Raw genomic sequence first — 57,671 nt, 5'->3', positions numbered from 1 at the left:
AGATTACAGATGATATTTATGATACAGTCATGGGTACAGGATGCTGCGGTGGTGGAGCTAAGAAAAAATCCTCTGTAGAAACAATGTCTGATGATGAGATAGTTTGTGGATGTAATGGGGTAACTAAGAAAACAATTGTCGATGTTATTACGGATCAGGGTTTAACGACAGTAGATGAAATTAAAGCTTGTACTGGCGCAACCCGTTCGTGTGGAGGATGTAAACCAGTTGTTGAGCAAATACTGCAGTATGTCCTTGGGGATGGCTTCAAGATCGCTTCGAAAAAAGGGATTTGTAGTTGTACTTCGCTCGATAGGGATGAAGTAGTAGCAGAGATTACGGCGAAAGGTTTGACAACGACACGTGAAGTTATGAATGTACTTGGGTGGAGTAACGCGGAAGGCTGCTCTAAATGCCGTCCAGCACTCAACTACTACTTGGGTATGATTTATCCAGAGAGTTATGAAGACGAGAAAGAATCACGGTTTGTTAACGAACGTATGAACGCAAATATTCAAAAAGACGGGACGTACACTGTTGTTCCACGGATGTATGGTGGAGTTACGACACCGGAAGATCTCAAGACAATCGCTGAAGTATCCTTGAAATATGATGTTAAGGTCATTAAAGTGACAGGTGGACAGAGGCTGGCTCTGATTGGCGTTAAGAAGGAAGACTTACCTAAAGTATGGGAAGAACTTGATATGCCTTCAGGTTATGCTTATGCTAAATCGCTGCGTACGGTCAAAACATGTGTAGGATCCCAATTCTGTCGATTCGGCACACAAGATTCCATGTCTATGGGAGAACTTTTAGAACGTAAATTTGAGCGTCTCGATTTACCTGCTAAATTTAAATATGCTGTGAATGGTTGCCCGCGAAACTGTGCAGAAGCATGTACCAAGGATATCGGTATCGTCGGAAATGATGGAGGATGGGAAATCTTTATTGGAGGTAATGGAGGGATTAAGTCTCGTATTGCAGATAGCTTCTGTAAGGTTAAAAGTGATGAAGAATTGATTGAGATTTGTGGAGCCATTATGCAGTATTATCGTGAAACCGGCAAATATTTGGAGAGAACTTCGGAATGGGTAGAACGGATAGGCCTTAAACAGATTCAATCTGCAATATTGGATAGTCCAGATAACCGTAAAGAACTCGTTCATCGAATTGAAATTGCTCTGCAACAGGTGGAAGATCCATGGAAAAAAATGCTTAATGATGACAAAACACGCAAAGCTCTGTATGAAGATAATAAATCTGCAATTTTAGTGGAATAAACCATGAGTATGTTCAATGGAAAGGAGAGAGTTCAAATGGAAATGACAACTAATTATTATTCTATTGGTCCGCTTGAGGAGTGTTTAGCACAAGTGGGTCGAGTTGTGATCATTGAGGATCAGGAGATTGCTGTATTTCGCACTTCGGATGGGAATGTATACGCTCTGGCGAACAAATCGCCCCATCCTAAGGGAGGGCCTTTGGCCGAAGCGATCGTATCTGGACATTATATCTACGATCCCTTACATGACTGGAAGATTGATCTAACGAGTGGAGCCGTGCAAGCACCAGATACAGGGCAAGTCGCGACATATCCTGTTATTGTGAAAAACGAAGTTGTTCAAATTGGCTTTTATGATAACAATCCATCTCTTGTTAATAACAAATAACGAAAGTCATTTCGGACAAATGCAGGAGGTAATCCGCATGTATACACCAAGTGTAGAGACCATAGTAGAGTCGGCGGTTAAGAAAAAAGAAAAGATGAACGAAAGTGTACTTCGCTATACAATTGCTGCTGTATTAGCGGGTGCCTATGTGGGAATTGGGATTATCCTAATTTTCACATTAGGTGCCCCATTAGCCGCAATGAAGTCACCTTTTCAGTCCCTCGTTATGGGGGGATCATTTGGAATTGCACTCACCTTAGTCATTTTTGCAGGTTCAGAGCTATTTACGGGTAATAATATGTTTTTTACGATGAGTACATTAGCAGGTAAAACAACCGTGAAGGATACACTTAAGAACTGGAGCATCGTATTTACAGGTAATTTGCTTGGTGCTTTGGTGCTTTGCTTATTGGTTCTAGGTGCGGGGCTGTTCAAGGGCATACCTGCTGAACACCTTCTCTTTACGGCAGCAGCTAAAAAGATGCATTTACCCGTAATGGAGCTGTTTTTTCGAGGTATTCTTTGTAACTGGTTAGTATGTCTAGCTATTTGGATGTCCATTCGGGCCAAGGAGGAAGTCGCTAAATTAATCCTCATATGGTGGTGTCTATTTGCCTTTATTGCGAGTGGTTATGAGCATAGCGTGGCTAATATGACGCTATTAAGTATGGCTACCTTACTACCGAATCACCCAGAAACAATATCTATTGCTGGATGGTTACATAATATGATCCCGGTTACTTTAGGCAATATTGTTGGCGGAGGTCTGTTCGTTGGTATGGCTTACTGGGTTATTTCCCCAGTTGGAAAAAATAAGAAATAAAACTTAATCGTTGGAATGTACTTACATCAGAAGTAATCGAAATTTATTAGAATAAAAAGGAGCTGAATTGGTCATAACCCCGGATTTTTATACATATGTCTCGTTTAGCTAATGTGTCAATTAGTGGATAGTAAACATTAAAATAGACCAATTGTTGTGGTCCTCAAATAAAGTTTTTGCCCAAACAGTGAGCGAGGGCGCAGGGTTGCCCCGGCACCCTGCTTTTCCTCACTATTAGATGCTACTAATGCAGTTTATTTTGTTTGGTTCGTGGCGTCGTCGTTACCATCAGCACCATGCGCATTTTTCGCGTCGTTGTCGCACCTCCGGCGCCCTCACCCACCTTGTTGCCTAACATTCCGCCGGCTATACCACCTGCAACTGTGCCAAGCGGGCCCAAAAGGGAACCCACTGCAGCGCCCGCGACAACGCCACCCGCGGTTCCTACAGCTTCACCTGTGTCGACGCCAGCCGTATTGGTTGTATTGCGGCCATGAGCACTGTTCTGATTTTCTTTGTTTTCAGCCATCCATCTCACTCCCTAGTTTTGTTATTGGGAAGCTCTGCTGCTTTACCAGCGCAATCCCTGAACATAGTGTACCCAATAAAACATAAATGACTCATAGGATGGGCACCTTTTATCAAAGTGTCCATCTAGGCCGCACGGATTAAACCCTTTTTATAGATGTGCAGCTGCTACAGCATTTGTAATCAGAATGAAATCTGGTTTTTAACTGGCGTTAATGAATCAAGTCTAAAATAGAAATTGACCCCCTCCAAATGATATTAGTTTAACTCCGTTGGAATATATGCGTTCGCCTGTTCCCGATGCCCAGGCATGTGTCCATAATGGTGGCCATGTGCCTGGTAGTATCCTTGCATATACCCATGATGATATCCATCGTGATATCCATGGTGGTACATTTGGTGATGCATAGGGTGGTTTCCATGATGGTGTGTATGCATTTGATGTTGCTGATAGGAATAACCAAGATTATTCAAGTGTAAATCTCAGTATTTTTGTTGCGAATACAACAAAAATGAGCTAGATTAGATATGAAGTTAAGTTGCATTTGCAACAAATCCTCACGAAAGCTTGTCTATTCGCAGGATTTCATCCTTTAGATTTCGATGATGATGAAAGGTCGCGACATATATTAGGATGTGTCGTTAAAAAGGCATGCGGGAATAGAGGTGAGGTTAATTCACCCAATTCAATCCAAATGCCGCACGTATTCTCCACGGTGCCCTTAGCGATTTTTAGTATCAAGTGCTTTTTGGTTCATGTTGAAGATCAGGATATTCGTGGTCTGCTTGAATTCGCGCTAGGATTATCACAAAACCAAATAATCTGGCTGGCTTAAAGGTTTGAAAAATACCCCAGAGTATCTTAATAATCTAGTAGACGTCCATTATCATTCCATTGACTGTAAATTTTGTTTTCTCTAGTGTTTGCTATGAATTTGTCTAATCTGCTCCTAAATAACTCTGGCTGATTCTTATTGCTTTGTATCGTGTCGATCCGAACTCTTTTATAAAGATCTGGAAATGCCATGAAATTCTCATATACTTGCTTTTCCTCTTTTAGCCTTTGCTCTATAACTCTATCTATTCTAAAAGAATTGTGATCCATATCAGGAAGAACCTTTCTTCCTTCCTCTCTCATTAACCCCAACTTTTCGAGGCGGCGGACTCGTTCTTTATTTAATTCAGTCCATGAACTTTTTTTACTTCTAGGAGACAGTCTCTGAGCCAGCTCAGTTTCAGATATTTTCTTTTTGACTCCATCGATCCATCCAAAGCACAAAGCTTCCTCGACCGCGTCCAAATATAACAACATATCAGGGGGGGGCGTCATACTAACCAAGACCCAGCAAGATTTCTCAGTCTTACAATTTTCTTGAAGCCAAATCCTCAAATCTTCTCTCGATTTTGCTGGAATTAGATTTTCAATTTCCATAGATTAAATATTGCCTCCAATTTGTTTGCGTCATACTAAATACGACCCCGCAGCCTGAATTAGCAACAGCAAGCACTAATCGCCTATCGGGATACGCGATAGTGAGGCCGCCACAAACTGATTAGTGCAAATATATACAAATACACCTTTTTGATACATGTGGTGCATTAAAAAAATGGTCTTCAGTTGCAAGACCATTTTTTAGAATGAGTTACTGTTTGTTGGAAATTACTCTATCAAGAAACTTATCTGCGTCACTATTGAATTTCCAGGAAACCCCAAACTTATCAATTAGTATTCCAAAGCACGAAGACCAGGGAGTATGTGATAACGGCATCATAACATTGCCACCAACAGACAAATTATTAAAGTATTCTTCCAGTTTTTGTTTATCATCAATGACAAGACTAATAAGTAGATTATTTCCTTTCACTAACTCACCTGTTACCATCTTCATTGAAGGCAAAATATCCGACATCATTATTTTCCCACCTGCGAATTCTATTGAAGACTCCATGATCATATTTAACTCATTTTCTGGCAATGGATAGTTTGGATCTTGTGGGAAATCCTCAAATTTTACTTTTTTTACTTCATTTGCATTTAAAGCCTCCGAATAAAATTCAATCACTTGTTCTGCAATTCCATCAAAGTTTAAATATGCAATAGCTGACATAAAGTAATACCTCCTTCTTGTGATAATTGTAGTATAATTTATAAAAGGTGACAGATGTATGTCACCTTTTATAAGTAAAGCACAAAAAAGAGGGAGAAATATGGAAAAGGTTGAGAGATTAATATCTATAATAATGATATTGCTGAAAAAAGATATCGTTTCAACAAAAGAATTTACACAATTATTTAACGTTTCCAAAAGAACTATTCTTCGTGATATGGACACACTGAGTTTATCAAACATCCCAATCTATTCTATTAATGGAGTTAATGGTGGCTACGGTATTATGGATGAATACAAGTTTGATAAACGTCTTTTAAGTAGCTCCGACTTAGAGAATATATTAACTGCGTTGAGCGGATTGGAACAAATTCTAATGAGCGAAGAAGTTGAAGTGACTATAAAAAAAATAGAAGCAATGGTTAGCCCATTGTCTCTGAAAGGTTCAATTCAACTGTCATTTTATGATTGGGAGGGTCGATCTGAGATTCTTCAAACTTTGAAGACATGTCAAGAATCAATATTAAAGAGGAGGTTAGTTTCATTTGATTATATTGATAAAAATGGCCTTAAAACGAATAGAATTGTCGAGCCGTATCAGCTTCAGTTTAGCGAAACGAGTTGGTATTTGAAAGGATTCTGTTTACATCGTATGAGTTATAGAACATTTAAATTATCTAGGATCGATAATCTTAATATGGATGAAAAAACATTTTATCCTAGAGATTATTTATTAGAACAAGAACGTGAAGCAAGTTATCAACCGCAACTAGTCGCTATTAAGGCGTTGATTTCACCTAGCATAAAAGATCAATTCATTGAAAGGTACGGTCGAAAGAGTATTGAAAACTATAGTTCTGAATTTTTCTTAGCAACAATCTATGTTCCTCAAAACAGTACGGGATTTCAATTTTTAGCAAGTTTCGGTACAAATCTAGAAATAGTAGAGCCCAAAGCATATGTTGAAGACTTTCGAAGTATTTAAATAAAATGATGGAGAAATATTCTTAAAAGCTCAAGGTATGGATGGAAAAGCTGCCGCATGCAAATGTACTTGACACAAAGTTCCCCTCAAAATTAATTATTTGAGACTTTGTGTCAAGTGTAATGGGAAACTAGTGTCAATAGACAACACATGTCAGGTGACAAGAACATTATCTCATTCCCGACGGATTGCAGGTCAAGTGGAGAACTTAACGATTAACGGGCAGTTTAGTTTGGTGGCAGTCTTGAATATATGGAGTAGCAATTCTCAGCTACTTTTTAGTAAGGGGGCAAGTAAATGGGAGTTAACTCAAAGGGGAAACGTAAGTTGAAACATAACGGAAGGTCGTATTATTGGTATGTCCAACAAGACGCCGAAGATTTTGGACGGATTAACCTGAAAATTGTTTCAGAGGATAAGAAGTTTATAATTTCGTATCTAGTAGGACAATCAAATAACGTTCAGACACCACATAGTGTAATAGAGGGAGTCGAATTTGAAGGATTAGAAGATTTCAAACGGCAAGGTTGGATAAGGGTACAAACACCTATTTGGAATGATAGCATCATTACACCAAGTCTTGTTAAGACAATAATCGAATGGTGCTTGAAGAAAAAAGATCAACTAGTTTTTATTGATTGGAAAGGGAATATAATGGAGCTTGTAGTAACGAAGACAGTTGGAACCCTAACGGAGAACTTTAGTCCAAGGTAAGTTTTTATGGAAAGGTAAATTACAATACAACTAAAGTTTTATTAATGCATAAAGGAGTAAAAACTTGAGACTATTCATGAATTCTTTCCCTATTCGATTTGAGCAAGGATACGAATTAGGTTATGGTCCTAGTGTCTATGACATGATGGCAGAGTTTATTCTCGCTTTTCCAAACTTGAATGAGGACGTTTTGTTCACGTATACAAATTGGAACAAAGATTTGGATACGCTTGAAGACTTTATACTTGAAGAGTCGGCAGAATCTTTCCACTTCGATTTAATATATGACCCTGAACACAAAATAGGTAATAAAGTGAAGAGAATTCTCTTAAATCATTATGCACCCGAGTGTGACCCAAAAGTGGACGTTGAATTAATGGACCAATTGATGACTAATTTTAAAGCAGCATCTTTAAATGAGCTGGATGAAGAACTTGTTAGAGTGATTGGTAAAGCTGTACACGGAATGCAATCTATCTACACGCTGGAAGATCGAGACGAGCTAACACAATATTTTGTAAACAGCCGATTAGTAGACATCAATTCTTCATGGTTGTGGTCTTATGAGAAGCCCGATCATTTTAAAAATATATTATGGTACAGAGCTAATTCGAAGGACGACATTCTGCAGTCATTCAACTTAACTAGCTGGTGGTTTTCCTGTGCAATCGTGAACAGTAATACGACAGTAGAAAATTACAGCTACTTTCTTGATTATACAGAAGAACATGGAGAGGAACATGACGGAATGGTCCTCTACATTACTACCAGTAACAAGGGGCATTTTAAAGACAAGGTCCTTCCAGTACTAATGGACCTTCTTGGTGATAAGTTGGAAGTCATCGGTTAACATGACCTATCATGGTAAACTCTATTACATAAATGGGTTTTTCTATTTATGTTACTTTCGATGATAACGAATAGCACAATGTACAACTTTCCGCTATCTGATACATTAAGAGCCATAAGTGTTTTCGTTAAATATCGAGGAACGAGAGCTCAATAAACAACTATGAAAGGCAGCCTGCCGCCTTTCTCCGATATCGGGGCAGTTTTAATTCTTCTCGAAGTATTGAAGCGACATGCTATTTTGTAGGGGAGTGATTTGAGCCGGAGACTTTAAGGACAAAGCTTACTTATATTTATTATATTGTGTATTGATAGATATTCGGAGTACTTCTTATACACCTATGTAGGTTGAACAAATGAGCTTGATATTACTACGAAAATGTAGTAAATTAACATTAGTAATTACGATATCGTAGTTTATTGGCAGAAGAAAGGGATGTTCATGCAGCAGTTTTTTGAGCTTATTTTTAAAAACGGTCTTCGTCCGCTCAGTATATTTCCTGATACAACACATCTGGAACTTCAGCTCACAAGTTCAGATTTTTCCGCATTGCTGTTGCTGAAATTTCATGAGCAGCTGACGATGTCCCAAATGGCCGATCACCTAGGTGCACCGCTCAGCACGGTGACCAGTATTGCCAAAAGGCTTGTGCGGAGAGGCTACATCTATAGAGAGAAATCGCAACAAGACCAACGAATCATCGTCAATCGTCTGACGGAAGACGGGGAGCAGATCGCCGAAGAGGCGCTCGGCACGATGAATACGATGTTTGGCCGTATTGAACTTGCCCTGACAGCCGAGGAGCTTCAGCAATTTATTCATCTTTCGCTGAAAGTGGCCAAAGCTTTGCAGCATAATTCGGATCCCACTGGGGCTTCGAAATCATCGACGTCTAGAAAAATTGAAATCCAATAATTTTTTTATGCAAATACTACGATATCGTACTAATGGAGGTGCTTGGTTTGCGTATTATTATTTACACGGGTAAAGGCGGTGTCGGAAAAACCAGTATCGCCGCAGCAACGGCTTACCAAATGGCAGCCGAAGGAAAACGAACGATCGTCTTAAGCACCGATGCCGCCCATAGTTTGTCGGATTCTCTGGGCATTTCACTCCAGCACGAACCGATTTTAGTCGATGAGCGACTGTGGGCACAAGAAATCGATAGCTTAAAGGAAACTCAGCGCTACTGGGGAAACGTGCGCAGCTGGTTTTCAAATTTTATGCAGTGGGCCAACCTAGATGATATTAGATCTGAAGAGCTGATGGTATTTCCGGGCTTAGAAGAATTGTTCAGTTTGCTAAGAATTAAAGAGCATGTGGAAAGCGGGCAGTTCGATGCAATCATTGTGGATTGCGCACCGACTGGAGAGACGCTGCGTTTGCTTAGCTATCCCCATTTGCTTCGATGGTGGGTTCGAAATATTTTTCCTTACGAGCGCAAGATTCTCAAGTTGGCCCGCCCGATTATGAAAGTGACCAAGGGCTTGGAATTGCCCGGCGACGACGTTATGGATAGCTTCAGCCAAGTTGTTGATAAATTGGAAAAGCTGCAGCAGGTAATCTCCGATCCCGAGATTACCAGCATTCGTCTCGTCGTGAATCCGGAAAAAATGGTCATTTCTGAAGCGCGGAGGGCTTTTACCAACCTCAATTTGTACGGGTTTCATACTGATGCGGTCATTGTCAATAAAGTGCTGTGCGAAGAAGCGGCCGAAGGTTATTTCGCACAGTGGAAACAAATACAAAACCAGTACGAAGAAGAAATTACCCACTGCTTTAGTCCTCTACCGATCTTGAAGGTTCCGCTGATGCCTTTGGAGGTCGTTGGCAAGGAGATGCTTAAGCGCGTTGCGGCAGCAGCTTTTCATGAACGGGAATGTGGAGCCATTCTCCACAGAGGCATATTGGAGGAAGTGAGGAAAACAGAGGCAGGTTACGAGCTCCGCATCTCACTTCCTTTTACCGAGAAGAAACAACTCCAATTGAATCAAAAAGGCGATGAGTTGACGTTGCAGGTCGGCACTTATAGACGGATCGTTGCACTGCCGAGGGTCTTGCTGGGACGCCGGGTAGAGGCGGCACGTCTTGCAGAAGGCTTACTGACAATACATTTTGGCCTTGTCGAAGAATCGTAAAGAATTGAGAGGAAGGAAGATGAACATGATGATTGACCGTTACATGCCCGATTACCAGTTTGGAGAGCGCCATGAGATTAGCATGCACGCGGAGCAGGGAACCGTATATCGGGCGATTCGGGAGGTGACAGCGACGGAAATTCCGCTATTACGTCTGTTGTTTGCGATCCGGGCGCTTCCATCCGTGCTGATGGGTAAAAGAAGGGAGGCGTTGGCATATACGCTTCCTTATGTCGAAGAGATGGAACGATACGGGTTTCTATTGCTGGAGGAAGAGCAGAACCGGGAATTTGTCGTGGGTATCGTCGGGAAATTTTGGAAACTTACTGGAAACATGCCAATAAAGCTGAAGTCGGCAGACGATTTTAACGCGTTTGTCGATTCGCGGTATGCCAAATCTGTCATGAACTTCAGTGTGCACGAAGGACCGCACGGGAACGCCGTTGTCCGTACGGAAACACGGATTCAAACGACAGGCAGTGCCTCTAAGGTGAAGTTTGCTCTGTACTGGGCGATCATTTATCCTGGCAGTGCTTACATTCGTAGAATGATGCTGAAAGCGATCAAAAAGCGGGCGGAAAGCAAGCGCGGATGATCCCTGGTGACCGTACAAATCCGCGGTGACGACTCAGTCGTCCTGTCCCGATTATTCTGTTGGAATCGCGTAAATAACCGGCCAATCGGCAGAGGAGAAACGCTTAAGATGAAATTGAAAAAACATAGTGGTGTGATGCTCGCTTGGACAGCTGCGTTACACACAGTAGTCGGAATTATCGTTTACTGGCAGTCGATAACTGATATCGCGAATGACGGTTTTATAAACGCGGTTGAACCCCAACTGCATGCCGACAGAGCTGCCACTTTCTGGTTTTTGTTTTTTGGTGTTCTTTTGTTTATGCTTGCCTGCTTGATGAACTGGCTTATTCGGGTCAAGGGGGAGGACGTACCGAAATTCGTTGGCGTCCACCTGCTGGTGCTTAGCTTGATTGGTGTATTTTTTATGCCGGTATCCGGCTTCTGGCTCGTCATTCCGCAGGCAGTCATTCTCATACGCAGGTAGCGTCAATCATTGTCGTGTCGCGTGCTTGTACCAGCATCGCCCTAAAAAATATAAATTGAGTGGTAAAATATGGTGTTATTACTCATTATTTCGAAGTAGATGTAGACAAGAGAACTAGGCAGGTAAACTATCAAAAATACATTGATACATACTTATCAGATATAAAAGATGACTACTCATTAGGATATTTGACTCATTTAATTTCCGACAACGTATGGATGGAGTATATCTATTATCCATATGAATTGAAGCGGAAGCAAGATTTAGACCCGACCTTTTTACAAAGATGGTATTCAGATTTTAGAAAAATGAAAACAAAACTGCTTTGTCATTATAATATGGGATACCTAAAAGATTGGTTGGAAATTGATGCTCTCCCGAGAGAAATAGAAGATATAACTCAAGACGACTTACAAAAATTTATTGAAGTGTTGTACGAAGATTTTGAAATTATAGAAAAAAATAAATATTGCGAACTTGAAGTATATAATTTTGATGAAATAATCGAGTACATAAACTTATCGAAATCTAAGGCTATTGCTGTCATTGAAGAAATTAAACCTTCGATACCCACACATGATTGAACTAACGGGTAAGTACGATTTTGAATCCATTTCTTGAAGAGTATGAATTAATTACTTTATTTGAATCAGAACCAATCATTCTAGATAGCAAAGTTCCGTGGTATTACAACTACCTGCTCTTCAAACTAATAAGGGATGGAATCATCTTAGATTTAAGCATGGAACCGGCATGCAATCGGATAAATATAAGAATGAGTAACGAGAGGCAAGGCACTTTAATTGAGGTAGGGTATGAGGCAATTAGGGGGATCGATATATATAAAGAAAGTTCCACAGAAGGCTTATTATTATTCGATGGTGATAATCCCAATGTAACAGTAAGACTTGAAACAAAGCCAAATATTAAATTAATAAGTACAGGAGATAAGAATTTTCGGAAGTGAATTTGGAGAGATTAATATCTTATGATATCAATATATTCAGGCTTCGATCATTACCATCCTTAGCCGATCAAAGGCATTTCAAGGAATAGCTGACGGTGAACGTTTTAAATAGGGATCACCGGCTGCCGCGCAGTCTGGCGGTCCCTATTTTACTGAAGTAACGGTCAGATTACGCTAATAAAGGAATTGAATGAGATCTACCCGAATAATGAATTATCCCTTAAGGAAGTAGGTTTGTTTGTGAGAAGTGAACATTTATTGAAGCTCCTACATGAGAAGGAATTGTATACTGACCGTCCATTTGATGGGTGTAGCGAATCAGAAATAAAGTTACTGGAGCAAGAAATGGGAATCAGGTTACCCAAGTCTTATCACCAATATTTACTTGCTGTCGGCAATTATTCGGGAAGATTGTTCCAAGGCACAGATACGGATTTCTCACAACTAAAGGAACTTCAGGATGAGGCAAAAGAATTATTACGAGAGAATAATAACCCGGTAGTGTTGCCTGATAGCACTTTTGTATTCTCAATTCATCAGGGTTATGAAAATAGATTTTTTAAATTAAATGAAGGGGATAATCCTCCGGTCATGGAATGGTACGAGGGAAGTACGAAGGGGATAATTAGGCTCTATGATTCATTTGAAGAGTTTCTTTTCGATTCATTTTATCAGCATACAGCATAAAGTGGCCTGATTAATCTTAGAAGAAATAATAGCTCAATAAAGATACGAAGGCAGCCTGCCAGACGGAGCGGCTGCGTTCTCAAGGCTAACAAAGGAGTACAATCAATGAAGCTTTTCACAAAGGAAGTAAAGAAAATTGTAATTGATGAGTGCTTATTTCATTGCATAATTGACCAAACTCCAGAGGGCTGTGTGCGAGCGTTCGCGTGCACGGGGATGAAGCGCACATGTGGAGCGTTTATGAAACGATGTTCGCATGGCTTGAGCAGTCGCCTGATTATGAGCTTGATAAGAGCGAGGACGTACTAGGGATGGAGACGGTTCCGCTTGAACCGTTGAACGCGTTGACGATACCCTATGAGGCAATAGAGACATTTGATTTTACGATGTTCTACCCTATGCGCAAAAAGTCGGGAGTTTGATGACCTTATTTAAATTGTTTATGACGCTAACGGAAGACGATATTCGTTCAACTATCGGGCAGAAGAGTGTGGTGGAACGGCTATTTATTATCGCTCACTATTTTGCCAGAGTAACACATCCGCTTCACCTACAATATGATGTGTCTAGAAATCTAAAGAGGTGAGCCAATGGCAGTCGTAAAAGCCAGGAAACAGGATATTGATATGTTGGCAAGGTTGCTTCGAGCTGAAGCTGAGACCGAAGGCGAAATGGGCATGCTCCTTGTTGGAAATGTTGGCATTAACCGAATAAGAGCGAATTGCTCCGATTTTAAAGGAATCCGGACAATTCCCCAAATGATCAACCAGCCGCATGCGTTCGAAGCATTGCAACATGGTATGTACTATCAAAACGCAAGAGAGAGGGAACGCCGTCTGGCGCAACGGACTGTGAATGGGGAGAGGAATTGGCCAGGCAAATTCTCCCTATGGTATTTCCGTCCAGGAACGTTCGAAAATCCCGGACCATGTCCGCCAACTTGGTATAATCAGCCGCTCGTAGGACGATGGAAGAAGCACTGTTTTTATGAACCGACCGCGAAAGAATGTGAAAATGTATATAATACGTTTTAATTTTATAAACGTAAAGAGCTCAGGAAATCTTAACCTGACTTGTCACAGCCATGTGTCGGTTGACAAGAACTTTATCTCATTAAGTGCCGCGTAAATCGCGGCTTCTTTGGATTTAGTGGAATAAAGTTGTTGTCACGGTCATTATTCGGAAACTATAACAACGTGACAGGCCGTCCAATGTCGGATGACAAGAACATTAGCCGAATGAAGTCTGCTTGAATTGCGGGCTTTATTTATTATCGGATCAAGTTCTTGTCATTTGTCAATGTCAAGAACATAGTCCGGTTGCCGACGAGCTTTGCTGTCGGCAGCCTGTTTAACGAACGGGAAAAAGTTAGAAAAAGGAAAATCACGATGGGTGGAGAAAAAGTTGTTATCGGGTTAGAGATTTAACTAACGAAGAACTGTCTTTTTTCGAGCGAATTTTGGTATATCACCTTCAGATAGATATGAGCAGATTCTTCTGTACTTTATAAATACAACTTTTTCCATATGTGTACGTATATAGATACAAAAACTTATGGAGGTTATCATATGAAAAAATTTATTATGGGTGTAGTTGTAGGGGGAATTCTTTCATTAACTTCAGTTGTTGCAGCTTCTGATTCCATACAGGCATATTTATTTGACGTACATTTTTCAATTAATGGTCAAGGTACAGTGGTGGACAAAGGTTATTCAGTTCTTAATTATAACGGTAGTGCTTATGTCCCTGTTCGCTTCATAGCGGAGCAATTAGGTGCATCTGTTGATTATAGTGCTGTTAACAAAGAAATAGTAATCAATCATTTTCATCAAATATGAAAATACTTACTGACAGTAATTATCCAAATGTACATTTTAGCCTGACAGATCTCTATTTAGACGGTGGTTATACAGGAATTTATGGACTTCTTTCACTAGATCAATTAAAGGAGAACACGATTACTGAACATGAAATAGATTTTAGCTTGAGTTTTTACGACGCAAATGAAAAATTGATTGGAACAGCATTTGGATCTCAGATAGCTAATTCTGATTACAAACCAACAATCTCTACAGGCGAAATTAAAGTTGTTAAGGCTGGTGAATCTGGTGATTTTTCCAATTATTCGAATGTGAAATTTAAAGTGACGAAGTATAAATGAAGGAATTCTTAAGAAACTCTAATTATCACAAATTGGTGGTTCGCATGTTATGAAGATAAGTTATTCATTGAATTTCTGACAGGAAGCAATGAATTATTATAGGACTATTGCACAAAGTAACCGATTTTGTGTACATGTCTGTCTACGAAACATTGTCAAGCACGCAAAAAGGCCCTAGAATCCATTTTCTCTTTCTTGGACGAATTCACTTCGACGGAAAGGAAAAATGGAGAATTGGGGCCTTTCTGCTTTGGAAATTCCTCTGGTTAAAAAACTTAAAAGAATTTTCATTAAGCGTCCTATTGAATAGGACGTTTTTGTTTTGAGTTTTTCTCTTTAGAAATTCTTTAGTTTTATCCCTGTAGGTTCTTTAGAATTTTAACTTAATATAATCTTATCGACATTAACAGAGGATTTTTTTCTTTCCTTCATTATAAATCGGAAGGTTTCAACAATTAAAAAAATAAGGAGAAGGGTGGAGAATTTTATGGCTTCTGATCAATATTTAATGTTTTTACAAAAATTTATTCAAAATCCTAAGCAAATCGGTAGTGTGTTGCCAAGTTCTCGATTTTTGGCTAATAAAATGGTTCAGTCTGTTCCGTGGAGCGAAGTTGGTTCTGTTGCTGAACTTGGATCCGGCACTGGTGCAATCACTCGGTATATCAAATCGAGTGTATCGGACTCAACCAAAGTGTTTTTGTTCGAGAATGACGAAAACATGAAGGCTAATATACAGAAGCAATACCCTAATTTTGTGTGTCACACAAACGCATGTTATTTAACAAATGTAATAAATCACCACGGCATCCATCAGTTAGACTGCATTATAAGTGGATTACCATTTTTCAATTTTCCAAGAGAACTTCGAGAAACGTTAATTGATCAAATTATCAAAGCCTTAAAACCGGGTGGTTACTTTGTCGCCTTTCAGTATTCTCTTCAGATGAAAAAGCATTTAGTACATGCATTCGATATCGAAAGGATAAATCTTGTGCCGCTTAATTTCCCGCCAGCATTTGTGTATGTATGCCGTAAAAAGCGGGGGATTGCATGAATTACGACACACTCATACATTCTATTTCACAATTTGGATATGCCGCGTTGTTTTTTGCGCTTTGGCTTGGCATCGTGGGTATGCCGATACCAGACGAGGTCATCGTGATGACCGGAGGAGCTGTAAGCAAAACGGGTATTCTCCTTACATTTCCAGCTTTTATTGTCACCTATTTAGGTGTGATTTCTGGGCTATCACTTGGTTATGTTCTCGGCAGATTTCTCGGATCACCGATGCTTGATAAACTTTGGCGTAAAAAGAATATCGATAAGCACTTAAGAATAGCAGAAAACATGTTAAACAAATATGGAAATTTTGCTTTAAGCTTTAGTTACTTCATTCCGGTCGTCAGACATATTATTCCCTATTTAGTTGGGATTAATAAAATGCCGTATCGTCATTATGTGCTTTATTCTTACACAGCTGGACTTGTTTGGACATTTGTCTTTTTTGTGTTAGGTCAACTAGCAGGAGCCCATGTGCAAAGTGTTGGGACAATGGTATATCATTACGGTATATATGTAGGACTTTCATTTACGATAATCATTTTTATGGTTTTATTATTCAGAAGCCAAAAAAGGGGGAAAGCAAGATGAACACAGTATTAGTCGTAGACGACGACTTGGAAATTCGCGATGTTATTCACGTTTATTTGCGCAACGAAGGATATAAGGTTTTAGAAGCAGAGGACGGTCTCAATGCGTTAGATGTATTAAAGGTAAACTCCGTGCAGCTCATTATTTTGGACGTTATGATGCCCAATTTAGATGGTATCAAAACGTGCATGAAGATTAGGGAAATTTGGACAACACCCATCATTATGCTCTCTGCTAAACAGGAGGATATCGATAAAATCATGGGTCTTTATAATGGCGCTGATGACTATGTGGCCAAGCCCTTTAATCCTTTAGAACTGCTTGCAAGAGTAAAAGCGCAGCTTCGGAGGCAAACGTACACCGCAAAAGAATCAAACGATTCCACGATTACCATACAAGAGCTTGTTATCGACAAAGCAAAGCATTTCGTATCGATAAGGGGGAAAGAGGTTTCCCTTACACCTCTTGAATTTTCCATTTTGGAGTTATTGGCAAGCCACTCTGGGCAAGTTTTTAGTGCCGATAAAATTTATGAAACGTTGTGGAATGAATCCTCCGGCTATTCTGATAACACGGTCATGGTGCATATTCGCAATTTGCGTGAAAAGATGGAGGAACATCCAAGAAAACCGCAATATATCAAAACGGTTTGGGGAGTGGGATATAAAATTGATAAATATACTATTTAACCTGATAAGAGGTAAAAAAAGCATAAGGGTCGAGATGTTTTGGGCGTTTGTTTTTAGTCTTATTATTGCGGTTGTTTCCATGGTGTTCGCCGCGATTTTTAATCAAACTTATGTGCCGACTCTTGTTTTTGTGGCAACATTCATCTTCTCATTTTATTTGCTAACTGGCCGTGTGGTCAGATACCTCATTGCTTTAGCAGATGGACTCGATATCATTTCAGAAGGGAATTTGGATTACCGCGTACCTATACTGCGAGAAGATGAACTTGGGCGAGTAGCACTAAGCATTAATGCGATGACTGAACGATTAGATCGACAGATTCAAAGGGAGCGGAAGATTGAAAAATCCAAGATGGAATTAATAACAGGTGTCTCCCATGACTTGCGCACTCCCCTTACGAGCATCATTGGTTACTTAGATCTATTAAGAACTAGTTCATTTCAAGATCAGAAGGAGTATGAACGGTTTGTTCAAAACACATAATAGAAAAGCCATTCATTTAAAAAATCTCATAGACGATTTGTTTGAATACACTCGTCTTACATCTAGCAGCAATAATTTAAACCTGAAACAAATTGATGTTCATCAACTGCTCGACGAAATGATCTTTGAATTTGAGCCTATTGCTCAGGAAAACAGAGTATCCATTGACAAAGATATGGGTAATACCGCTGTTGTTACGGCAATTGATAGCGAAAAATTCGCGAGAGCCATTGATAATTTGCTGATGAATGCGCTCAAGTATTCCATTAAGCCTGGCACAATCCGCATCTCCATGGAAACAGATGAACAGTTTTTTTACATTACGATCGAAAATGAAGGAACACCCATCACAAAAGATCAAGAGGAAAAAATTTTTGACCGTTTTTATAAAGGCGATCACTCGCGGCGCAGCGAAGATATCCAAACGGGTACCGGTTTAGGTCTTCCGATCACCAGAAACATTATTGAACTGCACGAAGGAACGGTAACGCTTACACATAATGACGGGATTTTCGTCTTTATAATTATGGTCCCCTTCAGAAATTCTTCAGTTTTATCCCCATAGGTTCTTTATTATTTTCCTTTAATATAACCTTATCGACGTTAGGAGGTGGATGATATCGTAAAGATAAATTTTGTTCCGTTGAATGTTCCTCCGGCATTCGTATTTCTCTGTCGCAAAAAGGAGGCGCAGTAACATGGAAGATGAGCATTTTCCAAGGTTGCAAAACAGTATGAAGACTAAGCTTAGAACTTTTGCACGGTTGTTATGGATATTGATCATTCCTGTATTGAATATCTTTTATGGTGTATTGAATCATGGCGGTGCTAACGTCAGAAGCTTAATGACTGCTTTGGATGAACGAATCCCGCTCATTCCAGCATTTATTATCCCTTATTTGATTTGGTACCCTTTTGTTTTCGTTATGCTGATTGTGCTTTTTACTGAAAAGAGAAGAGCCTACTATCGAACGTTAATCACCTTATGTCTGGGTTTAGTCAGCTGTTATATCATTTTTCACTTGTTTCAAACTTCGATTCATCGCCCTCAGATTACCGATCATGGATGGTTATCTTTGCTCATTCGTCTGGTTTATCAAATGGATGGCCCCTATAATTGTTTTCCCAGCATTCATGCTCTAACCAGTTATTTAATCCTGAGAGGCTCCAATGAGTGTTTGAATTTGTCGAGAGTCTCACGATTGCTCATTGGAATCACATCGTGGTCGATCATCATCTCAACCGTATTTGTTAAGCAGCATGTTGTGTTAGACATTCTCGGAGCCATTGTATTGGCCGAATTACTGATCTTTGCCGTTGGGAAATGGTTTCCTTCTTTAGTAGAAGCCAAACCATCCAATGTCCTCAAATCGGGGAGATGGAGGAAGTATTTATGAAAACTAGTTATTGGGAAAGGCTGCAGAACCATGAAAAACGGATGTTTTTCTGGTGCAATCATGTCATAAGCCATACCTTTCTTGATCGTGCTTTTGGTCTCCTTACGCATATGGGTGGCGCGACTTTTACAATCATTTGTTCGCTATCCATTGCGCTGTTTACGTCTGGATTATGGAGATCAGCAGGCTGGCAGAGTTTCGCGGCCTTATCGGCTAGCCATTTAGTTGCTGCTCTAATTAAGAAAAAAGTTCAGAGAATTAGACCCTATTTGACCCTGCCACATACGAAAGTAGGCAGGAATCCACTGAAGGATCATTCTTTTCCTTCAGGGCATACGACAGCTATATTCGCAGTCATTACGCCATTCCTTTTTATTTCAGGGTGGCTTTCATTGACTGTAATCATGCTGGCACTAATTGTAGGCTTATCACGCATTTATCTGGGACTTCACTACCCTTCGGACTGTATAGCCGGATGCTTGCTTGGAACAGGAAGTGCATTATTCATCGTTATTTTGAGTAGGTAAGGCGAAAGTAGAGATGTGGGAAGGTAGCAAAGGAAACTCTAAGCAGAAGCATACCGCAATGCCTAGCCATAGGGCAAAAATAAAGCCGCATTATAAATTCAGAATAAGCCCCACAACAGAAGATAGGACCGTGACCGGGACACTACTAGTCTTTGCGCTCTAAATGCGTATAGATTTATCACAAGTATCATGCAAAGCAGAATTAATGACTACGCTAATGAATATGCGGAGGCGGTATAGGTAACAAAATAGTAGTTAAACGAATTTATAGGTGAAGCGTTATGACCACAGAAAATTCCCAATATCCACGGCAGAATTACGATTAAGAGGTTGAACTTAACCAACGGGTGCGTTTCTACATAAGTAGGGACGCTTTTTCTTATTGAAGTAACGGATGAGTGGGATAAGTGGATGATAATCCACCACTCTTTTGAACCAATTTTTCTAACCATTTTGAGAATTTAAATGGCAAAAGCACCATATAAAATTATGAAAGGAGGAGGGGCATAACATGCAGATTATGAACAAATATTTATGTGGAACTGCAAGTATGGTATACATGATGACAAATAACGAAATAATGAATCAAATCATTGCATTTAATAGGGACATGAATGGAATGCTTACTTTTGTCGGATCATACCCAACTTATGGAAAAGGTACTGGAACAAAGAAGGTCTCCACTGCAACAGCAAACGATGGTGTCGATCCCCTTACTTCGCAAGGCTCCTTAACTTTGTCCCGTGATGGACGTTTCCTACTTGCCGTTAACGCAGGAAGCCATAGTATCAGCAGTTTCATCATAACCGACAGCGGAACACCTGTCCTCGTGGATATAAAGCCATCTGGAGGTGCTCAGCCCAATAGTGTAGATGTTTTTGGTAATCTTGTCTATGTATCCAATGTAGGTAATCCCGAAATCAATTTTTACATCCAATATCACAGGTTTTCACATTGATGATAACGGACGCCTTACTCCTTTTCCCGGTTCTACCCACTCCCTCAGCACTTTCAATGCTCAACCGGCACAGGTTCTCTTTACTCCTGATGGTAGTAAAGTCCTAGTAACCGAACTTACCTCAAACCATCTCAGTGTATTCCATGTTAATAAAAATGGTATGGCTACAGGACCAATTGTTAATAATTCTTATGGTCAAGGACCATTGGGCGCTTATTTTCTATCCTCCGGAATCCTTTTAGTTACAGAAGCAGTTTCAAATGCGCTGTCATCTTATTCATTGAGCAACGACGGTATCCTTCAAGTGGTCAGTGGCTCTGTACCAAACGGCTATAAGACTGCTTGTTGGGTTGTAACAACGAGGGATGAACGTTTTGCATATACCACCAATACCTTAAGTGGCACAATATCCACATACCGTATAGATGGCAGTGGAGCGCTGACGGTTGTGGGGCATATTGCAAGTACACCGGTAGGAGCACCTAATGGCCTGCCAATAGATGCTGGGGTAAGTAAAGATGGACGCAATTTTTACACCCTTAACGGGAATCAAGGCACCGTCTCCGTATTCAATATAAAGGATGATGGTAGTTTAGTCAGAATACAGGTTGCCGCATCGACCAACTTTCCGTATTTTGGATCACAAGGTTTAGCTGTTCTTTGATTCTATTGGGTACTCCATATTTTCTACTTAGCTCTAACGGGATTCAAAGTGGAGGAGCCATATCGGCTCCTCTTTTTCATTGTATTGCCAATGACATAAGCATTCATGCTAAGATATAGCTGGAAGAAAAGCTGTGAATGATGCGCCCATATTGAGGCGTTTTTTATGGTGTTTGATTCTGACTGTTCCTTAAAATACACTGGACGACACAATTCATTCGATGGTCGAGCAAAGAACCGTACGGATACAACGCCGGCTGATTCAATGTTGCTAAAAAAGACGATGGTCGCTCGTAACTAATTATGGCCCCAGTGGGATTACCGTTGTCATAAAGACAAACCCGGAACGGCACAAACAAACTGGCTCTTATATCGATAGTGAGGATCGGTTCGGCTACGACTCCATTACCGACGATATATAAAACGCATTTTTTTATGCCGTTATGAAGCGAGACCAGCCGGCCTTGGTCGATTTTGAAGAAGATCATTAACCCGTGGGGACCAGCCATTTGCGCGAATGCTTGCTGTACCTTTTCCCAGGAAGCATGCTCTTTAACGAGCGCGGTTTCGGCGTTCCTATCCCAATGCCCCAATTCCCGCTCGAACGCAGTCATAAGCGCCTCATAGCTCAACCCCGAAGGTATATCTTCGCGGACGGTCGTTAGCCACGAAACCGTTTTGTAAGGAATAAAAGGGCCGTTTGCCATTGTATCGGAATCCTCCCCTGTTGATCATTTCTTACCAACATTCTATTCCTTTACATTATCTACAAGAACGATGTAGGGGCTAGAGGCAACCAGTTCGATGGCCAAATTGAAAGAGTTACCCTCCCCACAGGATCTTGCATCACGGTCTGTTTCGGAGATGATAACGACTTGGAGAAAGCATATGCAAAGAGCAGACGGCTCTACTGGCACCCAGAAAGCTGCTGAACTTATTTTTCAAGCCAAGTGGAGTGTTGGGGATATCACAGATTTAGTTGAGGAAAACAAGATTTAGGACGATTAATCGCAGAGTACGAACGTATCGGCCAAGACCCGCGAGATTCATTTTTATTTATGGAATAGTCCTGGACAAGATTAAAAGCAATTGGAAAGTAAATAAATCTATTGGTAAATAAACATATTTCATAAACCTCATGAATAGATTTAGATGTGGCGTGGATCTTTTAAAGAAGTTTGTATAATATTCCATTTACTAGGGGCATCTTGAATAAAAGATTTACTATATAAGTTGAATTAATGAATCCTGCATGCCTGAGGAATAGCTAGAGCATACATTGTTCAGTAGAGGGTACAACGAAAAGGAAATTCCTGCAATCGTGCAGGCTTTTTTAATCGAAATGGCTTATTCATGAGGAATTCCTGCAAAAGTGCAGGAATTCGCACGGATTATGGACCCAACTCAAACGGGAGCGGAGAAAACATGTAGATTCGTATGAATGTAATCACGCGAATCGATGCGGAGAAAAAAAGATGTACAATTGCAGTAATTTTTATCATTTTCTTCACAATCCTTGCTTTGGAATAAGTCCTTTCCATTGCAACGAGAACCATTAGTTCAACATATATAGCACAAACAAATTCAATTATTTCGAGGTGGTAAACCATGCAATTCTCCTATCCTGTATACCCCTTCCTTGGTTTTCAAACCAAGTTAGTACAGGAGCCTATAGCATTTCCGCCACAGCATCAGGATCAAGTCCCTGGTCTGGAGTATCTCATGGTGCCGCGTCCTATTTTTGATTACCCTGGGTATGTCGGTAGCGGCAAGCTGAAAGGGAAGGTTGCGATCATTACTGGAGGCGATAGCGGATTTGGACGTGCAATTGCTGCCGCTTATGCTAAAGAAGGAGCCGACCTGGCTATTGTATATTTAAATGAACATATTGATGCGGAAGAAACCAAAAAGTATGTTGAGCAATTTGGCACTCGCTGTCTGCTTTTAGCCCGAGATCTTCGCGACCCAGCTAGTTCCCCAGATATAATAGCTGAAACGCTCAGTCATTATAATAGACTGGACATTTTAATCAATAATGCTGCTGTTCAACCTTTTACAAGCAGTATAATGGACATTTCCAATGAACAACTCGAAAATACTTTTCGAACCAATATATTCCCCTTGTTTTATTTGACTAAAGCGGCTCTACCTTATTTGGATAAAGGCAGCGCCATCATCAATACAACTTCAAGGGTCGCCTACGAAGGAGACAAGGATGTCATTGATTACTCTACAACTAAAGGTGCAATAGTAAGTTTTACTCGCAGTATGGCACTGTCTTTGGCTGAGAAATGGATCCGGGTCAATGCGGTCGCTCCTGGTCCGTCATGGACGCCGCTCAATGTTAGTACCTACTCCAAGGAACATGTAGCTACTCTAGGCACTGACAGCCCATTCGGCCGTGCGGGACAACCTTTCGAGATAGCGCCAGCCTTTGTATACCTTGCAGCAAATGAATCCATGTACGTCACAGGTCAAGTGATTCATGTAAATGGAGGTTTGATCCGTTACTCATGATTTTAGGCAAAAATCTCATTAAAACGTGGTAGGAGATGAAAATGATTCTAAGCGATAGAGAAGCGGGCGCTGATGAAGCTGTATCATGACTTTTATAAGGCGAAGCGGTAGCCTATAGGGTTGATCAAAAAGGAGCGGGATTGTCCGCTTCTTTTTGTTTTTGATTATGCATAATATGCCCTATTAAGCATTTTCAATTAATTCTACTAAAAAGGTAATCAGATGAATCAGTAAAAAAATTCAAAGAACACAGCTCAACAACTCCTAAGAATTGTTATATGAATCTACAAGTTTTGAATCTACTTGCTCCGTCTTATCGCGTGATACAATCTAATGGATGAGGAGATTCCTAAGAAATGCAACAGTCTGACAACAGGCTAGCTCACCGCATGGGTCAATGAGCCGGTTACAAGAGCGGAGACGGTAGTGGTTACACTAGTGTTGCTAAACATATTCAAGAAGCCAAAACCCGTCATGGTTTTGGGCAAAAACGCCTCTTGCCCTTGGACAGAGGCGTTTTTGCCTATTCGGGAAATCCGGCGATTCTTTCGGAGAATGTATACATGCCTCCGTCACGCTTCGTATACTGAAGATATCCGACTACGTTATAAGGAGTGAATCACCACGATGCCAATCTGGCGCCGCTTGTTTCCGAACACCTTGAAAATCAGGCTTATCATGGCTTACGTCACCCTCTTGATGGTTCCTTTGTGCATCGCCATTTTTTATTTGTTCCAGCATTTCGAATCCATTCGCCAGAAGGATATGATGGACCGAATGTCCGAGCGTATGCAGCAGGTTCATGTGTCCTTGACGGATATGATGGCATTTGCCTATAAGGCGAATATTATGCTGAGCCAGGACGAGGGCCTGATCCAGATTATGAACGATCCGGACAAATATGATCCTCTTGCCCGAAAGAAAGTGATCGAAAGCAAAATGTTTGGAATTAACAACAGCTTTTTCTTCCATCAAACAGAGCTGTATTTCCGATTCATCGACCGTAAGGGCAATGTATACACCTCCTATGCTCCCAACGGCAAGCTGACCAATGGGCTGAACGAAATGCAAGATTGGCAGAATAAGTTGCAAAACGGATCCCATCCATACCGCTGGGTGGCGGATGATTGGAATGATGTGAACGGCAGCCAAGGGAGCAAGCTTCTGAGCCTGTACACCATCCTGGATGACCAAATGCGAGGAAGCTTTGGACTGGCGCGCATCAGCATCAATATTCAAGAATGGTTCCGCAGCACCCTGAAGGACAGCCCGGCCAACCAGGATCTGACCATCTTTACCGGCCAAGGAGAGACTGTTATGCAAAACAAGGAAACCGCCTTCAGCATGGATATCATGAAAAGGATTATGTCAGCACCGGCGCAGGAGGGACACTACGAGGACAAGCGTTCCTCGTCCCTTGTCAATTATAGCTATCTGGAGGAACTGGACTGGTATGTGGTCAGTCAAGTGCCTTTAAGCGAGCTGCAGCAGGAGCTCCAGCGGTTAAGGCTTATCGCTTTCCTCTTTCTGGCCATTCTGATCATCGCCTTCGTGCTGGTGACCATCTTCCTGTCGGCCCGTATGACGGAGCCGCTGTATGTCCTGGAGCGGAGCATGGAGGAAGCATCGGACAAGAAGCTGAATGTCAAAATCTCCATCGGAAATGGTGCAACGGACGAGGTGCGCTCCCTTGGTGAAAGCTTCAATCGGATGATTGATGATGTCATTGTACTCATAAACAAGCTTAAGCTGGAGGAGCGGCAAAAGCAGGCGGTTCAATTCCAAATGCTGCTCTCCCAAATGAACCCGCATTTTCTGTTGAACACTTTGAACACGGTCAAATGGATGGCCAGAAAAGAAAAGCAGGAAGCGATCGCGGGCATCTGCACCTCTTTGGGGTTCATTCTGGAGGCAAGCCTCAGCTCGGAAATTGAGCTGGTCACCCTTAAAGAAGAAATAAAACTATTGCGCTCCTACGAATCCATTCAGGCGTTTCGCTTTCGGGATCATTTCACCATCCTATATGAAATGGATGAATCGGTTCAATACGCTTTGGTTCCCAGGTTTAGCCTGCAGCCTCTGGTGGAGAATTCTATCGTCCACGGTTTTGACGCAGACAAAGGCTGCTGCACCATCTGGGTCAGGGCCAAGGCGGAAGGAAGCGAACTTATTCTGGAGGTCGAAGATAACGGCATCGGCATGGAAGAGGCAGCCCGCAGGCAGGTAAGGCGAAGCGGACACGGGATCGGACTAAGCAACCTGAGAGAAAGGCTGCAGCTGCTTTTTAAGCGGGAGGGCTCCATTGAATTTGTATCCGGTGCGGAAGGGACCCTGGTCCGGGTCCAGCTGCCTTTGCTGATTGCGACGCCTTATTCACAGGAAGGAGATGGTGGGCATGTGGACGGTTTTGCTGGTGGAAGATGAAGGTTTTGTCCGGGAGGCCATCCGGGAAACCGTGGACTGGGAACGTCATGGTTTTTGCGTTGCGGGTGAGGCGGGTAACGGAAGGGAGGCTCTGGCGGCTATCCTGGAGCTTAAGCCCGATGTCGTGATTGCCGATATTGTCATGCCGGGCATGGACGGGATTGAACTGCTGAAGGAAACACGGAAGGCGGGAATCCGCAGCCGGTTTATTATGCTGACGGCCATGAGCCACTTTGATTACGCCCGAGACGCCCTTCAATTCGGCGCCTTCAATTATCTGTTAAAGCTGTCTTTAAATGATGATGTGCTGTTGGAAAACCTGGCGCGGATCAAGGGGGAATTGCTTGAAGAGCTTCGGGGTGCGGGAGAGGCGCTTTATCCTCTTTATCACCGTACTTGGTCGGGCATCCAGGGAACAAGCGCATCGGCTCATGAGGATCAAGGAACGGTTGCGGCAGCGGAGAAATTCCGTAGTCTGAGGCTTGATATTATTGCCGTGCTGAGCGGAGCCGTTCCCGCTGCTGCGGATCAGGCGGGTATCCGGCCGGAAGCGTATCTGTTGATCCAATCCTTCTATGAAGGGGGACAAACAACCTTTTTTTGCTGGAGCTTTCAGAAGAATAAGGCAGACCATGCCCGCTGGAACAAGCCGAATCGTCCGGCTGGACTGGCAGCCGGCAGCAGTCTGGCCCGTCTGTCCCAGGATTGGCGCTCTGCGCTGAATCAGTTGAACGGCGATTGGTACGGTCGTGAGGGAAGCCCGGTGAAAGAGCGGCATGCTCTGCCGCCCATCGCAGAGCTGGAAGCCGAGCTGATCCGCTGTTTTGAAGAACGCAATGTACCCAAATGCGCCGAGGCGGCAACCGTTATATGGGAAAGCATGGAAACCTCGTCATTCTCCCATATGGAAGTGAAAATGCTGGCGGCCCATCTTCTTCATATCTTGGCGATGCTGGCAGGACGAAAATCGGAGGATCTTGAGGGAATCAACGTCAACTCGGCCATAAGCCATGAATCGCTGCTGTCTCATGTGCTGCAAACCATACGGGACCTTATCCGGCACCTGAAGGAGGAACATGTCAGCTTTACGGACCATCCCGAGGTGAACCGGGTGATTCAATATATGCTGGAGCATTACAAGGAAAATATCAAGGTTACGGATTTAGCCAAGCTCGTAGCCATCAATGTGGACTACTTAAGCACTGTGTTCGGCAAAAAAACCGGACTGACGCCTATCGCCTATTTGCAAAACATCCGGATCGAACAGGCGAAGCGCTTGCTGCTGCATGCCAAGCTGAGTGTGGAGGAGATCGCCTTTCAAACGGGCTTTGCCGACGATGCCTACTTCATCAAGGTATTCAAACGCATGGTTGGACAAACACCCAGCTCCTTCAGGCGGGAGAACAATATCTAAGTTTTGTACTATCAACCTGCAAGTTTCACCCCTTAGAAGCAAAGGTGCCGCTTGGTATAGTTGAGATGAATCAAACATTAGATTGCAGGGAGGTTACAGGTAAGATGAGAAACAGAAAATGGATGACAGCAGGGCTGGCAGCGCTAATAGCTATACCCTTGGCGCTTACCGGCTGCGGTGGAAAGGGTGGCAGCAACCAAGCGGAGGGAACAGCTTCGCCTTCCCCAGGCTCGAGCACGGCGCCTAGCGCCGTGGCAAATAAGAATCCGATCAAGCTTACGATGTGGGGAGGCGTGCCGCCGGAGAATGGTCCTCAAGCTGTTGTAGACAACTGGAACAAGCAAAATCCGGATATCCAGGTGGAGTATGTGCGGTTCGTCAATGACGATGCCGGAAATCTAAAGCTGGATACGGCGCTTATTTCCAGCCAGCCCGTGGACATGTACATGAGCTATGATTTCAGCCTCTATGAGAAGCGGATCAAAGCGGGCAACGTTCTTGATCTGAGCAAGTTCACGGACTACAATGTGGACGACAAAATGGGTACAGGCGCCTCCTTGTGGAAGGTGGACGGTAAGTATTACGGTGTTCCCACCCAGAAGGGCATGTCCTTTGTATGGTTGAACAAGGACATGCTGGATGCCAAGGGTCTTAAGGTTCCCACGGACTGGGGACTGGACGAATTCAGGGATTATGCCAACAAGCTGAAAGGAGACAAGGTATGGGGAGCGGCGCAAAGCGATTATTACTTCAATGTGCCCATCAATGGTTCCATGCTGAAGGGAAGTCTCTTGCTGACTAAACCGGACGGCGCCTCTGCTTTCGATAATCCACTGACGGTCAAGTCGCTTCAGGTGTATTCGGATATGATGTTCAAAGACAAGAGCATTATGCCCCATACGGAGCAGATCACCTCGAAGCCGGCCCTGGACCAGATGTTTGTGAAGGGGGAAACGGCGATGCTCTTCTCCACTAACCAGATTTTCAGGACTACCAACAATGTGAAGGATTATCCCCGAACGTTCAAGGTAGCGGCAGCGCCGGCTCCCAAGGTAAACAAGGATCAGACCGACTATATCAACGCCGGCGGATTGGGCGATGTGCTCTCCATCAATCCCCGCACCAAGAATCCGGAAGCAGCCTGGAAATTTATCAAGTGGTATTCGGATAGTGGGATGCTGCCGATGGCGGCAGGCGGAAGAGTGCCGTCATCCAAGGACTTCCCCGTTGATGAGGCGATCGCGCTGATGTTCAAAGGCGTGGAGAATACCTACGACATTGATTCCATCAAGCGGGTTATGTTCGGCAGCCTTCCGCTCGGATTAAGCCGTTTGGACAAGAAAACGGGAATCGAACAGCAGGTCGTCTATGACAAGGTGTTCACTCAGAAGCTGACTCCCGAAGAAGGTGCGAAGGAACTGGCACGGGTGCATAACGAGAACTTGCAAGCGGCCAAAAAATAGCAGACGGGAAAGCCAAAGGAGAGGCAGGGACAAACGTGCCGGTCTTCTCCTTTGGCGTAAGCCCATATTAGAGAGAAAGGTGGTGGCCGATCGTGAACTGGATGAAAAGGCAGAGGTTGCTTGGCTATGTATTCATCGCCCCTAATCTTATCGGAATGATGATTTTCATGCTGATTCCAGCCCTGTTCTCCTTTTATTTGATGTTTACAGATTGGGTATTCGCTAGCGGAGAACCCCCGCATTTTATCGGATTGGACAATTTCAAGATGATGGTGAGAGACGATTTGTTTGCTGTATCGGTCAAGAACACTTTATTGGTGTTAATCCCTGTACCGATTTCGATTATTCTGGGTTTTCTGATCGCAGTCATGTTAAACAATCGCGTCTATCTCCAGAAGACGTTGCGGGCCTTCTTCTTCGCCCCTTATTTTACCAGCGGCATCGCTATTGCATTCGTCTGGATGGTGCTGTTTCAGCCTGCAAACGGTCCCATTAATGCCTTCTTAAGATCCGTCGGCATAGCGGAGCCTCCCAAATGGTTTGCTTCTCCCGATTCAGCGATGTATGCGGTGCTCATTATGATGATCGCGGGCGGCATCGGGTACAACATGATTATTTATTTGGCCGCCTTGCAGGAAATATCCCCGGAGCAGTTGGAAGCCGCCAAAATGGACGGAGCGACGTTCGGACAACTGCTGCGTCTTATTATTTTGCCTTTGGTCAGCCCAACGACACTCTTCCTGATGATTACCGGCTGTATCGGCTCCATCAAGGGCTTTGGCATGATCTATGCCATTACCCAGGGAGGGCCCGCCAATAGTACGACGGTTTTCTCCATTTTCGCCTACAAGAAAGCCTTCAACTTTTATGAAATGGGGTATGCGTCGGCCGTTTCGTGGAGCATGTTTCTGCTTATCCTAGGTATTTCGCTTATTCAGTGGGCAGGTCAGAAAAAATGGGTCCATTACTAGGGAAGGGGGAAAGACGTAACATGAATGCAAGAAGTACCAGAATGATCAAGGGGCGGCTGAGCAAAGGCTTGAACACTATCATCATGGCTCTTTTCAGCCTACTTTTGCTTTTGCCAATGATCTGGATGATTAGCACCTCTTTTAAGAAACCAAAGGACGTCTTCACCTACCCTATCCAGTGGATTCCGTTTGACCCAGTGTTGATCAATCACATCAAGGTCTGGACCACCGGAGACGGATTTGCCCTCTTCTATCTGAACTCTCTGAAGATATCGGTGTTTCTGATGATTGGAGCGCCGCTGTTAGCCGCATTGGCCGCATATGGGTTCAGCCGCATAGAGTTCAAGGGCAGGAACGCGATTTTTCTAATGTATCTGTGTCTGATGATGATTCCGCAGCAAGTGCTGTTTGTCCCTAAATTCATCATGTTTGAATGGATGCATATTTACAATACCCATTGGGCGCTGATTCTCCCGGGCTTGTTTACGGTATTCGGCGTATTTATGGTGCGGCAATTTTTCATGAGCATTCCGCATGAAATATCCGAAGCCGCCTTCATTGACGGGGCAGGCCATTTCCGGATTTTCGTGCAATTGTTCCTGCCACTTTCCAAACCCGTATTGGCCACCTTCGCGATCATTGATTTTACATGGACGTGGAACGATTATGAGAATGCGCTGATTTTCCTGCTGGACAAGAAGCTTTACACGGTTCCGCTTGGCATGCAGAACTTCATGCTGGAAGCCGGTGTGGATTACAACTTGATGATGGCTGCCGCCACAGCAGGCGTCGTGCCCCTGCTCATTGTATTCTTCTTGGGCCAGAAGTATATTATTCAAGGCTTTTCAAGCTCGGCAGTCAAAGGATGATGAGCTACGGCAAGCAATAACAGGAGGTAGACTATGGTCAAAAAGGTGTGCCTGTGTTTTTTATCTGCTATTCTTTTGCTTTCTACAGTCCAATTAACATGGGTGAAATCCGCTGTGGCCTATGCATCGGCCGATACCAGCAGGGTTATCCCCATATGGTACATGAGCTATGCCGGTTTGCCGAATGTGGAATATGGCCTCGATTCCAACGTGTTCTATCAGGGAAGCCATTCGCTGAAGATCGCCTATCATTCGGACAAAGCTTCCAATATGTACATGAATCTATCCCAGACTGTAAGCGTAAAGCCCAATACCCGATATGATCTCGGCATGTGGGTCAAGGGCAGTAATATGAAAGGGGTAAGCTTCGGAGTCAACTGGGAGCCCCGTACCAATGTAGGCTCGGGTTCCTTTGACTGGAAGAAGCTAACCACCAGTTATACCACCAAATCCACTGAAACCACGCTGACCTTCCGAATCTTGATCGAGGATAAGTCGGAGGCGGTTTGGCTGGATGAATTGACCCTCAAGGAGGCCAATACGGAATATAATCTGCTTCGCAACGGAGGCTTTGACAGCGTACAGGAGGCCATCCCCCTGAATGGCTTTGAAGATCTGTCCGTTTGGACCACCGCAGGCACCGGCGGAACCACCGTTGCCGAATCCGTATATGATCTCCATACGGAAGGGGAACAAGCCGCCAAGCTCACTTTTACCAAAACCTCAAGTCAAGCGGATCAGATGTCCTATGTCTTATGCATGGCGCCGGAGCTTGATTTGAGCCGGGCATCATCGGTTACGTTGGATGTCTATCCCCTTTCGCAAACGACATCCAGCAATGAACCTTTATACTTGAAAGTGAAGGATGCCACTGGAGCTGTCTCGGAGGTGCAGCTGCCCAAGCTTCTGATTAATCGGTGGAATGGGGTGAAGCTTGACTTCACCGATTCTGCCGTCCGCAACCGGATTGCCGAGATATCGCTGTACACGAAAACAGGGCCGAGTGCTACTGGCTGGGATAGCCGGACCTCGGTTAGCTATGTGGTGGATCAGCTGAATGCTGTCATCCTGAAGCAGGTGCAACCGGTAACAGGCTTGCCTGAACCGGGGGGAGTGCTGCCAGGGTCCTTGGTAACCTTGTCCACAGCAACGAAAGGTGCCACAATCTGGTACACCACTGACGGCAGTGATCCCGTCACCTCCGGAACGAAGCAGGCGTACGCCGCCCCTTTCCCGGTTACATCCAGAGTAACGGTGAAGGCATATGGACAGAAGGACGGATACGAAGCTAGCGTCGTTTCCGTGCTGCCGTATATGCTGGGGACGGGAGTAGCTGGAGAAACCCTGGAATACTGGGATACCTTCAAGACAAAGTTGGGCAGCGGTACACATGTTCCCATATTCCGGGCGGATGGAATTGCGATTGACGGCAGCCTGGGGGAATGGGAGAAGTATTCTGGCATTTCGCTGCCGATGGAAGGAACCGCCCAGAATCAGGTGACGGGCTGGACGGGGACCGAGGATTTGTCGGCAGAGGCCAAATTCGCCTATGACGAAGATTATTTTTACATTTCCGCCAAAGTCAGAGATAATGTGCACTACTCCATCGCCAATGCCGATATGTGGAATGGCGACAGTGTTCAGATTGCATTCAGCGAGAACGGCGTTTACGGAGCCGAGTATGGATTCAATCTGTTAAACGGAGAGACTCAGGTGTGGCGCTGGAAAGACGGCAGCGCTGTTCTCGGCAAGGAAGCTGTAACCGCCAAGGCTGTCATGAACGGCAACGATACGTTATATGAGGCAAAAATTCCGTGGGAAGCCATTTTCGCAGCCAAACCCGCTGAAGGGCCAATCTCCTTCTCTATGCTGGTCAATGACAATGACGGGGGAGGAAGAAGGGGGTGGCTGGAGTGGACCAGCGGCATCGGCAGGGTGAAGGACGGCAAGCAGTTTGCCAGCCTCTATCGGGTACCGGCGCAGGACCCGTGGAGCTTCTGGCTGGAGATGCCCGGGCAAGCGGAAACAGGTAAAGACATCCCATACAAGTTGAATTTGGTTAATTATAGCAGCGAAGCCAGAACCATATCTCTTCGTTCGGAGCTGTTGGGTCTGGATAGGGAAGTGACAGTACCGGCGGGAATGGTTCTGACCAAGGAGGGCCATTACGTCGTTGCCGATAAAGGTAGTTACAGCACTATTGTCACGGCAGCGGAGCAGCAGGCAGGCATATCCAGAGCATTCCCTGCAGCTATTGATGTGATGACCAGCGCTGCTGAGTTAAACAGCGGGTTTAATGCCATATCCGCTAAGCTACCAGCCCTGGAGAGGCTGCTTTTGCAAGCGGAGGAGCAAGGGCTGTCAACCGATTATGAACGCATCAATTACACGACGATCAAGGATTTTATCGTATATGGCAAGGAGGATGTTGGGCGGGGGGTTCTGACGCGAGCTTATTATGTCATGGAAACCTTGGATTCGTTGTATGAAGAGGCAATGACCAATCTGCTTGGCTATCTGAACGGCACGTTGATGCCCAAAGCGGCGCCTCGTTATGTGACGGGGGAATTGGAGCGGACGGAATACGGCTTTAAGGGGCTGACCTGGGTGAGAAGCACGGGAGAGGAGGAAGTTCGTCCGGTTTTTCTAAACGGATACGGCCATTTCAACCAGGTGCGCAAGGATATCGCGAAGTTCCAGGATTTCGGAACCAATGTGATTCAGATTGAAATCGGACCTCACAGGGTGATTACCGAGAAGGAAGGGTACATTCCCCAATACAGCTCCGGCGGAAACGCCGTCGGATCGGTAGAAGTGGACCAAACCGTGCATCACGGCGGCGGGCAATCCTTGAAGATAGTCAATACCTCCCCTAAGCAAGCCAATATCTACAAGTATGTTTCACAAGTCATGATTGTGAAGCCTGATACAACCTACCAGATCAAGGCTTGGGTAAAAGGAGAGAATGTGAAAAACGCCTGGTTCCCGGGTAACGCCGGCTGGAACCTGCGTCAAGCGCTGCCTACGGGCACCTACGACTGGCAGCAAGTCAGTTATACTTATAAAACGGGTTCGGCGGAAACCTCTTTTTCTCTGGTTTTCCTGTCCGAAAATCAGCAAACGCTTTGGCTGGATGATCTTATCATGACCGAACAGGGCGGAAATGGAAACTTGGTCCAGAATGCCGGGTTTGAGGAAACAATGGACTGGGGGAAGACGGACCCCAACAAGGATTATTTTGGGGCAACAGACTACCTGAAGGCCAATGTGGTGGAAGTGCTGAAAAATGCGGAAACGAATCATATCGCCGTGAATTTGCTTCTCTCTCCCCACTATTTCCCAGAATGGATACTGAAAAAAAATCCAGTGCTTAAGAGCAACAGTGCTGGGAACATCAAATTCGTGATTGGTCATCCGAAAGCAAAAGAAGTCATCGAGGATTATTTGCGGACCGTGATCCCTTTAGTCAAGGATTACAAGTCCTTGTTGACGGTTACGATGACCAACGAGCCGGTATACCAAACCAATCGCGACCCTTATTATTTGCCTGAGTGGCATGACTACCTGAAGGAGTTGTACGGAAACAAGCTGGCTGAGCTGAATCAGGTATATGGAACGGCTTATACCACTTTTGAACAGATCCAGATGCCTTCGGCAATTGCAGCCAAGCCGATAGTATACGACTGGGTAACCTTTAACAACAAGATTTTCTCAGACTGGCATCAGTGGATGGCGAACATTATTCATGAGATGGCTCTGAACCTGCCTGTACAGTCCAAGACGATGGCCAAGCTGCAGGAAAGTCTGAATTGGGGCGTAGACTACGAGCAGTTCTCGGCCTTCAGCCAAATCAATGGCAATGATGTCTCCAACTACATCGGAGACGGACCAAGCGGATTTATCAAAGAGCTCAGCTTCTATGACATGCAGCGTTCCTTCAATCAGGCGCCTATTTTCAACTCGGAGCATCATTTCATTAAAGATGGGGACGATCTGTATATTCCCGAGCAGGCCAAGCGGGTAAGGGCCATCCTGTGGCAAGGCGCTGTTCATGGCAAAAGCGCTTCCACAAACTGGGTGTGGGAACGCACCTATGATACTACCAGCGATTTTATGGGCAGTCTTCTTCATCGGCCCGATGTGGTGGCTGATGTCGGCAGGACCAATCTTGATCTCAACCGATTGGCGGAAGAGGTGACGGCGCTGCAGAATGTGAAGCCCCAAGCCGCCATTCTATATTCCCTGGCCTCCGGCATCTACAACAATGCCAGTGAGGATACGCTGCGTAAAAGCTATGCGGCTTTAGCCTACAGCGGACAAAGGATCGGCTTTGTCAGTGAGAAGCAGGCCGCTCAAGGAGGCCTTGCCGGATACAAGCTCTTGATTGTGCCGGCTGCTGCGCATGTAAGCGCGGATACCCTTGCCGCTGTGAAGGCATTCAGCGAGGCTGGCGGCAAGGTGGTGCTGATCGGGGAACAATCGCTTTCCCGCAACGAGCATGACCAACTGCTGCCAGATGGGCTGCATGATGCTGTCGTGAGCCGGGCGATCGTCATACCGGCTGCATTTGGCGCAGGTAAGCTTATTTCGCCGAGCGTGGAGGAAATCAGGGCAGCGGTGCTTCCGGTGCTGGAGCAGATGAATACGCTTACGGTTCGTGTGACGGATGCCGCTACCGGTTCCCTGGTAACCGATGTGGGCTGGGAGACGGCGGTGCATAAGGGGCGGCTGCTGTTGAATCTGGTCAACTACAGCGGGGAAGCAAAGCGCGTCTCCGTGCTAAGGGAAGCACGTCCAGCGGGCATCTCCAAAGATCTGATTGCGGATGTTTCATTAAATGCCTCGGATCTGGAGCTGGCGCCTTTTACACCGTACTTATTGGATCTGGGCTCATCTGCCTCGGTTAATAAAAGTATGCTGAGCGGAAGTCCGGACCGGGTTCTGGCAGATGGCATCAGCGTGGCGACAATCAAGCTGCAGCTGAAAGATAAGGATGGAAACCCTGTTACCGAAGGCGCCTCTGTTCAGCTTGGAGCTTCTCTTGGACAATTAAGTCCGATTGTAGAGGGAAATGGTGAGCATTCAGCAACCCTTACTTCAAGCGAAGCAGGTACAGCCATTGTTGAGGCCACTCTGGATGGTGTGCCGTTGCCGCAAAAGGTTCAGATTGTATTTTACAAGATAATCCAGGAAAGCTCTACGACCTATGTCCCTCCTGCAAGCAGTCTTAAGACGGGCAAGCTGTCTCTCGCGGCTGGAGAGGCGGGAGATGTGGGATTGGGCCAGGAGGTGCGGCTGCACATTCCCGCCGGAAGCTTCAGCGCATCCGTTCGGGTTGCCATTGAGAAGCTGAAAGATAAGGATGAGGTAGCCGGCCGGCAGCCGGGTACCTTCATAAGCCCAGTTTTTGAAATTACAAAGGATGTGGAAGGCCCCTTCACCCATGCGGTGACCTTGACGCTGCAGTTTAAGCCAGGGGAGGTCAAGTACGGCCAAACGGCAGCAGTCTTCTACTACAGCGAAGAAACGCAGGAATGGGTGAAAATCGGCGGCGAGGTGAACGGGAACGACATCACCGTCCAAGTAGATCACTTTGCTAAGTTTGCCGTGTTTGCCATGGACAGCAAGCCGGAGTTTCCGGGCAATACCAGTCATTCTGCAGATCTACCAACGGATATTGAAGGCCATTGGGCGGAGTCCGGCGTCAGGGAGGCATTAGCCCAAGGCTTGGTCAACGGATACGAGGATCACACCTTCAAACCGGATAGGTCAGTGACCAGGGAGGAATTCCTGGTGCTGTTGGTGCGTGCTATGAAGCCTGCGGCAAGTGGCGGAAAGCTTGATTTTGCGGATTCCGGCGCCATCAGCTCCTGGGCGAAGCAAGCCGTGGCCGATGCCGTATTTGCGGGATGGCTGAAGGGGTATGAGGATGGCACGATGCGTCCCCAGTCGTTTATTTCCCGCGCTGAAATGACGGTGCTGCTCATGCGCGCCGCTGGCCAGGCAGGGAGCACAAGTCCGGAAGCGGGCAAGGCTTTCTCGGATCATGCCGATATTTCGCAATGGGCCGCCGGGTATGTATATGAAGCAGTCAGGAAGGGGGTTATAGAGGGGGATGGTGAACAGTTTCATCCGGGAGCACACACAAAACGAGCAGAAATGGTTATTGCCATTCTAAGGCTGAATTCCCTCAAAAATTAAGCTATCACGGAGAGAAAGTGCATCCAGTAATATGAAAAGAGAGCAAAAGAATTCCGGTTGTTATGTGGATAAGCAGACAACAGATGCTTCAACAATAAGATCGCCTCCAGCCTGGAGGCGGATCTTATTGTTGAAGGAAGCGTCAGGAGTAAACCCGGACTTCGATGATTTCAGCGATCCGAGCACCGTTCGTCGCTTTGACAACGATTCTGATGCGCTCCGTCGTCACGGTCCGGTCGAGCGGGTGCACACGCTTCCGCTTACGATTGCTGCGCACCTCGGCGACGGTCGTCCAGGCGCCGCTTTCGAAAGCTTCGATGCGATAATCCTTGACGAGCTCCGGAATCGTTTCGAACGGGGTCGTATGGTGATGAAGGTTGATCAGATCCTCGTTGATATCGTCGTTGAACGTGACATGAACGGTACGCAGTGTGACGGGCTTTCGCCACGACAGCTCCAGCCATTCCGGTTCCGAGCCGCTGAGAGGCTGCGACGACCACACATGAGGACCGCCGTACGGACGGTTCATGCCATCAATGGCTTTCTCCGGAGCGAAGGCGTCCGAAGGGGCCGACAGCCGGAAGCAGGGGAGTGCCCGTATGAACGGCCGCATGCTCCATTGCACGACCGGCTGGTCGGGCTGATGATCCTCGAGGATGTTAGAAACACGCGGTTTCTCTTCCTTCCAGAAAGCGAGGATACCGGTGTGCCCTCGGTCGGACACATGAAGGGAAAGGCGTTCGTTCTTCCGAATCACGAGGAACGTGTTCTGCGCATGCTCCGGCCTCCAGCTCAGATCGAGCTTGATCCAGCGCAGCCCGCCGGCGGTGACGGGGGCCGAGGCGGCGGCAAGCCGGGTATGAGGAACGTAGTTTTCTGCGCGTCCGGTATCCCACAGTTCTACCGTCAGTTCGGTATCCTGCTCCGCATCTACCAGCAGTTCCAGGTCGTCCAGCGCAGGATCCACCGGAACGAGCAGTCCGACATCGGTCGTTAACGGCACCGTTTTTATCGAGCGTTCAACTGCGATGCGGGTCATCGTGCTCGATGCGCTAACGGAAGCCTGCAGAGCGAGATCGGCGGCGTCCCGGTTGCGCATGCCTATGAAGGAAGCGTCCTGGCGTAGCAATATTTGCTGCAGCTCTTCAAGATAGCACTTCTGCAACTCACGGGGCGAAACGCTCTTCTGTACGCAGAGGGCAGCGCCGGTTCCGGCCGCTTCCCCCATGACCGCACACGTCGCCATGACCCGGGTCGTGCCGAAGGCGACATGCGTGGCGCTGATGTTGCGGCCGGCCATAAGCATATTTTCGACGTTTGCGGAATAAAGCGAGCGGAATGGGATGTGGTATATGCCGTCTGCGTGCAGATGCTTGGAGCCGCTCTCCGTGGAATACATGCCTTGCGGCGGATGCAGATCGATCGACCAGCCGCCGAAAGCGACGCGATCCTCAAAAGCCCGCTGGGCCAAAATATCGTTCTGATTGAGCACATAATCGCCTACGAAACGGCGGTATTCCCGTTTGCCGGGGAGGGAGCCGACCCATTCCAGCGTCATGTTCGCGGATTCGAATTTGCCTGAGTTTTTGATGTAGTCCCAAATGCCATAAATGACGGACCAAAGCTCGTCGCGAATCTGCTCGTTATCGTGAACCGTATTCAGCTCCCCGCCCCATTCGATCCACCAATAGGAGCATCCGTTGTCTCCGCTGCGAATAATGCGTTTCTCCGGGATGGACGTTATCGTGATATCTTTGGCGAAGCTCGGCGGCACGTATTTGACCGGGTGTCCCGTATCTTTCGTATAAAACAGGAGGGTGCTCCCTAGTGTAATATCGTCGGCGACGAGCGGCGCCCACTCTTCGTTGTATTCTTCCCGCGCTTCGCGACCGATCCGGTGAACGGCACCAGCCAGGAAGCCGACGAGCCCGTCGCCCGTGCAATCGAGAAACACGCGGCTTTCGAAGCGAATCCGACGCTCCGAGCCCATCATCCACCCCGTCACGGATCGGATCACGCGATGCCGCTCGTTTCCCTCGGCCTCCACCTCATGAACGTCCGTGTTAAGAAACAGCTGAATCGTTCGGCTCGGCCCGAACGCCTCCAGAACGACCATGTCCCAAATATATGGATTTCCATCCATGTTGCGATACTGATTTTCCAAGAACAGCTCGCCCATAATGCCCGTCTCGCGCGCGTAGCGATGTGTCCCATGCCCTGTCGCGCCACAGACCCATACGCGAACCTCGCTGCTCGAATTGCCGCCGAGCACCGGGCGATTTTGGATCAGAGCCACCGTTTGCCCCAGTCTTGCTGCTGCGATCGCCGCACAAACGCCGGCGAGTCCTCCGCCGACGACGGTGATATCGCATTGTACTGTTTCCTGTTTCAACTGAAACCGCCTCCTCTAAGCTTGTTGATGGATCATTTATCTACAATTTCAGCATAATTCACCTCCTTCTCAAATGACATGTACCGTGTTACGATTTTACATATACTTTATTTCATAGGAGGGTCCTTATGAGAAATAACTGGTCCGTTCATCATGCGGCGTACGCGTATTGGCTGCAAAAGGCGCAATTTCTGCTGGAAAAGGATACGTATGAGAACTGGTCGATGTTTGCCGTCGAGGAGGGAAGGTTTCATTACTGTATTGGGGATAAGGAAGGGGAGGCAGGCAATGGCGATCTTGTCGTTTGTCCGCCACGTATTCCATTCAGGAGGAAGATGATTACTCCGCTTACCTTCCACTTCGTTCAATTCGTTTGGGAGGAAGAACCGGGAAAGGAGGAAAGGGGGGAACTGACCGGCAAAGTGACGGTTGAGGACCGTACGCGGCTCTTCTCCACGTTCGCTTATCTTCGGCGAAGCGGGGAAAGATGGTACGAGGAGCCGATGAAAAGTCGCTTGCGACATTGGCTCTGCGATCTTTGGAGGATCGTCGAATCGGAACGTAAAGGGGGCGAGACCGAGGATACGGGCAGGGGCGACCCGGTTATGCAAAAGGCGCGCCAGTGGCTGCTCGCGCATGCCTTTGCGCCTTTCTCCATGAAAGAGCTGTCAGCATCGCTCGGGATGACCCCGGTTCAATTTACGAGGAGGTTCCACTCCGTCTACCAGATCAACCCGTCCGACTTCGTTTCCGACCTGCGACTCGGCCGTGCCGGCCGTATGCTCGAAGAGACGAAGCTGACGCTCGATGAAATCGCCCATCGCTGCGGATATGAGAATGGATTTTATTTGAGTCGTATCTTCCGCAAGAAAAAAGGAATGAATCCGTCCATATACCGGAAGCTGCATCAAGTGTAATCCGTACCAGTGTGCGAGTAGTCATGATTCCGGCAGGAGTGGCTCAAGCCCATCCGTCCGGGTCCTTGGTGTCTTTCTGAGGTTTATGGACCGTTTCCTTTTACGCATTGGGCCTGGAGGTCGATCATGAGACGGATTGGATTATCGAGTAGATTGATTTTCCGGATGTCGTCGTACCCGATGATCTTACTGCGAGCGGCGGTAAGGGCAGGATAACACAAACTGCTTCAACTGGACGGGATTATTGTTTATTTCCGTTATTACTTATATCCATAGGTTAAACAAAGGTGCTGAGTTCATGAAATATGAAGCCCAATCTGTAGGTGGATACTGAAATAATAAAATCAATCTGTGGGTGGACTAATTTTACTGGTATTTGTCTTATACTTGCGTCATGTGCCATAAACATGGAAGGCAGGTAAACTATGACTAACTACTTGAATGTATGGTTGACTTTTTCAAGCATTACCCAATCCGTTAATCTGACACCCGGCAGCATATGCACACGCCGTTATATCCTCTTCTTGTGGTACCAACAGATGGAGGGTCGCGGTAGATAAATGCCTTTTTTATTACTAAGCAGAAAGTGTTAAATCGTTTTGTAATGAAACTCGGAAGGAGGCAGGAGAATGAGTAGGAGAGAGAGAGGCAGATTGTTAAGCGGTAAAAAGAAGTCCGATCCCGGATCGGAAAGCCGTGCATGTCCGAAATGCGGATCATCGAGCCTTGCGGACGAAAAAAAGGGGTTTAATGTCCGCAGAAGCTTGATGGGTGCCGTCCGGTTCGGAGCTCCCGGAATGCTTGCCGGTTTGTTGGGAAGAAACGACACAATTAAGAAGTGTCTCTCTTGTGGACACCATTGGCAAGACATGAAATGAACGGGATTCAAAGAAACGGACTGACAATACCTATGCTCATGTCAGCTAGCCGGCTTTTCTGCATGGTGCCTGGGGCTACTAAACGGGAAGCTGTGCGGACCAAAGATCGAAGGGAATACAATTTCAGTTAATGTTGATCATTTCACGAAGTTTGCGGTGATGATCATAGACGAACCGTCAATGGTATCCGACAAGCCCCTTCCTAGCTTTAGCGATATTTCCGAGTATTGGGCCGAGGCTAACATCAAGCAAGCAGTTAGAGCCAGAATCGTCAACGGGTATCCCGATGGCACGTTTAAACCAAAGGCTACAGTGACGCAAGCGGAATTTGTTGTGATGCTGATGAACGCGCTTAAGCCGCAAGCGGAAGGAAATGCGCTAACCTTCACGGATTCAGCGAAAATCGGAGCCTGGGCGCAGAAATCAATTTCACAGGCCGTGCAGGCAGGTTTGATTCATGGTTATGAGGACGGCTCTTTACGTCCCGATGCTGAAATAACACCAGCTGAGATGGCAGTAGTCATAGCCAAGGCTTTGGGCCAATCCGACGAAGCGAATGCCGCAGTTAGCTTTGCAGATGATCGGGATATTCCAGCATGGGCGAAAGGCAGCGTTGCATTCGTACAGAAAAAAGGAATTGTACAGGGGAAAAGCAATAATATATTTGCCCCTCAGAAACATGCAACGAGGGCTGAAGCTGTAACGGTTTTACTGAATATGCTAGCTCAGATGAATTAGTAACCGTTCGTCCTAGATCAAAAAAGAGCTGCCCTCTTTGCCAAAGTGGGTTGCCCTTTTGATTCGGGGTTAATGACGGGCCATACTGGCTAATTGCTGTTCTGCAGTGTGAAACGTTTTGAAACCATGCATCGATTTTGTGATTTTCTTTATGAATCGATGATCTTGTTCCACAATATTGTTTAGATACTTTTTCTGGGCTAACCTTAAAGGACCGTCAGGAGGAAATTCCCTGACGGTTTTTTCTTATTTCATCATATATAACGTATTATATATGATTATTCTTCAATTAATAGGTTCTTTATTTGTTCGTATTTAATAATAACGCTATATATTGCGTTATATATATTTAGATGCTATATTTATGACATACTAAATAATGAGTTGGGGGATGGAGATGCGAGTTGGAATAAGTGGAACAGGAAGAATCGGAAGACTTTGTTTGAGAAAAGCATTGACGGAAAAGCAGCAGGACTTCGAGGTAAAAGTGATCAATTCTACAAGCCCCATTCATGTATTGGCCCATCTGTTGAAATATGATTCCGTTCATGGCACTTGGGACGCGAAAATCGAAGTAGTAAATGACAACATCATCATGATTAACGGTCAGCGGATTTCCGTCATCTGTGAAAGAGAACCTGATTTACTGCCATGGGAGGACTATGGTGTGGAATTGGTCGTAGATGCAACCGGGAAGTTCAATCATCGGCATGGTGCTGAACGACACTTATTTGCTGGAGCAAAGAAGGTTTTGATTACGGCACCGGGTGCGAACATGGACCTGACTGTTGTCATGGGAGTAAATGAAGATCGGTATGATCCAAAGAAGCATCGCTTACTATCCGCAGCTTCCTGTACAACCAACTGTATCGCACCTATTCTACATATTCTGGATGAGGCCTTTATTATCAAGCAAGGGTGGATGACAACGGTGCATGCTTTCACGAATGATCAAAACCATTTGGATAATCCGCATAAAGATCTTCGACGTGCCAGGGCATGCACGAATTCTATTATTCCGACTTCGACCGGAGTTGGCAAAGCACTTATCGATGTAATTCCTCATCTCGCCTCCCATATACAAGGTGTCTCTGTCCGTGTGCCGACACAGGATGTATCACTGCTGGATCTTCAAGTGGTAGTCGGCCGCAAAGTGAAAGTCGATGAAGTGAAGCATGCTATCAAACAGGCGGTTGCTGGGCAAATGGGAACATTTGTCGACTACAATGAATTGCCGCTTGTTTCTGCGGATTATATCGGAAATGAGAAATCCGCCATCGTTGACGGTCTCAGCATTATGACGCAGGAAGACCAAATCAAGCTGTTGGCATGGTATGACAACGAGTGGGGTTACGCTAATCGAGTGATTGATTTAGTATCTTATATTTCTAGTGCGGAAAGCGCGCAACTCAAGGAGGAAGCGACATGTCTAACACAAACCATCTAAATATGGCGGCCATTCACCGGTATGATCTAGGTGTTATCATTTGTAAATCATGTAATGAAGTGATTGCAACGTTACCAACCGACGGATATAAAAAATTTTATGGCTTGTGCGAAAGCATTTCATGTATCGAAAAAAATAAGGAGGGCAACAAATGATAACACAGAAACAAGTGGTACCCTTTCAAGAGGGAAATGCATCAATGAAAGATTTAATGGGAGGAAAGGGAGCAAATCTCGCTGAGATGACACGTGCCGGACTTCCTGTACCTCCGGGATTCACGATTACGACCGAGGCTTGCTTAGCTTTTTTAAGGTTGGTAATCGGATCTCAGAAGAACTGCTTGAACAAATCGCAGCAGCACTCAAGCAGCTAGAGAAACAAAAAGGACAAACGTTCGGAGATGCAAAAAATCCGCTTCTCGTCTCTGTACGTTCCGGTTCCGTAACATCGATGCCGGGTATGATGGATACGATTTTGAATCTCGGTCTTAATGACGTAACCGTCCAGGGATTAGCAGAACTTACGAGCAATGAAAAATTCGCTTACGACTGCTACCGTCGTTTGATGCAGATGTTTGGAAACGTGGTGATGGGCATTGAATCCTACCATTTTGAGCAGCTGCTGCACCGTTTGAAAGAGAAAGAAGGCGTGGAGCAAGATCAGGATGTTACAGCTGTGGGTTGGAAGCTTTTGATCGATGAGTACAAAAAGTGCATTCTGGCTAAAACAGGTTTAGATTTCCCACAGCACGTATACAAGCAGTTGCGAATGGCCGTGGAGGCCGTATTTAAGTCCTGGAACAATCAAAGAGCTCAGATTTACCGCAAAATAAATCGGATACCGGATGAACAGGGTACAGCCGTCAACATTCAGAGCATGGTATTTGGCAACATGGGAGGGAATTGCGGCACTGGCGTTGTTTTTACGAGAAATCCATCCACGGGGGAGAATACGTTTTTTGGTGAATACCTAATTAATGCACAGGGGGAAGATGTGGTAGCAGGTATTAGAACGCCGCTGGCCATTGTTTCGTTGAAAAACGAAATACCCGAGATTTATGAGCAGTTGTTTGCGGTATCCAAGCAGCTCGAGAAGCATTACAAAGATATGCAGGATATCGAATTTACGGTAGAAAATAATAAGCTTTACCTGTTACAAACACGAAACGGGAAACGAAACGCCCAAGCCGCGTTAAAGATTGCCGTCGATTTAGTCCATGAAGGTTTATTGACTAAGCAGGAAGCTGTCGGGCGCATTGAAGTGTCTCATCTTGATCAGCTTCTGCACAGAGGTATCGAGGAAGAGGCCGTGAAGGATGTGTTGGTGAAAGGACTTCCTGCTTCGCCGGGCGCAGCGGTTGGACAGATTGTATTTGATGCAGATACGGCTGCAGAATGGAACCGTGCCGGCAAGACAGTGGTTCTGGCAAGAAACGAAACAACACCTGAAGATATTCATGGCTTGATTGCTTCGGAAGGCGTGCTCACGAGCCGTGGAGGAATGACCAGCCATGCCGCTGTTGTGGCAAGGGGAATGGGTAAACCTTGCGTATGCGGCTGCGAAGACATCCGAATTGTGCTTGAAGAGAAGTGCATGTTCGCTGGAAGCAGGGTCGTGGAAGAAGGAGATTGGATTACGCTCGACGGTGCAACCGGACGCGTCATTATCGGTGCCATGCCTTTACGAGAAGCCAGAATGACGGATGAACTTCTCATTATGCTGAACTGGGCGGATGAGATCAGCACGCTGAAAGTATACGCGAACGCAGACAATCCGGAAGACGCGAAAATCGCCAGACAGTTGGGCGCTCAAGGGATCGGTTTATGCCGTACGGAGCATATGTTTTTCTCACCAACTCGTCTGCCTGTCGTTCAACGAATGATCCTAGCGGATGATAAGGCGGAACGGTTGCAGGCTCTTTCACAGCTGCTTCCCATGCAGCAGTCGGATTTTGAGGATATGTTCGAGGAAATGGATAGTCTGCCAGTAACGATCCGATTGCTGGACCCACCTTTGCATGAATTTTTACCCAACCTCGAAGACCTGCAAAGAAGACATGCGCAGCTCAGTTATGATAAAGATGGGTCAGACTTGGAAAAAGATGAGGTCACTCACCTTCTCCGTAAAGTGCAAGCTCTCCACGAGGCTAACCCCATGCTAGGACAGCGAGGCTGTAGATTAGGAATTGTATATCCGGAAATTTATGATATGCAGATAGAGGCCATCTTCCGTGCAGCATCTAGCTGTATCGATAGAGGCATCCGAGTACTTCCGGAAATCATGATTCCGCTCGTCGGCCATGTCAACGAACTGAAAATTTTGAGAGAACTTGTTGAGTCCGTTGCGGAACAGGTGCTGGGGAATGATAAACTTCGAGATTGTCCATACAAGGTAGGGACCATGATTGAGGTACCGCGTGCCGCCCTTACTGCGCGCCAAATCGTGGCTCATGCAGATTTCTTCTCATTTGGCACAAATGACTTGACGCAGATGACGTTTGGATACAGCCGTGACGATGCGGAAGGGAAATTTCTAACCCATTATGTCGATCAGAAGCTTCTTCCGCATAATCCGTTTCAAGTGCTCGACACGGAAGGAGTCGGACAATTGATTGATTTAGCAGTAAATGTGGGACGGTTCGTAAAGCCGTCTCTAAAAACGGGCATATGCGGGGAGCATGGCGGAGATAAAGAGTCGATTTTCTTTTGCCACTTGACAGGATTGGATTATGTAAGTTGTTCCCCTTACCGAATTCCTTTAGCACGAATTGCCGCAGCACAAGCGTTCATCCAATATGGTGTTCCTAGCGAACAAAAAGTAGCCCAGGTAGTTTAATACAACGAGAAATTCGGTTACAATAGGGGGGATCACGGTGGATCGGGGAGGTTAGCCTCCTATAAGCATGCACTCATATATGTTTTACCCTAAATCATTAAAGAGCCCATCAACTTCTTAATTGTAAAGAGGTTGGTGGGCTTCACTTTTTTAGATTTGATGTAAAGGCAATCTGTATGTTAATAAGTATTAACAGAAGGTATCTCTTCATATAATAGGATTAGAGCACGGTACCTTTCTTGTCGTTGAGCGGAGAAGGAAGTTGTGGTTGGGCGGTTGCAGGAAAATGCTTAGTTCATGAATGAAAGACCGGGGCTCCAGGATTCAATCATATGCTTTTTTAAGGTATTAACCATGAGGAGGTCTTCACTCATATGCCCCCAAAGTAAAACTTCAGAAATTCGTCGATAAACTGCCGCTTCTCAAAACCATTTCCCCAATCAAGCGAAACAAGAAAGGTACGTATTATGAAGTGACCATGAGGGAATTTACCCAAAAACTACATCGTGATTTAGGGCCTACCCGGTTGTGGGGCTACAACGGCATGTACCCGGGCCCAACTTTCGATGTGATGAAGGATGAAACGACATCTGTCAAATGGATGAATGATCTACCCAGAAAGCATTTTCTTCCCATCGATACAACCGTTCATGGTGCCGAAAAAACACTTCCACAGGTTAGAACTGTGGTTCATCTACACGGAGGAAAACAGCTTGAACATAGTGATGGCTACCCTGAAGCTTGGTTTACGAGAAATTTTGAACAAACAGGGCCTATGTTTAAAAGAAAAGTATCTGAGTACCCAAACCTTGAAGCAACTACGTTATTTTATCATGATCACACCATGGGCATTACGAGATTAAACAATTATGCCGGACTTGGAGGTTTTTATATCATTCGTGATCGGGATGAACAATCCCTGAATCTACCGGCTGGAGCATATGAACTCCCTCTTATGATTCAGGATCGCTCGTTTAACCCGGATGGTTCGCTCTATTACCCCTCTACACCGGATAAAAACAATCCTCGTCTTCCTTATCCCTCGATTGTCACACCTTTTGACGCAGATTACATGTTGGTAAATGGCAAAGTATCCCCTTATTTTGAAGTAGAACCAAGAAAATACCGATTTCGCATATTAAATTACTGTAATAGTCGAACGATTACACTCAAACTGGACTCTGGACAGCCATTTTATCAAATTGGAATTGATCGAGGATTACTTGAGAAACCAGTTAAAATGAATGAGATCCTCCTTCTAACAACTGAGCGCGCGGATGTGATCGTCGATTTTTCCCGATCTTATGGTAAGAAGATTATTCTTAAAAATGTCTTCAAGGGTGCTTCCCCAGAAACAACCGATGTGATGCAGTTTAAAGTAACCATACCGTTGAAAGGAAAAGATACCAGTTCCTTGCCAGATCAATTAACGAAAATTAATTTCCTATCAAGTGAGATGGCAACAAGGACAAGAGATCTCACACTCGTCAGGGTGGAGGATGTATATGGAAGATCACTCAATTTACTTGACGGTAAAATGTGGAATGACCCTATATCTGAGAAAATGGAATTAGGAGCTGTTGAAATATGGCGGCTAATCAATCTTTCAAATGATGATCACCCCATTCATCTACATGTCGTTGACATGCAAATTCTAGAGCGCCAGCCTTTTGATGTTGCTCATTTCCAAGCTACAGGAAAACTTACATTTACAGGGCCAGCGGCTCCTCCTGAACCTAACGAAAGAGGATTTAAAGATACGATTCGTGCTCCTGCTGGTACCGTTACCTCTTTTATCGGGCGTTTCGATCCATTCGTCGGACTATTTGTATGGCATTGTCACATGCTCGAGCATGAAGATTACGAGATGATGCGACCCTTTGAAATTTTGAAGAAAAAAAATAGACTTAAACATCTACTAATGAGAATGATTTACCCTTCTCGGTTCAAATGAAAGCTTCGTCTTTCAAAGCTTCAATCTACTGCCTAGAGCCTGATGTTCCATGTATATATCTAAAAGCTGACGTTCCTTCTTAGAGGGCGTGCTGCTTTTGTTCGATATGCTGAGGTGCGTTACATGGACAATTGGAGTTTTCTATTCACATAAGGAAAGCTGCCCTGGTTTGGAGGGCAGCTTTTTTTCGATGAACATGATCAGGCTAGGTTTCACTGATTTGTAATATTGTCCGAATTATTATAGAACGCTTTCATAATGAGTTCAATGGACAAAAACGTTACCTTGAATTGGACTTTTTTTACCGTGAATAAGCCTTGCAAGTTCATGCTTTTTTATGTGAAAATCAGTTTACAGGCGGTACGAAAGAAGGGCGGATGGTGTCATTGCTAAGGTTTAGGTCCATTCAATTCAAATTGTTCGTAACGTATTCCATCCTTATTACGGCCATTGTAGCCATTGCAGCTGTATCATTTTATTATTATGTTTCCGACATTTTAACCAAAAGAGATTCGGAATCCATGTTTCAATCCACGACTTACATATCCACACAACTCGACTCGCTCATTCAAAATATCGACAATGCTGCAGTCAAGGTCATTTTTTCGGACGACATCAAGCAATTATTTTTTGAAGAAGATAATCCCGTGGATCCAACCATTTCCTCCTACAATGTAAGAAAAATAAACGACTATATTTTTTCGATTATGGGTCCGATTCAATTGGATTGGCAAATCAATCTCTTTGATATGAACGGCCGGTTTTTCGGGACAGGCAATAATTCCGTCAGCAAGCTTTTCCCTAAAGCCAAGATGAACGAAATAACATGGGTCAAGGACACGCTTGCTGCCGACGGCGCGAAGGTTATTTCACCCCCGCATTCAGATGATTGGGACAGCAGCGGCAAGACGGTTATTTCTTTGGCTCGCGTTTTCTCATGGGCATTGGGCGGAAAACAGCAGGGCATCCTGGAAATTCAACAAAGCTACAGCGTGATGGCTAACTTGATCGACAAGCTTATGGCTGAGCCTAATGGGGGGGCTACTGCAAGCAAATCGATTTACATTTACAATCAGGCGGGGAATCTGATCTATCCTTACAGCAATCAGCCTAACGCTTATTCGGAGTTCTATTGGAAGCAGCTGCCCAAAGAAAATCTGGCAATCGGCACCTCAACGATTAACAATCCGCTCAACAGGCATCGTGAAATTATGGCCTATTCCCGTTCTCGCTACTCCGATTGGACTGTCATGGCCGTAGAGTCAGAAAATGTGCTGCTGCAGCCTGTGGTGACGTTTCGCAATTCGATGTTTATCGCTGTGCTCGGCCTTCTGTTGGTTACCTTAATCGTTTCGTTCTTCGTGGCGAGGGGCTTGACGTCGCCGATTAAGGAAATGCACAAATCCATCCGCACACTCCGGGTTGATACGCTGCTGCCGTTATCACAGATTGAAAGCAACAGCAGCTTGAATGAACTGGATATTCTGAACACATCCTTCAAGCGGATGTGCATTCGACTCCAGGATTCCATCGAAGAAGTGATCCAATCGCGTTCACAGGAAATGCAAGCACGAATGGTTGCTTTGCAATCGCAGATGAATCCACACTTTCTCTATAACACGATAACGCTGATTAGCATCATGGCCGAGGAGAAAGAGGATCACGGGATCGTGCAGGTATGCAAGCATCTCTCCAAAATGCTGCGCTACATCTTATCCAATCATGCTCGAAATGTAACTATGTCGGATGAAGTGGAGTATGCCGCGAGCTATTTGACTCTGATGCAGATTCGATACGGGGAGAAGCTAAGATTTCATATCGAAGTTGATCCCGCAATTATGGAGGTTGCCGTACCGATTTTAATTATTCAACCGATCGTGGAAAACTGCATGAAATACGGTATCCATGTTGCGCCACCATGGCAAATCGAGCTGACCGGAAAAACAGAAGGGGAGACTTGGACGATCCAAATCCGCGATTACGGCGGCGGCTTTACCCCTGAAGCACTACAAGCCTTGTTCGAGCCTAAGGTGAATTTATATGCGCAGGAACCGCAGGGAAAAGGGATGGGACTCAAAAATATTGCCGCAAGATTGCAGCTTTTGTACGGAGAGCAAGCCATTTTTAAAGCCTCCAACCACCCTGAGGGCGGTGCCTGCATTGTGATAGGCGGCTTGATCCGGCAACCGGATTCTAATTCTAAATCATCAGAAGAGGAGCTGACAGGATGAGAGCGCATACGAAAGATTCCTACCGAATTCTTATAGCCGAAGACGAACCCCTGATCATGAAAAATATTGCCACGAAAATTGAAAATGCCTCGGATAAGTTTGAAATCCTCTATGCAGAGAACGGAAAAGAAGCTTTGGATTTGATTGAAAAACTGCAGCCGCAAGTGCTGTTTACCGACATTCAAATGCCGCAGATGAATGGAATTGAATTAATTAAGCAGGTCTCCGGCAAATATCCACGCATTCAGATTGTCGTCATCAGCGGACACGACGAATTTGATTACGCGCAGCAGGCGCTTCGCTACGGCGCCAAAGACTTCCTGCTTAAGCCGCTGGACGCCGATGATATAAAGAAAACGTTGTCCCGCATTTGCGCTCAGCTGGATCAAGAAAAAGCGTCTCTCAAAAAAGAACGGGTGCTTTCCGCCGTTCGAACAGGAGAGATTCAGCCAGAGAATAATACGTTGCAAGACAGCGTCTTTCAGCTTTTCCTCATTCAAATCGGGCATTTGGCGAATGCCTCTTATTCATTAAGCGTAGCCGGTTTTTATGACAATCTATGGCAGCAGGTGGGCAGAAGCAAAGCCATTCCGACCTTGCTGGGATACGTGGAGGACTGGTGGCTGGTAGACCAATCACAGGTCAACGGCAAGTATCTTGTGATCAAGACAGAGGATACGGTCAGGCAGCAGCCTCTTATTTCTGCTGATGCTTTGCTGGCAGCGATTCGCGAGCAGGCAGAGCCTTATCCTGTCACAATCGCTCATCTACCAGAGCTTATAGCACTGGAGAAATTGTGGAGCGCCTCGCAAGGATTGAAAATCGCCATGGAAAGAGGGCTCGCTCCCGGTAAGTCGGCTGTCCTACCCAACACCGACACAGAAAGGGAGTTGCCGTCGGCTTGGATCGATCCCAACACCCAGCACAAACTGATCACGTTTATTCAAGGAAATAAGAGAGCGAGTTTCAGTAAGGAGCTGCGCAGCCTTTTCGAGCATTGGACAGCGCAAGCTTACCCGCAAAAATGGGTCGAAAAAAACCTGCAGCATCTCATTCAAATTGTCCATCAGCAGGCGATTCATATCTCCGAGGACGAAATTTCCCATCTGGAGTGCGAAATGCTGAACACCCTCTATACCGCTGCCGATTTCCCCGTCGTTTCTGAGAAGCTGGTTACGCTTCTAGAAAACACAGCGTTTTTAAATGAGGAGCATGTTTCCGAAGGTGCCGAAGCGTTGACCCATTCGATCGAGAGCTACTTGAAGACAAACTTCGCCCATCCGATCACGCTGGAGGATATTTCCGCAAAATTCAATTTCGACGCCTCCTACTTAACGAAAATATTCAAGAAGTACAAGCAAATAACGCCGCTTAAATATTTAATCTCGCTGCGTATGGAGGAGGCTAAACGCTTAATACAGCAGCATCCAAACTTAAGTTTCAAGGAGATTGGAGCGATTGTTGGCTACCCGGATGCGCATTATTTCAGTCGTATCTTCAAGAATATGACTGGACAAAATTTGTCGGACTACAGTGAAGGAATGAAGTTGTAGGGTAAAAGAGGTGAAAAAAGTCCATCGCAACTAGCGTATTCTGTGCATCGAACTCAAAATGAAAACGCTTTATAATTCAGTTACAGACAAGAAATAGTCTGAAAACGTATAGGGGGAATGAACCTTGAAAAAATCTCTTCTAGGGATATCGATCTGTATGATGACATTTTCAATGGTGCTGGCAGGCTGCAGCAGCTCGAAAGATGCGGCAAGCTCAATGAAACCGGCAGCAAGTTCAGCAGCAGCAACGCCTGCTCCAACAGCGAAGCCGGACGCGACCAAAAAGGATGTAACGATTACAGTTGGTGCTTCTCAAAACTGGATCAAAGACATTGACCGTAAGCTTGCTGATCAATTTACCCAAAAAACGGGCATTAAAATTGATTTTCAGGTAAATCCGGATGATCAGTATATTAATATTCTCAAAACCAAGATTGCGACGAAGGAAGCTCCGGATATCCTCTACATGGCAAGCGGCATCGGAATTGACAGCTTCCAGCCGGAAAAGAATTTTATGGACTTATCCAATGAGCCGTGGGCAGCCAATTATACAGACTGGGCCAAAGCAGGAGCAAGCATCGGAGGCAAGGTGTACGGATTTAACACATGGTCTGTAGATGGTTGGGGCTTGCTGTACAATACGGATATTTTCGCGAAGTACAACTTGCAACCGCCAAAAACATATGCAGAGTTTACGCAAATTTGCGATACGCTTGTAAAGAATGGGATTATTCCGATTTTTGAAAATGCGAAAGATGAATGGCATTTGCCCATCTGGGTGCAGGAATTGGCTGGAGCTGCGGTAAAAGAAGATCCGGGATTCATCGATAAATTAAATAACAATACTGGGAAATTCGCGGAAAGCAAAGTGTTGGCAACCGCTCTGGGTCAATACAATGATATGAACAAAAAGGGGTACTTCGGAAAAGACGCTTTATCTAACGAATGGACGAAAGGCTATGAAGCTATGGGTTCAGGGAAATATGCGATGGATCTGGTCTATACGACGTATCAACAGGAAGTATTGGCTAAGTTCCCGAATTCGGGTGCGGATAAATGGAAGATGTTTCCGGTCCCATTAGGAGACAATACGACTTTTGGCCACTCTGCCGGAGGGATTATCCGTGTAGTGAATAAAGAAACGAAAAACATCGACTCGATTCGTCAATATTTCGCTTTTCTATCCAATCAGGATACTTTAAAAGCTTACTATACGGAGCGAAAAGATTTAGGTCCGATTTCATTTAAAGGCGTTGAAGTTGCACCTGCAACGCAAGCGCTGCAAAGCGTACAGTCCATTGCCAGCTCCCAACTTATTGATTTAAACGATTCCGTCAAATTCTATGGGGATTCAGGAGCTGTAATTGCCAAGGCGATGCAGGACATGTTGTTTGGAAAATCAGCGCCGCTGGATGTCTTGAAAAAATTGGACGACAACAGAGAAAAATCTTTCAAAGCGACTGCCAAATAAGTTAATGGAAATAAAAGCGTATACGCCGGCGAATAAGATGAGCATTACTAATCTTTCACCGGCGCCGCCTTTCCTTAATGACTATACGGACATGTGGCTAATAGGAAGCAGGGGTTATATGAATACGAAGAAGATTTACCCTTTTTATTTTTTAATCTTACCGTTAGGCATTTATACGCTTTTATACTTTACCCCGAGTTTATTCAGTTTTTATTACGCACTAACCGATTGGAATACGTATAACGAAGGCATGCGCTTTATCGGTCTGGATAATTTCAGGGATATGTTGAAAGAAAGCGCGCTTTACTGGGAATACATTACCCACACCTTTGAATTTGCGCTGTCGACTACACTATTGAAAAATTTGTTGGGCTTATCTTTAGCGCTGCTGTTAAACGAAGGGCTGCGTACGAAAAATGTGCTGCGATCGATTTTTTATTTACCTGTAACGATTTCTCCGTTGATTATCGGTTTAATCTTTTCCTCGGTATTCGATCCGAGCCATGGCCTCATCAACAGTGTTTTAGGTGAAATTGGACTGGAGAGTTGGAAGCATGCTTGGCTGGTCGATGTCAAATTCGCTATGCTTTCCGTCGTATCGGTAGAAACCTGGAAGTTTATCGGCTTTAATATGATTATTTACCTGGCCGGCTTGCAAACCATTTCGCGCTCCTATTACGAAGCGGCTTCCATAGATGGTTCAAGCAAATGGCAGCAGTTCGTGCATATTACACTGCCGCTTATCATGCCTGCGATTACGATTAATTTGATATTGAATCTCATCAACGGCTTTAAGGTATTCGATCTGATCTTTGTACTGACCAAAGGTGGCCCAGGCAATACGACGGAGGTTTTGAACACCGCTGTTTTCAGAGAGTTCTCTTCCGGACGTTACGGCTCAGCTACCGCTATCGGTGTTATTCTGTTTTTAATGACTACCTTGATTGCGCTTTCTACACTAAGCCTGCTGTCCAGGCGGTCGGAGGCTAGCGAATGAAAATGGTTAAGGAAGTTTCGGTTTGGTTGCTCACGCTTGTCATTCTAATCCCCTTGTTGTTAGTCGTGATGAATTCAGTGAAAACATCGGCGGAAGCAGATTTAATGAATCTCAGCTTTCCCAAGCACATTCAATTTAACAATTACGCAACGGTTATCAAAGAAGGAAAGATGATCCGCGCTTTTAAAAACAGTATGATCATTACCGTCGGTTCCGTCTTGCTTACGAATATTGCGTCCGCTATGGGGGCCTTTGTTCTGTCCAGAAGAAGAACAAAGGTCAATAAAATGCTGTATTACTATTTCATCGTCGGTTTGATCGCACCGATTAATATGATACCTACGATAAAGATTATGCAGACCCTACACATCATGAACACATTTCAAGGGATCATCTTACTCTATTCGGCTTTGATGATGCCATTTACCGTCTTTCTCTATTATGGATTCATTCATTCCGTCCCGCGTGAAATGGATGAATCGGCGGTGATGGATGGCAGCAACGCCTGGCAGCTTTTTTTTCGGATTCAATATCCGCTGCTTATGCCAGTGACGATGACTTCGCTGCTAATCAATTTCATGAATGCATGGAACGACTTCATCCTGCCACTGTATGTATTTAACAAATCCACGAATAACCCAATGACACTGGCCGTTTATAACTTTTATGGCACCTACATTTCCAGCTGGAATCTAGTGTGTGCGGCGATTGTGCTGACCACGCTGCCAATTGTCATCGTTTATTTATTGGGACAACGCTATATTGTGTCAGGCATGCTTTCAGGTGCGGTGAAAGGCTGATGGGGATTTGCGGAACATGTCTGATGATTCGGGAGGACCACCGGAATGAGCAATCGCAGAGTGATCGATCTTTCCCCATGGCGTTGTGATCGTTCCGTATTCTCCCAATGCGGTAGTATCCGATTCCAGACTGACGATTCTCGTACTTGCGTTTGATGCACAAATGCTGGACATCTCCATACAGTCGGTTTAACCTGGTCGACACCTGGTTTCTCCGTGATCCGAGAACTCCTTACGGCGGTGTGAAAGAGAGCGGGATCGGACGGCAGGGCGGTATGTACAACATCGATTTTTATAGCGACATCTCGACGATTTGCATGAAGTATTAAAGCTTACGGAACGGAGTGAGACGCATGGATAAAATGAAAGTGATTCAAATCGGACTTGGCGGCTTTGGAAAGTTCTGGCTGGGTGCCGTACTGAATGTAGAAGATGTGGAATTGGTCGCCGTCGTCGATATGGAAGAGAAGAATTTAGCGGTGGCGGCCCAGATGTTGACCGGGAGAAATATTCCTCTTTACCAGGACCACAAAAAAGCGCTGCGCGAAGTGAAGGCAGATCTCGCGCTGCTAATTACGCCGCCGCATACGCATAGAGCTTTAACGATTGAAGCGGTGGAAGCGGGTATGCATGTAATCATGGAGAAGCCAGTCTCCACCAATTACGAGGACGCTGTTGAAATTTATAAATACGCCCAAACTTGTGGCAATTACGTCATGGTCAATCAAAATTACCGCCGCAGACCCGTCATTCAAGCACTCAAAGCTTGTGTGGATTCCGGTAAGGTAGGCACCATCGAAAACGTAGAATGGCGATTTTCCTTGGATCACAAAAATATCGAGCTTACCGGCTGGCGTCGGGTTTTCAGTGATATCATGCTGAAAGAAATGAGCATTCATCATTTTGATTCTATCCGTTATATTCTCGGGAAAAACCCGATCTCCGTCTATGCCGAAAGCATGAACCCTACTTGGAGTCCCATCAATGGGGAGTCGGTAACCGCAGCGGTGTTTAATTTTGAAGGCGGCGTATTCATGACTTATTTTGGCAGCTGGGTGAATAAGGGAAAGAACACTTCCTGGAACGGCGATATCATTCTGACTGGCAGTAAAGGAGCCATTGAGCTGAAGGATGATATACCTCAGATCGTTTGGCAGGACGGTACGCGGGAAAGTATTCCGATTCCAACCTTTCCGTGCAACGATTCGGATTACCTGGAATATTCAATCGGCGATATGGTCGGAGCGATCCGGGAACGCAGATTGCCTGCCACGCATATTGGAGACAACTTGATCAGCTGGTCCATGGCATGCAGTGCTGCGGAGTCGACGAAAAACGGCATGAAAATAAAAATTGAGCCACTAAAGGGGATCTAACCATGGAAGCAAGTATTAATGTTACCGTATGGAATGAGTTTAGACACGAATTGAATTATGAGCCAGCAATGAAAATATATCCGCAGGGCATCCATCGCGTCATTGGCGATTATCTGAGCAAACAGCGATTAAACGTCACCACAGCAACCTTGGACGAGCCGGAGCACGGGCTGACCGATGAAGTGTTAAACCGCACGGATGTGCTTGTCTGGTGGGGGCATATCGCTGGCGATGAAGTGCGGGATGACATTGTTGAAAAAATACATGAACGTATCCTCGGTGGGATGGGACTGATCGTCCTGCATTCCGCCTCCCAATCGAAAATATTCAAAAAATTAATGGGCACCTCGTGCAATATCAAATGGCGGGAAGCCAACGAAAAGGAGCGCATCTGGATTGTTCAACCGAATCACCCCATCACAGAAGGCCTAGGGGAGTATATTGAGCTAGCGGAAGAGGAGATGTATGGGGAGTTTTTTGATGTCCCGGCACCGGATGAGCTCATTATGGTAAGCTGGTTCCAGGGTGGCGAAATTTTCCGCAGCGGTATGACGTATACGCGCGGCAAAGGGAAAATTTTCGTCTTCAGACCTGGACATGAAACCTCACCCACTTACCATAATAAGGAAATCCTAAAGGTGATATCGAATGCCGTCTACTGGGCGGCACCTGTGAAAGGGACGACGGTGCCAGTTTTCGGCAACGTCAAACCGTTGGAGAATTTGGTCGATATAAACGCTGCAAAATAAAGTGAATGTTAGGTCGGCGGCAGAGAGAACGATTGAAAGAGCTACAAATCCAAGCATCTACAAGTTTAAACCCGCATCCCGCTGATGATGCAGCATATCTTTATGCCAGCCTATCAAAATAATCCATTCTATGGAACTAGCCGGGAGTGGCAGAATAAGAGTATTTCGAACCATTGTTGCCGTATCCTCATATGAAAAGACAAAAAAGCGACCGCTTAGGTCGCTTTTTCTGCGGTGTGCCACGCATGGCGATTAACTAGGTGGTGAAAGTCCACTGTGGGGGTTTGTAGTTACCAACCACTAGCCAAGAGCAAGGGTGTCCATCGTGAGGTGGAATCTGAAGGAAGCTGGAGGCAAAATTCCGACCCGAGGAACACGAACATCATCAGGCATAGATTATGGGATGAGTCTG

Annotated in this window: 50 protein-coding genes and 5 pseudogenes (1 of these 55 running past the window's edge); 48 read left to right on the top strand and 7 right to left on the bottom strand. The window is 45.2% G+C overall.

The annotated features are described in order from the left end of the window. The 3 genes and pseudogenes from nirB to FU659_RS06425 form a co-directional block, all read left to right on the top strand. Positions 1 to 1,280: pseudogene (gene nirB / locus FU659_RS06435) on the top strand (nitrite reductase large subunit NirB) (it extends 1,161 nt beyond the left edge of the window). A gap of 36 nt (positions 1,281 to 1,316) precedes the next feature. Next, positions 1,317 to 1,670: a nitrite reductase small subunit NirD gene (nirD, locus tag FU659_RS06430; RefSeq protein WP_147946797.1), complete on the top strand. Its 354-nt coding sequence runs from the start codon at positions 1,317 to 1,319 to the stop codon at positions 1,668 to 1,670. Between the two features lie 37 nt (positions 1,671 to 1,707). Continuing rightward, positions 1,708 to 2,493: a formate/nitrite transporter family protein gene (locus tag FU659_RS06425; RefSeq protein WP_147946796.1), complete on the top strand. Its 786-nt coding sequence runs from the start codon at positions 1,708 to 1,710 to the stop codon at positions 2,491 to 2,493. 244 nt (positions 2,494 to 2,737) lie between these two features. Here the strand turns inward: FU659_RS06425 and FU659_RS06420 are convergent, their stop codons facing one another. From FU659_RS06420 to FU659_RS06410, 3 genes are all read right to left on the bottom strand, one after another. Further along, positions 2,738 to 3,022 carry a hypothetical protein gene (locus FU659_RS06420; RefSeq protein ID WP_261807649.1) on the bottom strand — a complete coding sequence of 95 codons (285 nt, stop codon included), beginning with the start codon at positions 3,020 to 3,022 and terminating at the stop codon, positions 2,738 to 2,740. Between the two features lie 861 nt (positions 3,023 to 3,883). Further along, positions 3,884 to 4,453: a YdeI/OmpD-associated family protein gene (locus tag FU659_RS06415; protein WP_147946795.1), complete on the bottom strand. Its 570-nt coding sequence runs from the start codon at positions 4,451 to 4,453 to the stop codon at positions 3,884 to 3,886. Between the two features lie 211 nt (positions 4,454 to 4,664). Further along, on the bottom strand, positions 4,665 to 5,129 hold the full coding sequence (locus FU659_RS06410; protein ID WP_147946794.1) for a VOC family protein: 465 nt from the start codon (positions 5,127 to 5,129) through the stop codon (positions 4,665 to 4,667). A gap of 100 nt (positions 5,130 to 5,229) precedes the next feature. Between FU659_RS06410 and FU659_RS06405 the strand changes: the two are divergent. The 23 genes and pseudogenes from FU659_RS06405 to FU659_RS06305 all read left to right on the top strand — a co-directional run bounded on the left by FU659_RS06405 (position 5,230) and on the right by FU659_RS06305 (position 21,063). Continuing rightward, positions 5,230 to 6,140: pseudogene (locus tag FU659_RS06405) on the top strand (helix-turn-helix transcriptional regulator). A gap of 271 nt (positions 6,141 to 6,411) precedes the next feature. After that, positions 6,412 to 6,828 carry a hypothetical protein gene (locus FU659_RS06400; protein WP_147946793.1) on the top strand — a complete coding sequence of 139 codons (417 nt, stop codon included), beginning with the start codon at positions 6,412 to 6,414 and terminating at the stop codon, positions 6,826 to 6,828. Positions 6,829 to 6,892: 64 nt separating this feature from the next. After that, positions 6,893 to 7,678, top strand: coding sequence for a hypothetical protein (locus FU659_RS06395; RefSeq protein WP_147946792.1), 786 nt, complete (start codon positions 6,893 to 6,895; stop codon positions 7,676 to 7,678). A gap of 441 nt (positions 7,679 to 8,119) precedes the next feature. Further along, positions 8,120 to 8,593 (top strand): MarR family winged helix-turn-helix transcriptional regulator, encoded by a 474-nt coding sequence (locus tag FU659_RS06390; protein WP_187273944.1) that lies wholly within the window; start codon positions 8,120 to 8,122, stop codon positions 8,591 to 8,593. A gap of 47 nt (positions 8,594 to 8,640) precedes the next feature. After that, complete coding sequence (locus FU659_RS06385; protein ID WP_147946790.1) at positions 8,641 to 9,816, top strand: ArsA family ATPase; 1,176 nt, start codon at positions 8,641 to 8,643, stop codon at positions 9,814 to 9,816. Positions 9,817 to 9,835: 19 nt separating this feature from the next. After that, complete coding sequence (locus FU659_RS06380; RefSeq protein WP_147946789.1) at positions 9,836 to 10,411, top strand: hypothetical protein; 576 nt, start codon at positions 9,836 to 9,838, stop codon at positions 10,409 to 10,411. Between the two features lie 6 nt (positions 10,412 to 10,417). Beyond that, complete coding sequence (locus FU659_RS06375; protein WP_222708489.1) at positions 10,418 to 10,876, top strand: DUF6463 family protein; 459 nt, start codon at positions 10,418 to 10,420, stop codon at positions 10,874 to 10,876. Positions 10,877 to 10,935: 59 nt separating this feature from the next. Next, positions 10,936 to 11,460, top strand: coding sequence for a hypothetical protein (locus tag FU659_RS06370; protein ID WP_147946787.1), 525 nt, complete (start codon positions 10,936 to 10,938; stop codon positions 11,458 to 11,460). 20 nt (positions 11,461 to 11,480) lie between these two features. Continuing rightward, positions 11,481 to 11,843, top strand: a complete 363-nt coding sequence (locus FU659_RS06365) for a hypothetical protein (protein ID WP_147946786.1) — start codon at positions 11,481 to 11,483, stop codon at positions 11,841 to 11,843. A 186-nt stretch (positions 11,844 to 12,029) separates the two neighbouring features. Then, the gene (locus tag FU659_RS06360; RefSeq protein ID WP_187273943.1) at positions 12,030 to 12,530 is read left to right on the top strand and encodes an SMI1/KNR4 family protein; all 501 of its coding nucleotides are present in this window, start codon (positions 12,030 to 12,032) and stop codon (positions 12,528 to 12,530) included. A gap of 227 nt (positions 12,531 to 12,757) precedes the next feature. Next, entirely contained in the window at positions 12,758 to 12,952 is a 195-nt protein-coding gene (locus FU659_RS06355; RefSeq protein WP_147946784.1) for a hypothetical protein, read from the top strand. Continuing rightward, positions 12,952 to 13,116 carry a hypothetical protein gene (locus FU659_RS35185; protein WP_187273942.1) on the top strand — a complete coding sequence of 55 codons (165 nt, stop codon included), beginning with the start codon at positions 12,952 to 12,954 and terminating at the stop codon, positions 13,114 to 13,116. Before FU659_RS06355 ends, FU659_RS35185 begins: the two co-directional genes overlap by 1 nt. A gap of 4 nt (positions 13,117 to 13,120) precedes the next feature. Beyond that, on the top strand, positions 13,121 to 13,564 hold the full coding sequence (locus FU659_RS06350; RefSeq protein ID WP_147946783.1) for a cell wall hydrolase: 444 nt from the start codon (positions 13,121 to 13,123) through the stop codon (positions 13,562 to 13,564). Between the two features lie 534 nt (positions 13,565 to 14,098). Next, positions 14,099 to 14,368, top strand: coding sequence for a stalk domain-containing protein (locus FU659_RS06345; protein ID WP_187273941.1), 270 nt, complete (start codon positions 14,099 to 14,101; stop codon positions 14,366 to 14,368). Continuing rightward, the gene (locus FU659_RS06340) at positions 14,365 to 14,691 is read left to right on the top strand and encodes a hypothetical protein (protein ID WP_147946781.1); all 327 of its coding nucleotides are present in this window, start codon (positions 14,365 to 14,367) and stop codon (positions 14,689 to 14,691) included. Before FU659_RS06345 ends, FU659_RS06340 begins: the two co-directional genes overlap by 4 nt. A gap of 487 nt (positions 14,692 to 15,178) precedes the next feature. Further along, positions 15,179 to 15,748: a class I SAM-dependent methyltransferase gene (locus tag FU659_RS06335; protein ID WP_147946780.1), complete on the top strand. Its 570-nt coding sequence runs from the start codon at positions 15,179 to 15,181 to the stop codon at positions 15,746 to 15,748. Further along, positions 15,745 to 16,344 (top strand): DedA family protein, encoded by a 600-nt coding sequence (locus FU659_RS06330; protein ID WP_147946779.1) that lies wholly within the window; start codon positions 15,745 to 15,747, stop codon positions 16,342 to 16,344. Before FU659_RS06335 ends, FU659_RS06330 begins: the two co-directional genes overlap by 4 nt. Next, positions 16,341 to 17,033: a response regulator transcription factor gene (locus tag FU659_RS06325; protein WP_147946778.1), complete on the top strand. Its 693-nt coding sequence runs from the start codon at positions 16,341 to 16,343 to the stop codon at positions 17,031 to 17,033. The genes FU659_RS06330 and FU659_RS06325 overlap by 4 nt, the downstream gene beginning before the upstream one ends. Before the next feature lie 34 nt (positions 17,034 to 17,067). Beyond that, complete coding sequence (locus FU659_RS38200) at positions 17,068 to 17,517, top strand: HAMP domain-containing protein (RefSeq protein WP_315971280.1); 450 nt, start codon at positions 17,068 to 17,070, stop codon at positions 17,515 to 17,517. After that, complete coding sequence (locus tag FU659_RS38195; protein ID WP_315971279.1) at positions 17,501 to 18,082, top strand: sensor histidine kinase; 582 nt, start codon at positions 17,501 to 17,503, stop codon at positions 18,080 to 18,082. Before FU659_RS38200 ends, FU659_RS38195 begins: the two co-directional genes overlap by 17 nt. 133 nt (positions 18,083 to 18,215) lie before the next feature. After that, complete coding sequence (locus FU659_RS06315; RefSeq protein WP_261807648.1) at positions 18,216 to 18,914, top strand: phosphatase PAP2 family protein; 699 nt, start codon at positions 18,216 to 18,218, stop codon at positions 18,912 to 18,914. Next, a complete protein-coding gene (locus FU659_RS06310; protein ID WP_147946777.1) occupies positions 18,911 to 19,441 on the top strand; it encodes a phosphatase PAP2 family protein in 531 nt (176 codons plus the stop codon). Before FU659_RS06315 ends, FU659_RS06310 begins: the two co-directional genes overlap by 4 nt. Positions 19,442 to 19,952: 511 nt before the next feature. Continuing rightward, positions 19,953 to 21,063, top strand: a pseudogene (locus FU659_RS06305) (lactonase family protein). Positions 21,064 to 21,226: 163 nt separating this feature from the next. On the opposite strand, the gene FU659_RS06300 reads toward FU659_RS06305, so the two are convergent. After that, positions 21,227 to 21,769, bottom strand: a complete 543-nt coding sequence (locus tag FU659_RS06300; protein WP_147946776.1) for a DUF302 domain-containing protein — start codon at positions 21,767 to 21,769, stop codon at positions 21,227 to 21,229. Between the two features lie 97 nt (positions 21,770 to 21,866). Between FU659_RS06300 and FU659_RS36880 the strand changes: the two genes are divergently transcribed. The 8 genes from FU659_RS36880 (at position 21,867) to FU659_RS06260 (ending at position 36,921) form a co-directional block, all read left to right on the top strand. Continuing rightward, the gene (locus FU659_RS36880) at positions 21,867 to 22,061 is read left to right on the top strand and encodes a hypothetical protein (protein ID WP_261807647.1); all 195 of its coding nucleotides are present in this window, start codon (positions 21,867 to 21,869) and stop codon (positions 22,059 to 22,061) included. A 609-nt stretch (positions 22,062 to 22,670) separates the two neighbouring features. Continuing rightward, entirely contained in the window at positions 22,671 to 23,579 is a 909-nt protein-coding gene (locus FU659_RS06290; protein ID WP_147946775.1) for an SDR family oxidoreductase, read from the top strand. A 627-nt stretch (positions 23,580 to 24,206) separates the two neighbouring features. Beyond that, positions 24,207 to 26,003 (top strand): cache domain-containing sensor histidine kinase, encoded by a 1,797-nt coding sequence (locus tag FU659_RS06285; RefSeq protein WP_147946774.1) that lies wholly within the window; start codon positions 24,207 to 24,209, stop codon positions 26,001 to 26,003. Then, positions 25,975 to 27,417 (top strand): response regulator transcription factor, encoded by a 1,443-nt coding sequence (locus FU659_RS06280; protein ID WP_147946773.1) that lies wholly within the window; start codon positions 25,975 to 25,977, stop codon positions 27,415 to 27,417. Before FU659_RS06285 ends, FU659_RS06280 begins: the two co-directional genes overlap by 29 nt. Positions 27,418 to 27,521: 104 nt before the next feature. Continuing rightward, entirely contained in the window at positions 27,522 to 28,880 is a 1,359-nt protein-coding gene (locus FU659_RS06275) for an ABC transporter substrate-binding protein (protein WP_187273940.1), read from the top strand. Between the two features lie 101 nt (positions 28,881 to 28,981). After that, positions 28,982 to 29,851 (top strand): carbohydrate ABC transporter permease, encoded by an 870-nt coding sequence (locus tag FU659_RS06270; RefSeq protein WP_147946842.1) that lies wholly within the window; start codon positions 28,982 to 28,984, stop codon positions 29,849 to 29,851. 20 nt (positions 29,852 to 29,871) lie between these two features. After that, positions 29,872 to 30,720: a carbohydrate ABC transporter permease gene (locus FU659_RS06265; protein WP_261807646.1), complete on the top strand. Its 849-nt coding sequence runs from the start codon at positions 29,872 to 29,874 to the stop codon at positions 30,718 to 30,720. A 33-nt stretch (positions 30,721 to 30,753) separates the two neighbouring features. After that, positions 30,754 to 36,921, top strand: a complete 6,168-nt coding sequence (locus FU659_RS06260) for an S-layer homology domain-containing protein (protein WP_147946771.1) — start codon at positions 30,754 to 30,756, stop codon at positions 36,919 to 36,921. A 142-nt stretch (positions 36,922 to 37,063) separates the two neighbouring features. On the opposite strand, the gene FU659_RS06255 is transcribed toward FU659_RS06260, so the two are convergent. After that, on the bottom strand, positions 37,064 to 39,313 hold the full coding sequence (locus FU659_RS06255; protein WP_147946770.1) for an FAD-dependent oxidoreductase: 2,250 nt from the start codon (positions 39,311 to 39,313) through the stop codon (positions 37,064 to 37,066). A 128-nt stretch (positions 39,314 to 39,441) separates the two neighbouring features. On the opposite strand from FU659_RS06255, the gene FU659_RS06250 reads away from it, so the two are divergent. The 3 genes from FU659_RS06250 to FU659_RS06235 all read left to right on the top strand — a co-directional run bounded on the left by FU659_RS06250 (position 39,442) and on the right by FU659_RS06235 (position 41,846). After that, positions 39,442 to 40,230, top strand: a complete 789-nt coding sequence (locus FU659_RS06250) for a helix-turn-helix domain-containing protein (protein WP_147946769.1) — start codon at positions 39,442 to 39,444, stop codon at positions 40,228 to 40,230. Positions 40,231 to 40,859: 629 nt separating this feature from the next. Beyond that, positions 40,860 to 41,108 (top strand): hypothetical protein, encoded by a 249-nt coding sequence (locus FU659_RS06245; RefSeq protein WP_147946768.1) that lies wholly within the window; start codon positions 40,860 to 40,862, stop codon positions 41,106 to 41,108. Between the two features lie 159 nt (positions 41,109 to 41,267). Further along, a complete protein-coding gene (locus FU659_RS06235; protein ID WP_261807656.1) occupies positions 41,268 to 41,846 on the top strand; it encodes an S-layer homology domain-containing protein in 579 nt (192 codons plus the stop codon). 81 nt (positions 41,847 to 41,927) lie between these two features. On the opposite strand, the pseudogene FU659_RS06230 reads toward FU659_RS06235, so the two are convergent. Next, positions 41,928 to 42,044, bottom strand: a pseudogene (locus FU659_RS06230) (DDE-type integrase/transposase/recombinase); the annotation flags it as partial. 193 nt (positions 42,045 to 42,237) lie between these two features. Between FU659_RS06230 and gap the strand changes: the two are divergent. The 8 genes and pseudogenes from gap (at position 42,238) to FU659_RS06185 (ending at position 55,134) form a co-directional block, all read left to right on the top strand. Beyond that, entirely contained in the window at positions 42,238 to 43,293 is a 1,056-nt protein-coding gene (gap, locus tag FU659_RS06225; protein WP_187273938.1) for a type I glyceraldehyde-3-phosphate dehydrogenase, read from the top strand. Positions 43,294 to 43,444: 151 nt separating this feature from the next. After that, positions 43,445 to 46,128: pseudogene (gene ppdK / locus FU659_RS06215) on the top strand (pyruvate, phosphate dikinase). A gap of 478 nt (positions 46,129 to 46,606) precedes the next feature. Then, the gene (locus FU659_RS06210) at positions 46,607 to 48,082 is read left to right on the top strand and encodes a multicopper oxidase family protein (RefSeq protein ID WP_261807654.1); all 1,476 of its coding nucleotides are present in this window, start codon (positions 46,607 to 46,609) and stop codon (positions 48,080 to 48,082) included. Between the two features lie 386 nt (positions 48,083 to 48,468). Further along, positions 48,469 to 50,313 carry a cache domain-containing sensor histidine kinase gene (locus FU659_RS06205; protein WP_187273937.1) on the top strand — a complete coding sequence of 615 codons (1,845 nt, stop codon included), beginning with the start codon at positions 48,469 to 48,471 and terminating at the stop codon, positions 50,311 to 50,313. Next, on the top strand, positions 50,310 to 51,866 hold the full coding sequence (locus FU659_RS06200; RefSeq protein ID WP_147946762.1) for a response regulator: 1,557 nt from the start codon (positions 50,310 to 50,312) through the stop codon (positions 51,864 to 51,866). Before FU659_RS06205 ends, FU659_RS06200 begins: the two co-directional genes overlap by 4 nt. Before the next feature lie 124 nt (positions 51,867 to 51,990). Then, positions 51,991 to 53,337 (top strand): ABC transporter substrate-binding protein, encoded by a 1,347-nt coding sequence (locus FU659_RS06195; protein ID WP_147946761.1) that lies wholly within the window; start codon positions 51,991 to 51,993, stop codon positions 53,335 to 53,337. A 4-nt stretch (positions 53,338 to 53,341) separates the two neighbouring features. Then, positions 53,342 to 54,334: a carbohydrate ABC transporter permease gene (locus tag FU659_RS06190; RefSeq protein WP_147946760.1), complete on the top strand. Its 993-nt coding sequence runs from the start codon at positions 53,342 to 53,344 to the stop codon at positions 54,332 to 54,334. Continuing rightward, positions 54,331 to 55,134, top strand: a complete 804-nt coding sequence (locus FU659_RS06185) for a carbohydrate ABC transporter permease (protein WP_147946759.1) — start codon at positions 54,331 to 54,333, stop codon at positions 55,132 to 55,134. The genes FU659_RS06190 and FU659_RS06185 overlap by 4 nt, the downstream gene beginning before the upstream one ends. On the opposite strand, the gene FU659_RS35180 is transcribed toward FU659_RS06185, so the two are convergent. Continuing rightward, positions 55,114 to 55,314, bottom strand: coding sequence for a hypothetical protein (locus FU659_RS35180; RefSeq protein WP_187273936.1), 201 nt, complete (start codon positions 55,312 to 55,314; stop codon positions 55,114 to 55,116). The two genes, FU659_RS06185 and FU659_RS35180, sit on opposite strands and share 21 nt — an antisense overlap. On the opposite strand from FU659_RS35180, the gene FU659_RS38720 reads away from it, so the two are divergent. The 3 genes from FU659_RS38720 to FU659_RS06170 are packed head-to-tail and all read left to right on the top strand — an operon-like array spanning position 55,290 to position 57,259. Then, positions 55,290 to 55,463 (top strand): aldehyde dehydrogenase family protein, encoded by a 174-nt coding sequence (locus FU659_RS38720; RefSeq protein ID WP_397355194.1) that lies wholly within the window; start codon positions 55,290 to 55,292, stop codon positions 55,461 to 55,463. The two genes, FU659_RS35180 and FU659_RS38720, sit on opposite strands and share 25 nt — an antisense overlap. Before the next feature lie 24 nt (positions 55,464 to 55,487). Beyond that, the gene (locus FU659_RS06175) at positions 55,488 to 56,510 is read left to right on the top strand and encodes a Gfo/Idh/MocA family protein (protein ID WP_147946758.1); all 1,023 of its coding nucleotides are present in this window, start codon (positions 55,488 to 55,490) and stop codon (positions 56,508 to 56,510) included. A 2-nt stretch (positions 56,511 to 56,512) separates the two neighbouring features. Then, on the top strand, positions 56,513 to 57,259 hold the full coding sequence (locus FU659_RS06170) for a ThuA domain-containing protein (protein WP_147946757.1): 747 nt from the start codon (positions 56,513 to 56,515) through the stop codon (positions 57,257 to 57,259). Positions 57,260 to 57,671: the final 412 nt, after the last annotated feature.

Origin of the sequence: Paenibacillus sp. N3.4, from assembly GCF_008017805.1 — a bacterium.
Lineage (GTDB): Bacteria > Bacillota > Bacilli > Paenibacillales > NBRC-103111 > Paenibacillus_E.
This window is presented reverse-complemented; position numbering and strand designations above follow the sequence as displayed.

Excerpts from the sequence above, each read along its gene's own strand:
- nirD (WP_147946797.1), top strand. The coding sequence starts at position 1,317 with ATGGAAATGACAACTAATTATTATTCTATTGGTCCGCTTGAGGAGTGT.
- FU659_RS06425 (WP_147946796.1), top strand. The coding sequence starts at position 1,708 with ATGTATACACCAAGTGTAGAGACCATAGTAGAGTCGGCGGTTAAGAAA.
- FU659_RS06420 (WP_261807649.1), bottom strand. The coding sequence starts at position 3,022 with ATGGCTGAAAACAAAGAAAATCAGAACAGTGCTCATGGCCGCAATACA.
- FU659_RS06415 (WP_147946795.1), bottom strand. The coding sequence starts at position 4,453 with ATGGAAATTGAAAATCTAATTCCAGCAAAATCGAGAGAAGATTTGAGG.
- FU659_RS06410 (WP_147946794.1), bottom strand. The coding sequence starts at position 5,129 with ATGTCAGCTATTGCATATTTAAACTTTGATGGAATTGCAGAACAAGTG.
- FU659_RS06400 (WP_147946793.1), top strand. The coding sequence starts at position 6,412 with ATGGGAGTTAACTCAAAGGGGAAACGTAAGTTGAAACATAACGGAAGG.
- FU659_RS06390 (WP_187273944.1), top strand. The coding sequence starts at position 8,120 with ATGCAGCAGTTTTTTGAGCTTATTTTTAAAAACGGTCTTCGTCCGCTC.
- FU659_RS06380 (WP_147946789.1), top strand. The coding sequence starts at position 9,836 with ATGAACATGATGATTGACCGTTACATGCCCGATTACCAGTTTGGAGAG.
- FU659_RS06355 (WP_147946784.1), top strand. The coding sequence starts at position 12,758 with ATGTGGAGCGTTTATGAAACGATGTTCGCATGGCTTGAGCAGTCGCCT.
- FU659_RS35185 (WP_187273942.1), top strand. The coding sequence starts at position 12,952 with ATGACCTTATTTAAATTGTTTATGACGCTAACGGAAGACGATATTCGT.
- FU659_RS06350 (WP_147946783.1), top strand. The coding sequence starts at position 13,121 with ATGGCAGTCGTAAAAGCCAGGAAACAGGATATTGATATGTTGGCAAGG.
- FU659_RS06345 (WP_187273941.1), top strand. The coding sequence starts at position 14,099 with ATGAAAAAATTTATTATGGGTGTAGTTGTAGGGGGAATTCTTTCATTA.
- FU659_RS06340 (WP_147946781.1), top strand. The coding sequence starts at position 14,365 with ATGAAAATACTTACTGACAGTAATTATCCAAATGTACATTTTAGCCTG.
- FU659_RS06335 (WP_147946780.1), top strand. The coding sequence starts at position 15,179 with ATGGCTTCTGATCAATATTTAATGTTTTTACAAAAATTTATTCAAAAT.
- FU659_RS06330 (WP_147946779.1), top strand. The coding sequence starts at position 15,745 with ATGAATTACGACACACTCATACATTCTATTTCACAATTTGGATATGCC.
- FU659_RS06325 (WP_147946778.1), top strand. The coding sequence starts at position 16,341 with ATGAACACAGTATTAGTCGTAGACGACGACTTGGAAATTCGCGATGTT.
- FU659_RS38200 (WP_315971280.1), top strand. The coding sequence starts at position 17,068 with ATGTTTTGGGCGTTTGTTTTTAGTCTTATTATTGCGGTTGTTTCCATG.
- FU659_RS06315 (WP_261807648.1), top strand. The coding sequence starts at position 18,216 with ATGGAAGATGAGCATTTTCCAAGGTTGCAAAACAGTATGAAGACTAAG.
- FU659_RS06310 (WP_147946777.1), top strand. The coding sequence starts at position 18,911 with ATGAAAACTAGTTATTGGGAAAGGCTGCAGAACCATGAAAAACGGATG.
- FU659_RS06300 (WP_147946776.1), bottom strand. The coding sequence starts at position 21,769 with ATGGCAAACGGCCCTTTTATTCCTTACAAAACGGTTTCGTGGCTAACG.
- FU659_RS36880 (WP_261807647.1), top strand. The coding sequence starts at position 21,867 with ATGGCCAAATTGAAAGAGTTACCCTCCCCACAGGATCTTGCATCACGG.
- FU659_RS06290 (WP_147946775.1), top strand. The coding sequence starts at position 22,671 with ATGCAATTCTCCTATCCTGTATACCCCTTCCTTGGTTTTCAAACCAAG.
- FU659_RS06285 (WP_147946774.1), top strand. The coding sequence starts at position 24,207 with ATGCCAATCTGGCGCCGCTTGTTTCCGAACACCTTGAAAATCAGGCTT.
- FU659_RS06280 (WP_147946773.1), top strand. The coding sequence starts at position 25,975 with ATGTGGACGGTTTTGCTGGTGGAAGATGAAGGTTTTGTCCGGGAGGCC.
- FU659_RS06275 (WP_187273940.1), top strand. The coding sequence starts at position 27,522 with ATGAGAAACAGAAAATGGATGACAGCAGGGCTGGCAGCGCTAATAGCT.
- FU659_RS06270 (WP_147946842.1), top strand. The coding sequence starts at position 28,982 with ATGAAAAGGCAGAGGTTGCTTGGCTATGTATTCATCGCCCCTAATCTT.
- FU659_RS06265 (WP_261807646.1), top strand. The coding sequence starts at position 29,872 with ATGAATGCAAGAAGTACCAGAATGATCAAGGGGCGGCTGAGCAAAGGC.
- FU659_RS06260 (WP_147946771.1), top strand. The coding sequence starts at position 30,754 with ATGGTCAAAAAGGTGTGCCTGTGTTTTTTATCTGCTATTCTTTTGCTT.
- FU659_RS06250 (WP_147946769.1), top strand. The coding sequence starts at position 39,442 with ATGAGAAATAACTGGTCCGTTCATCATGCGGCGTACGCGTATTGGCTG.
- FU659_RS06245 (WP_147946768.1), top strand. The coding sequence starts at position 40,860 with ATGAGTAGGAGAGAGAGAGGCAGATTGTTAAGCGGTAAAAAGAAGTCC.
- FU659_RS06235 (WP_261807656.1), top strand. The coding sequence starts at position 41,268 with ATGATCATAGACGAACCGTCAATGGTATCCGACAAGCCCCTTCCTAGC.
- gap (WP_187273938.1), top strand. The coding sequence starts at position 42,238 with ATGGAGATGCGAGTTGGAATAAGTGGAACAGGAAGAATCGGAAGACTT.
- FU659_RS06210 (WP_261807654.1), top strand. The coding sequence starts at position 46,607 with ATGAGGGAATTTACCCAAAAACTACATCGTGATTTAGGGCCTACCCGG.
- FU659_RS06200 (WP_147946762.1), top strand. The coding sequence starts at position 50,310 with ATGAGAGCGCATACGAAAGATTCCTACCGAATTCTTATAGCCGAAGAC.
- FU659_RS06190 (WP_147946760.1), top strand. The coding sequence starts at position 53,342 with ATGGAAATAAAAGCGTATACGCCGGCGAATAAGATGAGCATTACTAAT.
- FU659_RS06185 (WP_147946759.1), top strand. The coding sequence starts at position 54,331 with ATGAAAATGGTTAAGGAAGTTTCGGTTTGGTTGCTCACGCTTGTCATT.
- FU659_RS38720 (WP_397355194.1), top strand. The coding sequence starts at position 55,290 with ATGCACAAATGCTGGACATCTCCATACAGTCGGTTTAACCTGGTCGAC.
- FU659_RS35180 (WP_187273936.1), bottom strand. The coding sequence starts at position 55,314 with ATGGAGATGTCCAGCATTTGTGCATCAAACGCAAGTACGAGAATCGTC.
- FU659_RS06175 (WP_147946758.1), top strand. The coding sequence starts at position 55,488 with ATGGATAAAATGAAAGTGATTCAAATCGGACTTGGCGGCTTTGGAAAG.
- FU659_RS06170 (WP_147946757.1), top strand. The coding sequence starts at position 56,513 with ATGGAAGCAAGTATTAATGTTACCGTATGGAATGAGTTTAGACACGAA.